This window comes from Brachybacterium sp. SW0106-09, from assembly GCF_001293905.1.
Lineage (GTDB): Bacteria > Actinomycetota > Actinomycetes > Actinomycetales > Dermabacteraceae > Brachybacterium > Brachybacterium conglomeratum.
In genome coordinates this window covers 1-53,362 of the sequence record NZ_BCAK01000022.1, presented here as the reverse complement: position 1 = coordinate 53,362, position 53,362 = coordinate 1, and the positions used below count along the sequence as shown (strand labels likewise).

General features: G+C 71.6%; 58 protein-coding genes and 2 pseudogenes (1 of these 60 cut by a window edge). 41 read left to right on the top strand and 19 right to left on the bottom strand.

The features are described 5' to 3' along the window. Positions 1-492: the 5' portion of a TetR/AcrR family transcriptional regulator gene (locus Y09_RS10840; RefSeq protein WP_053917724.1), read on the bottom strand. The gene continues 114 nt to the left of window position 1, outside the view; the window shows 492 of its 606 coding nt (coding positions 1-492); the start codon lies at positions 490-492; its stop codon lies off the left edge, out of view. A gap of 189 nt (positions 493-681) precedes the next feature. Here Y09_RS10840 and Y09_RS10835 point away from each other — a divergent pair, with 189 nt between their 5' ends. Both Y09_RS10835 and Y09_RS10830 read left to right on the top strand, forming a co-directional pair. Continuing rightward, a complete protein-coding gene (locus Y09_RS10835) occupies positions 682-885 on the top strand; it encodes a CopG family transcriptional regulator (protein ID WP_053917723.1) in 204 nt (67 codons plus the stop codon). Then, the gene (locus Y09_RS10830) at positions 882-1,250 is read left to right on the top strand and encodes a type II toxin-antitoxin system death-on-curing family toxin (protein WP_053917722.1); all 369 of its coding nucleotides are present in this window, start codon (positions 882-884) and stop codon (positions 1,248-1,250) included. Before Y09_RS10835 ends, Y09_RS10830 begins: the two co-directional genes overlap by 4 nt. Positions 1,251-1,277: 27 nt before the next feature. On the opposite strand, the gene larB is transcribed toward Y09_RS10830, so the two are convergent. The 3 genes from larB to Y09_RS10815 are packed head-to-tail and all read right to left on the bottom strand — an operon-like array spanning position 1,278 to position 4,310. Continuing rightward, complete coding sequence (gene larB, locus Y09_RS10825; protein ID WP_053917721.1) at positions 1,278-2,012, bottom strand: nickel pincer cofactor biosynthesis protein LarB; 735 nt, start codon at positions 2,010-2,012, stop codon at positions 1,278-1,280. Beyond that, the gene (gene larE, locus Y09_RS10820) at positions 2,005-2,961 is read right to left on the bottom strand and encodes an ATP-dependent sacrificial sulfur transferase LarE (protein WP_082358774.1); all 957 of its coding nucleotides are present in this window, start codon (positions 2,959-2,961) and stop codon (positions 2,005-2,007) included. Before larE ends, larB begins: the two co-directional genes overlap by 8 nt. Next, entirely contained in the window at positions 2,958-4,310 is a 1,353-nt protein-coding gene (locus Y09_RS10815) for a lactate racemase domain-containing protein (protein WP_053917720.1), read from the bottom strand. Before Y09_RS10815 ends, larE begins: the two co-directional genes overlap by 4 nt. Before the next feature lie 175 nt (positions 4,311-4,485). On the opposite strand from Y09_RS10815, the gene Y09_RS16890 reads away from it, so the two are divergent. Continuing rightward, the gene (locus tag Y09_RS16890) at positions 4,486-5,172 is read left to right on the top strand and encodes a metal-dependent transcriptional regulator (RefSeq protein WP_082358773.1); all 687 of its coding nucleotides are present in this window, start codon (positions 4,486-4,488) and stop codon (positions 5,170-5,172) included. A gap of 107 nt (positions 5,173-5,279) precedes the next feature. Here Y09_RS16890 and Y09_RS10810 read toward each other — a convergent pair. The 3 genes and pseudogenes from Y09_RS10810 to Y09_RS10800 form a co-directional block, all read right to left on the bottom strand. Beyond that, a pseudogene (locus Y09_RS10810) lies at positions 5,280-6,122 on the bottom strand (metal ABC transporter permease); the annotation flags it as partial. Then, positions 6,119-6,856, bottom strand: coding sequence for a metal ABC transporter ATP-binding protein (locus Y09_RS10805; RefSeq protein WP_053917719.1), 738 nt, complete (start codon positions 6,854-6,856; stop codon positions 6,119-6,121). The pseudogene Y09_RS10810 and the gene Y09_RS10805, both read right to left, overlap by 4 nt. Further along, the gene (locus Y09_RS10800) at positions 6,853-7,758 is read right to left on the bottom strand and encodes a metal ABC transporter substrate-binding protein (RefSeq protein ID WP_234695701.1); all 906 of its coding nucleotides are present in this window, start codon (positions 7,756-7,758) and stop codon (positions 6,853-6,855) included. Before Y09_RS10800 ends, Y09_RS10805 begins: the two co-directional genes overlap by 4 nt. Before the next feature lie 209 nt (positions 7,759-7,967). Here Y09_RS10800 and Y09_RS10795 point away from each other — a divergent pair, with 209 nt between their 5' ends. Further along, positions 7,968-8,363 (top strand): GNAT family N-acetyltransferase, encoded by a 396-nt coding sequence (locus Y09_RS10795; protein WP_053917717.1) that lies wholly within the window; start codon positions 7,968-7,970, stop codon positions 8,361-8,363. 59 nt (positions 8,364-8,422) lie between these two features. Here the strand turns inward: Y09_RS10795 and Y09_RS10790 are convergent, their stop codons facing one another. Then, positions 8,423-8,752, bottom strand: coding sequence for a hypothetical protein (locus Y09_RS10790; protein ID WP_053917716.1), 330 nt, complete (start codon positions 8,750-8,752; stop codon positions 8,423-8,425). A 150-nt stretch (positions 8,753-8,902) separates the two neighbouring features. On the opposite strand from Y09_RS10790, the gene Y09_RS10785 reads away from it, so the two are divergent. The 3 genes from Y09_RS10785 to Y09_RS18230 all read left to right on the top strand — a co-directional run bounded on the left by Y09_RS10785 (position 8,903) and on the right by Y09_RS18230 (position 11,643). Then, the gene (locus tag Y09_RS10785; protein ID WP_053917715.1) at positions 8,903-9,577 is read left to right on the top strand and encodes a GntR family transcriptional regulator; all 675 of its coding nucleotides are present in this window, start codon (positions 8,903-8,905) and stop codon (positions 9,575-9,577) included. Continuing rightward, positions 9,574-10,839, top strand: a complete 1,266-nt coding sequence (locus tag Y09_RS10780; protein ID WP_053917714.1) for an MFS transporter — start codon at positions 9,574-9,576, stop codon at positions 10,837-10,839. The genes Y09_RS10785 and Y09_RS10780 overlap by 4 nt, the downstream gene beginning before the upstream one ends. 564 nt (positions 10,840-11,403) lie before the next feature. Further along, the gene (locus Y09_RS18230; RefSeq protein WP_371440361.1) at positions 11,404-11,643 is read left to right on the top strand and encodes a hypothetical protein; all 240 of its coding nucleotides are present in this window, start codon (positions 11,404-11,406) and stop codon (positions 11,641-11,643) included. 106 nt (positions 11,644-11,749) lie between these two features. Here Y09_RS18230 and Y09_RS10775 read toward each other — a convergent pair whose 3' ends face one another. After that, on the bottom strand, positions 11,750-12,283 hold the full coding sequence (locus tag Y09_RS10775; RefSeq protein WP_053917713.1) for a GNAT family N-acetyltransferase: 534 nt from the start codon (positions 12,281-12,283) through the stop codon (positions 11,750-11,752). Positions 12,284-12,431: 148 nt separating this feature from the next. On the opposite strand from Y09_RS10775, the gene Y09_RS10770 reads away from it, so the two are divergent. Beyond that, positions 12,432-13,421, top strand: coding sequence for a phosphotransferase enzyme family protein (locus tag Y09_RS10770; protein ID WP_053917712.1), 990 nt, complete (start codon positions 12,432-12,434; stop codon positions 13,419-13,421). Between the two features lie 15 nt (positions 13,422-13,436). On the opposite strand, the gene Y09_RS10765 is transcribed toward Y09_RS10770, so the two are convergent. Both Y09_RS10765 and Y09_RS10760 read right to left on the bottom strand, forming a co-directional pair. After that, the gene (locus Y09_RS10765) at positions 13,437-14,372 is read right to left on the bottom strand and encodes a zinc-binding dehydrogenase (protein WP_053917711.1); all 936 of its coding nucleotides are present in this window, start codon (positions 14,370-14,372) and stop codon (positions 13,437-13,439) included. Positions 14,373-14,483: 111 nt separating this feature from the next. After that, entirely contained in the window at positions 14,484-16,454 is a 1,971-nt protein-coding gene (locus Y09_RS10760) for a penicillin acylase family protein (RefSeq protein ID WP_053917710.1), read from the bottom strand. 217 nt (positions 16,455-16,671) lie between these two features. On the opposite strand from Y09_RS10760, the gene Y09_RS10755 reads away from it, so the two are divergent. Next, positions 16,672-18,060, top strand: coding sequence for an amino acid permease (locus Y09_RS10755; protein ID WP_053917709.1), 1,389 nt, complete (start codon positions 16,672-16,674; stop codon positions 18,058-18,060). 9 nt (positions 18,061-18,069) lie between these two features. Here Y09_RS10755 and Y09_RS10750 read toward each other — a convergent pair whose 3' ends face one another. After that, a complete protein-coding gene (locus Y09_RS10750) occupies positions 18,070-19,335 on the bottom strand; it encodes an LCP family protein (RefSeq protein WP_082358771.1) in 1,266 nt (421 codons plus the stop codon). 130 nt (positions 19,336-19,465) lie between these two features. Continuing rightward, positions 19,466-20,368 carry a LysR family transcriptional regulator gene (locus Y09_RS10745; RefSeq protein WP_053917708.1) on the bottom strand — a complete coding sequence of 301 codons (903 nt, stop codon included), beginning with the start codon at positions 20,366-20,368 and terminating at the stop codon, positions 19,466-19,468. A gap of 225 nt (positions 20,369-20,593) precedes the next feature. Between Y09_RS10745 and Y09_RS10740 the strand changes: the two genes are divergently transcribed. From Y09_RS10740 to Y09_RS10680, 15 genes and pseudogenes are all read left to right on the top strand, one after another. Further along, the gene (locus Y09_RS10740; RefSeq protein ID WP_053917707.1) at positions 20,594-21,124 is read left to right on the top strand and encodes an Asp23/Gls24 family envelope stress response protein; all 531 of its coding nucleotides are present in this window, start codon (positions 20,594-20,596) and stop codon (positions 21,122-21,124) included. 64 nt (positions 21,125-21,188) lie between these two features. Beyond that, positions 21,189-21,365 (top strand): hypothetical protein, encoded by a 177-nt coding sequence (locus Y09_RS17680; protein ID WP_200716793.1) that lies wholly within the window; start codon positions 21,189-21,191, stop codon positions 21,363-21,365. A gap of 92 nt (positions 21,366-21,457) precedes the next feature. Continuing rightward, on the top strand, positions 21,458-21,796 hold the full coding sequence (locus Y09_RS10735; RefSeq protein WP_234695700.1) for an Asp23/Gls24 family envelope stress response protein: 339 nt from the start codon (positions 21,458-21,460) through the stop codon (positions 21,794-21,796). After that, the gene (locus Y09_RS10730) at positions 21,793-22,350 is read left to right on the top strand and encodes a DUF6286 domain-containing protein (RefSeq protein WP_053917705.1); all 558 of its coding nucleotides are present in this window, start codon (positions 21,793-21,795) and stop codon (positions 22,348-22,350) included. Before Y09_RS10735 ends, Y09_RS10730 begins: the two co-directional genes overlap by 4 nt. A 4-nt stretch (positions 22,351-22,354) precedes the next feature. Next, complete coding sequence (locus Y09_RS10725) at positions 22,355-23,032, top strand: hypothetical protein (protein WP_053917704.1); 678 nt, start codon at positions 22,355-22,357, stop codon at positions 23,030-23,032. Further along, positions 23,029-23,622, top strand: coding sequence for an RNA polymerase sigma factor (locus tag Y09_RS10720; protein WP_053917703.1), 594 nt, complete (start codon positions 23,029-23,031; stop codon positions 23,620-23,622). Before Y09_RS10725 ends, Y09_RS10720 begins: the two co-directional genes overlap by 4 nt. Before the next feature lie 5 nt (positions 23,623-23,627). Further along, positions 23,628-24,191 carry a hypothetical protein gene (locus Y09_RS10715; protein WP_200716792.1) on the top strand — a complete coding sequence of 188 codons (564 nt, stop codon included), beginning with the start codon at positions 23,628-23,630 and terminating at the stop codon, positions 24,189-24,191. Further along, on the top strand, positions 24,181-24,645 hold the full coding sequence (locus tag Y09_RS10710; protein ID WP_148639621.1) for a hypothetical protein: 465 nt from the start codon (positions 24,181-24,183) through the stop codon (positions 24,643-24,645). Before Y09_RS10715 ends, Y09_RS10710 begins: the two co-directional genes overlap by 11 nt. Before the next feature lie 121 nt (positions 24,646-24,766). Continuing rightward, on the top strand, positions 24,767-25,939 hold the full coding sequence (locus Y09_RS10705) for an acetyl-CoA C-acetyltransferase (RefSeq protein ID WP_053917701.1): 1,173 nt from the start codon (positions 24,767-24,769) through the stop codon (positions 25,937-25,939). Then, positions 25,939-26,841, top strand: a complete 903-nt coding sequence (locus Y09_RS10700; RefSeq protein WP_053917700.1) for a phosphotransferase — start codon at positions 25,939-25,941, stop codon at positions 26,839-26,841. The genes Y09_RS10705 and Y09_RS10700 overlap by 1 nt, the downstream gene beginning before the upstream one ends. Before the next feature lie 39 nt (positions 26,842-26,880). Further along, positions 26,881-27,801, top strand: a complete 921-nt coding sequence (locus tag Y09_RS10695; protein WP_053917699.1) for a class I SAM-dependent methyltransferase — start codon at positions 26,881-26,883, stop codon at positions 27,799-27,801. Positions 27,802-27,963: 162 nt separating this feature from the next. After that, positions 27,964-28,665, top strand: a pseudogene (locus tag Y09_RS17885) (histidine kinase); the annotation flags it as partial. A 438-nt stretch (positions 28,666-29,103) separates the two neighbouring features. Next, positions 29,104-29,775, top strand: a complete 672-nt coding sequence (locus Y09_RS17880) for a response regulator transcription factor (RefSeq protein ID WP_053917735.1) — start codon at positions 29,104-29,106, stop codon at positions 29,773-29,775. Between the two features lie 119 nt (positions 29,776-29,894). Next, positions 29,895-31,208 (top strand): acyltransferase, encoded by a 1,314-nt coding sequence (locus Y09_RS10685; RefSeq protein ID WP_053917698.1) that lies wholly within the window; start codon positions 29,895-29,897, stop codon positions 31,206-31,208. Further along, entirely contained in the window at positions 31,205-32,203 is a 999-nt protein-coding gene (locus tag Y09_RS10680) for a hypothetical protein (protein WP_053917697.1), read from the top strand. Before Y09_RS10685 ends, Y09_RS10680 begins: the two co-directional genes overlap by 4 nt. On the opposite strand, the gene Y09_RS10675 is transcribed toward Y09_RS10680, so the two are convergent. Next, positions 32,161-32,694: a GNAT family N-acetyltransferase gene (locus tag Y09_RS10675; RefSeq protein ID WP_053917734.1), complete on the bottom strand. Its 534-nt coding sequence runs from the start codon at positions 32,692-32,694 to the stop codon at positions 32,161-32,163. The genes Y09_RS10680 and Y09_RS10675 overlap by 43 nt on opposite strands. On the opposite strand from Y09_RS10675, the gene Y09_RS10670 reads away from it, so the two are divergent. Continuing rightward, positions 32,654-33,589: a phosphotransferase gene (locus Y09_RS10670; RefSeq protein ID WP_345742993.1), complete on the top strand. Its 936-nt coding sequence runs from the start codon at positions 32,654-32,656 to the stop codon at positions 33,587-33,589. The two genes, Y09_RS10675 and Y09_RS10670, sit on opposite strands and share 41 nt — an antisense overlap. 85 nt (positions 33,590-33,674) lie before the next feature. Beyond that, entirely contained in the window at positions 33,675-34,247 is a 573-nt protein-coding gene (locus Y09_RS10665) for a CueP family metal-binding protein (protein WP_053917696.1), read from the top strand. A 13-nt stretch (positions 34,248-34,260) separates the two neighbouring features. Here Y09_RS10665 and Y09_RS10660 read toward each other — a convergent pair whose 3' ends face one another. Continuing rightward, complete coding sequence (locus tag Y09_RS10660; protein ID WP_053917695.1) at positions 34,261-36,210, bottom strand: heavy metal translocating P-type ATPase; 1,950 nt, start codon at positions 36,208-36,210, stop codon at positions 34,261-34,263. A 360-nt stretch (positions 36,211-36,570) separates the two neighbouring features. On the opposite strand from Y09_RS10660, the gene Y09_RS10655 reads away from it, so the two are divergent. The 6 genes from Y09_RS10655 (at position 36,571) to Y09_RS10635 (ending at position 41,358) form a co-directional block, all read left to right on the top strand. Further along, positions 36,571-37,017, top strand: coding sequence for a helix-turn-helix transcriptional regulator (locus Y09_RS10655; protein ID WP_053917694.1), 447 nt, complete (start codon positions 36,571-36,573; stop codon positions 37,015-37,017). Next, positions 37,014-37,952, top strand: a complete 939-nt coding sequence (locus Y09_RS10650; protein ID WP_053917693.1) for a cation diffusion facilitator family transporter — start codon at positions 37,014-37,016, stop codon at positions 37,950-37,952. The genes Y09_RS10655 and Y09_RS10650 overlap by 4 nt, the downstream gene beginning before the upstream one ends. 77 nt (positions 37,953-38,029) lie before the next feature. Further along, the gene (locus tag Y09_RS10645) at positions 38,030-38,794 is read left to right on the top strand and encodes an isocitrate lyase/phosphoenolpyruvate mutase family protein (protein WP_053917692.1); all 765 of its coding nucleotides are present in this window, start codon (positions 38,030-38,032) and stop codon (positions 38,792-38,794) included. Positions 38,795-38,819: 25 nt separating this feature from the next. After that, positions 38,820-39,203 carry an aldo/keto reductase gene (locus tag Y09_RS16880; protein WP_082358768.1) on the top strand — a complete coding sequence of 128 codons (384 nt, stop codon included), beginning with the start codon at positions 38,820-38,822 and terminating at the stop codon, positions 39,201-39,203. A 283-nt stretch (positions 39,204-39,486) separates the two neighbouring features. Beyond that, a complete protein-coding gene (locus Y09_RS10640) occupies positions 39,487-39,732 on the top strand; it encodes a hypothetical protein (RefSeq protein WP_053917691.1) in 246 nt (81 codons plus the stop codon). A 90-nt stretch (positions 39,733-39,822) separates the two neighbouring features. Beyond that, a complete protein-coding gene (locus Y09_RS10635) occupies positions 39,823-41,358 on the top strand; it encodes an IS1634 family transposase (protein WP_053917690.1) in 1,536 nt (511 codons plus the stop codon). 151 nt (positions 41,359-41,509) lie between these two features. Here the strand turns inward: Y09_RS10635 and Y09_RS10630 are convergent, their stop codons facing one another. Further along, entirely contained in the window at positions 41,510-42,748 is a 1,239-nt protein-coding gene (locus Y09_RS10630) for an MFS transporter (RefSeq protein ID WP_053917733.1), read from the bottom strand. On the opposite strand from Y09_RS10630, the gene Y09_RS10625 reads away from it, so the two are divergent. Both Y09_RS10625 and Y09_RS10620 read left to right on the top strand, forming a co-directional pair. Further along, a complete protein-coding gene (locus tag Y09_RS10625) occupies positions 42,714-43,091 on the top strand; it encodes a hypothetical protein (protein ID WP_082358767.1) in 378 nt (125 codons plus the stop codon). The two genes, Y09_RS10630 and Y09_RS10625, sit on opposite strands and share 35 nt — an antisense overlap. Positions 43,092-43,519: 428 nt before the next feature. Beyond that, complete coding sequence (locus Y09_RS10620; protein ID WP_053917688.1) at positions 43,520-44,068, top strand: hypothetical protein; 549 nt, start codon at positions 43,520-43,522, stop codon at positions 44,066-44,068. 130 nt (positions 44,069-44,198) lie between these two features. Here the strand turns inward: Y09_RS10620 and Y09_RS16870 are convergent, their stop codons facing one another. Next, positions 44,199-44,597, bottom strand: coding sequence for an NUDIX domain-containing protein (locus tag Y09_RS16870; RefSeq protein ID WP_082358765.1), 399 nt, complete (start codon positions 44,595-44,597; stop codon positions 44,199-44,201). Positions 44,598-44,659: 62 nt separating this feature from the next. On the opposite strand from Y09_RS16870, the gene Y09_RS10610 reads away from it, so the two are divergent. Next, positions 44,660-45,037, top strand: coding sequence for a hypothetical protein (locus Y09_RS10610; RefSeq protein ID WP_053917686.1), 378 nt, complete (start codon positions 44,660-44,662; stop codon positions 45,035-45,037). 15 nt (positions 45,038-45,052) lie between these two features. On the opposite strand, the gene Y09_RS10605 is transcribed toward Y09_RS10610, so the two are convergent. Continuing rightward, positions 45,053-45,703 carry a thermonuclease family protein gene (locus Y09_RS10605; protein ID WP_053917685.1) on the bottom strand — a complete coding sequence of 217 codons (651 nt, stop codon included), beginning with the start codon at positions 45,701-45,703 and terminating at the stop codon, positions 45,053-45,055. Positions 45,704-46,044: 341 nt separating this feature from the next. On the opposite strand from Y09_RS10605, the gene Y09_RS10600 reads away from it, so the two are divergent. The 3 genes from Y09_RS10600 (at position 46,045) to Y09_RS10590 (ending at position 49,436) form a co-directional block, all read left to right on the top strand. Continuing rightward, on the top strand, positions 46,045-47,106 hold the full coding sequence (locus Y09_RS10600) for a MerR family transcriptional regulator (protein ID WP_053917684.1): 1,062 nt from the start codon (positions 46,045-46,047) through the stop codon (positions 47,104-47,106). Between the two features lie 34 nt (positions 47,107-47,140). Beyond that, positions 47,141-48,388, top strand: a complete 1,248-nt coding sequence (locus Y09_RS10595; RefSeq protein ID WP_082358764.1) for an MFS transporter — start codon at positions 47,141-47,143, stop codon at positions 48,386-48,388. A 118-nt stretch (positions 48,389-48,506) separates the two neighbouring features. Further along, positions 48,507-49,436, top strand: coding sequence for a phosphotransferase (locus Y09_RS10590; RefSeq protein WP_053917682.1), 930 nt, complete (start codon positions 48,507-48,509; stop codon positions 49,434-49,436). A gap of 255 nt (positions 49,437-49,691) precedes the next feature. Here the strand turns inward: Y09_RS10590 and Y09_RS10585 are convergent, their stop codons facing one another. After that, positions 49,692-50,699: a YafY family protein gene (locus Y09_RS10585; RefSeq protein WP_082358779.1), complete on the bottom strand. Its 1,008-nt coding sequence runs from the start codon at positions 50,697-50,699 to the stop codon at positions 49,692-49,694. An 83-nt stretch (positions 50,700-50,782) separates the two neighbouring features. On the opposite strand from Y09_RS10585, the gene Y09_RS10580 reads away from it, so the two are divergent. The 3 genes from Y09_RS10580 (at position 50,783) to Y09_RS10570 (ending at position 53,334) form a co-directional block, all read left to right on the top strand. Continuing rightward, on the top strand, positions 50,783-51,793 hold the full coding sequence (locus Y09_RS10580) for an ATP-binding cassette domain-containing protein (RefSeq protein WP_053917681.1): 1,011 nt from the start codon (positions 50,783-50,785) through the stop codon (positions 51,791-51,793). Next, complete coding sequence (locus tag Y09_RS10575; protein WP_053917680.1) at positions 51,790-52,575, top strand: ABC transporter permease; 786 nt, start codon at positions 51,790-51,792, stop codon at positions 52,573-52,575. Before Y09_RS10580 ends, Y09_RS10575 begins: the two co-directional genes overlap by 4 nt. 78 nt (positions 52,576-52,653) lie before the next feature. After that, positions 52,654-53,334, top strand: coding sequence for an SDR family oxidoreductase (locus Y09_RS10570; RefSeq protein ID WP_053917679.1), 681 nt, complete (start codon positions 52,654-52,656; stop codon positions 53,332-53,334). Positions 53,335-53,362 lie beyond the last annotated feature (28 nt).

Below are 53,362 nucleotides of genomic sequence, written 5' to 3'. Positions count from 1 at the left end.
CCGCACGGCCAGGAGGCGTGCGCCGCGGCCGGCGTCGACCCCGGCGGGGAGGCCGAGCCAGCGGGAGAGCTGGTCCTCCCAGCGCTCGGTGAGGGTGACCCGAAGGTGGGGGTCGGCGAAGATCACCAGGTCGGCGGCATCGATCGCGCCGGTGCAGGCCCAGTCGAGATAGGCGAGCACGCGATGCTCGGCGGGCGCCTCGGCGAAGTCCTCGATCTCGGCGCCGTGGCGCGCGGCGACCAGGGCGAGCATCTCGCGCTCGTAGCGCGCGGTCATCCGGTCGAGGATCGCGCCGAGCAGCTGCTCCTTGGTGGAGAAGTGGTACATCAGCCCCGGCTTGGTGACGCCGGCGGCGCGGGCGGCGGAGTCGAGGGTGAGCGTGCCGCCCTCGCCGAGATGGGCCTCGGCGGCGTCGAGCATCGCCTCGCGGGCCGAGGGGCGGTGCGCGGGGCGTTCCGAGGCGGCGGGGACGGTGGGGCGTGCGGGAGCCATGGCACCTCCTGGATCAGGACGACCCGGTTACTTTACCAACCGGATGGGAAAGTAACGCAAGGGCGGCGACCGGAGATCCCGCTCACCGGGACTCGGCTCCCGCTCACTCCCCCGGCGCGGGGGCCCAGCGGGCGATCTTCACGACGGGCGGGGGTGTCCAGCGTGATACCAGAGCGGTATCATCTCGTCATGGCCATGACTCTGCGACTCACGGATGACGACGAGAAGATCCTCGCCGAGCTCGCGCGCGAGGAGGGCATCAGCCGGCAGGAGGCCACGGTCCGCGCGATCCGCGAGGCAGCCGCCCGACGGGGGCACGAGAAGGCGGTGCAGGATCTGTCCCTGCGTGCGCGCACTCGCTACGCCGACCTCCTCGACCGACTCGCTCAGTGACTCCGGTTCGCTATCTGACCCTCGAGGACCTGCTGACACTTGTCGACGACCTCCGAGTCGGCCCGGTGCGCGACGTCGGTCTCCTCGAGTCCGCAACACATCGCCCCACGACTACGCTCTGGGGCGCAGACGCCTATGACGGACTCGACCTGAAAGCCGCGGCGCTCCTCGAGTCCATCGTCCGCAACCACACCCTCCTCGATGGCAACAAGCGCCTGGGATGGCTGGCCGTCGTCGTCTACCTCGGACTGAACGGCGTCGACCTCGATGCGCCCGACGACGAGGCCTACGACCTGGTCATCGCCGTGGCCACAGGACAGATGCCCCTGGAGAACGCGGCAGAAGCACTCAGTTCCTGGCACTGAGCCGAGGTGCGCTCCCGCGACGCGGACTCATTCCGGCGCAGGCGCCCAGCGGGCGATCTGCGCGGCGAGGTGCCCGGCGCCGTAGCCGTTGTCGATGTTGACCACGCCGATGCCCGGCGCGCACGCGGACAGCATCGTCAGCGCCGCGGTGACGCCGCCGGCGGCGACGCCGTAGCCGACGGAGGTGGGCAGCGCGACCACGGGTGCGGGGATCTGCCCGGCGACCACGGTGGGCAGCGCCCCGTCCATCCCGGCGGCGACGACCACACAGGCCGCCTCCCGCAGCTCGGGCAGTCGGGACTGCAGGCGGTGCAGCCCCGCGATGCCGATGTCGGCGATGAGCTTCGTGGGCCGGCCGAGGTGACGGGCGGTGAGCTCCGCCTCGCGCGCCACGGGCAGATCGCTCGTGCCGGCGCAGGCCACGATCACGAGGCCGCCGCTCGGCGCGGGCGGCGCGGCGGGCCAGGCGAGGAAGCAGGCCGACGGATCGTGCGAGGCGTCCGGCAGGGCGGCGAGCACGGCCTCGGCGCGGGCCTCGTCGGCGCGCGTGAACAGCACCGGTCCGAGGTCCTCGCGGCCCTCGGCGGCGAGGCGGGCGTAGGTCGCGGCGATCTCGCGCACCTGTTCGACGGACTTCGCGTCGCAGAGCACGGCCTCGGGCGCGCCGCGGCGGGAGGCTCGGTCGAGGTCCAGGTCGAGGAAGCCCTCGACCCTCCCGGCCCCGTCGGCCGGTCCTGTCCCGCCGGCCGGCGCCTCAGCCACGCGCGGACTTCCCGACGATCTGCAGGGAGAACAGCCCCGAGCGGATGCCGTCGAGGTCGATGGTGACGTGCTGGAAGCCGGTCTCCTTGCCGGCGGCGACGAGCGCCTCGCGGATCGCGGGCTCCATCGCGCGGGGCAGCTCCTCGGTGGGCAGCTCGATGCGGCCGACGGCGCCGTGGTGGCGGACCCGGCAGTCGCTGAAGCCCTGCTCGTAGACGGCGTCCTCGAGGTCGTCGATCTGGCGCAGCTTCTCGGGGGTGACCTCCTGCCCGAAGGGGATGCGGGAGGCGAGGCAGGGGGCGGCGGGCTTGTCCGCGACGGGCAGGGACAGCTGCCGCGCCACCTCGCGGACCTGCGACTTCGCCATCCCGACGACGGACAGCGGCCGCAGCACCCGGTGCCGGGTCGCGGCGCCGGCGCCGGGGCGGTCGTGGCGGGTGGCGTCGTCGGCGTTCTCGCCGTAGGCGACCGCGTCGAGCTGCTGCTCGCCGACGACGTCCTCGCCGATGCGGGTGAACAGCTCGTCCTTGCAATGAAAACACCTAGCAGCGTCGTTCTTCTGGTAGTCGGGGTTCTCGCCCTCGTGGGTGGGGACCTCGACGACCTCCGCGCCGATCACGCGCGCGACCTGGTGGGCGAGGCGCCGCTCGCGCCGGGCGAGGGACGGGGAGACGCCCAGCAGCGCGACGACGTTCTCGGCGCCGAGGGCGCGCACGGCGAGCGCGAGCAGGGTCGCGGAGTCGACGCCGCCGGAGTAGGCGACGCCGAGCTTCCTCACGCCCGCGAGCTCGGCGGAGACCGCATCGGCGAGCTCGCGCGCCTCGCCGGCCAGCGCGTCCGGGCTCATCGCCTCGACCTCGAAGCCGGGATGGCCGGGCGCGAACAGCGAGGTGGGGGCCTGCGGGGCGGTGCCGAGGGTGAGCGGGACGGGCTGGCGGACGGAGGTCACCTGCTCTGCTCCGCGGCGCCGTCGCGCTCGGAGGCGAGGCGGAAGAGGACCTCGCCCGCATGGTCGATCACGAGGGTGTCGGGGTTATCGCGCAGCGCCTCGATGTCGAGGGAGGCAGGGTCCATGTACAGCACGTTGTGCGCCTCGGTCTCCTCCTTGGAGATGGAGGTGGCGAAGTAGCGGTTCACGCGCTGCTTCTCCTCCCCGGTCTCGGGGTCGTAGGTGCCCAGGCCCGTGACGTGGGTGGAGTGGGCGAGCTCGCCCCAGGGGTGGTCCTTGAACCGATCCCACTGCTTCGTGAAGTACTCGATGTTGTGGTACCCGATCTCGCGGATGCCGGGATGCATCTCGGCGACCGCGGTGATGTGCGGGGCGTAGATGATCACGTCGCCGCCGTCGGCGCAGACGGGCTCGGACTTGTAGAAGCCCTTCGCGCCGGTCCACATGTCCTCGTACATCTCCGGGACGAGGGCGACGATCCGCTTATAGGGCTTCTCGACGTAGGTGATGTGGGTCTGTGCGGAGATGTTCGCCATCGCCGCCCAGGCGGCCTGCGGGTCGCCGAACGCGATCGCGCCGAGGTCCGCTCCGCCCTCGGCGACGTCCATGGTGAAGGCGAGCTTCTCGGTGGGGATGAGCTCGCTCGCGGCGTCGATGAGCTGGCGCACGGGGGTGATGCCGAGGGTGCCGATGATGCGGCTGGCGGTGATCAGCGCACCCACCCAGTGGGAGATGTCGATGACGTCGTGCACCGAGCAGCCGGGGAAGAAGTACTTGTTGCCGCCGGAGAAGCCGACGACCTCATGGGGGAAGACGGGGCCGACGATCAGGTTCACGTCGGACTCGACGCAGAGCTTGTTGATCTGCACGTTCATGGGGATGTCGGTGAGCAGCCCGCCGGTGAGCTCGGCGATCTGCTCGGCGGGGATGACGCCGAGGTCCGCGATCTGGGAGGGGTCGTCCCAGGCATGGTTCAGGACCGTCCAGTCCGGGTAGGTCGCCTTCGCGCCGCGCTCGGTGGAGCCGAGCAGCTGGTCGATGGCCTGCTCGCTCATCGCGGCGTGGGTGCCGAGCGCGATCAGCACGGTGACGGAGGAGGCGCGGCCGGCGAGCGCGTCGTGGATCGCGGGCAGCACCTTGGGGAGGGGGACCGAGCGGGTGCCGTCGGGGATGATCAGGCAGACGCTCTTGCCGTCGAGGTCCTGCCCGGCGAGCTGCTCGGTGACGAAGCCGGCGATCTGCTCGTCGGTGAGGATCCCCTCGGCGCCGCCGAGGAGGGCGGCCCGTTCGGCCAGGCCCTGGGGGATCGGGTGGATCGTGGGCTGCTGGGTCGCCGTCGTCAAGCTCATGGCTCCCACTATGCGCTGTGGCCAGGCCGGGGACAAGGATGGCCCGGCTGTTGCCACGGAGTGGCCGACGCTTCGAGTTCACCGACCCCAGCGGCAACCGCCCCGGGGTGTTCGCGGACTCCCGAGGGACGCCGGGGAAGGCGCCACGCGGTGCACCGTTGGCTACCGTGTCCTCATGTCCGTCTCCGAGCTGTCGACCAGCGCCCAGAACTACCTCAAGGCCGTCTGGAGCCTCGGCGAGTGGTCCGACGAGCCGGTGACGGTCTCGGCGATCGCGGAGCGGGTGGGGGTGCGGCTCTCCAGCGTCTCCGATGCGATGCGCAAGCTCGGCGAGCAGGGGCTGGTCGAGCACTCCCGCTACGGCGCGATCGCCCTGACCTCGCAGGGGCGCGAGCATGCGCTGGCGATGGTGCGTCGGCACCGGCTGATCGAGACGTTCCTCGTGCGCGATCTCGGCTACGGCTGGGAGGAGGTCCACAACGAGGCGGAGCAGCTCGAGCACGCCGTCTCCGACCTGCTCGTCGAGCGCCTCGACGCCCATCTGGGCCGGCCCTCGCGCGACCCGCACGGCGATCCGATCCCCGCGGCCGACGGGTCCGTCGACCAGCCCGAGGCGCAGCTGCTCTCCTCCCTCCCGGCCGGGACGCGGGTGCGTGTGGAACGGATCTCCGACGCCGATCCGCGCCTGCTCACCTTCTGCGCGGCTCAGGGCATCGTGGTGGGGGCGGAGCTCGAGATCCGCGAGGGGCCGGAATTCTCCGACGCGCTCGAGGTGTCGCTGGTCGGCTCGAGCACCGCCGTGCCGCTGGGCCGCTCGGCGACCGAGGCGATCTGGGCGTCGGAGACCGCCACCGGCGCCTGACGCTCCGTCGACTCCGCGGCTCCCGTCGGCGCCGCGGCTCCCGTGGGAGCCGGCCCGTCGGCCGACGGCACCGCGCCCGGCGAGCCCCGCCGTTCCGCCCGGCCCCCGCGCCGCGCCCGGCCCCGGGCCAGCAGCCCGTACCGCGGTGCGAACACGTGGACGAGCGCATACAGGGTGCCCTGGACAAGAACGATCAGTCCGCCGGAGGCGGCGTCCAACCAGTAGCTCAGCAGGATCCCGAGCGCCGAGGCGGCCACCGACAGCGTCGGCGCGATCAGCAGCATGCGGGAGAAGCGGTCGGTGAGCAGGCGTGCCGTGGCACCGGGGATGATCAGCATCGCGACCACCAGGATCACCCCCACCACTTGCAGCGCGACCACTGCCGTGACGGCCAGCAGTCCCAGCAGCAGGGCGCCGAGGCGGCGCGGGGAGAGGCCGATCGCCCGGGCGTGGGTGGGGTCGAAGGCGAAGAGGGTGAGATCCCGGCGCAGCAGCAGCAGGAGGGCGAGCACCAGGGAGGCGAGCACCGCGATCTGCACCAGGTCGCCGCGGGAGACGCCGAGGACGCTGCCGAAGAGGATGTGGCCGAGGTCCGTGTGGCTCGGGGTGACGGAGATCAGCACCAGCCCGAGGGCGAACAGGGTCGTGAACACGATCCCGATCGCGGCGTCCTCCGCGACCCGTCGCGATCCGCGGACCGCGCCGATCAGCACCACGGCAAGGAGGCCGAACACGAGCGCGCCGAGCGCGAAGGGCAGGCCGAGGGCGTAGGAGAGCACCACGCCGGGCAGCACGGCGTGGGAGACCGCATCGCCCATCAGCGACCAGCCGATGAGCACGAGCCAGCAGGACAGCAGCGCGCAGACCACGGCGGCGAGGGACGTGGCCGCGAGCGCGCGCAGCATGAAGTCGTACTGCAGCGGCTCGACGATCAGGTCGAGCGGGCTCATCGGGCGACCTCCTCACGGGCCAGCGGATCCAGGCCGAAGGCGCGGGCGAGCATCGCGGGCTCGAGCGCCTCGGCGACCGGGCCGTGGAACAGGAGCCGGCGCCGCAGCAGCACGGCGGAATCGGCGAGGGCGGGCAGCGCGTGGAGGTCGTGGGTGGAGACGAGCACGGTGCAGCCGTCGGCCGTGAGCTCGCGCAGGACGGAGACGAGCAGGGCCTCGCTGCGCTTGTCGACGCCGGCGAAGGGCTCGTCGAGCAGGAGGGTGCGGGCGCCCTGGGCGAGGCCGCGGGCGACGAACGCCCGGCGCCGCTGCCCGCCGGAGAGCTGTCCGATGGGCCGACGGGCGAGCTCGGTGAGCTCGACCCGTGCGAGCGCCTCGGCGACGGCGCGGTGGTCGGCGGGTCGGGGCCGACGAGTCAGGCCCTGGTGGCCGTAGCGGCCCATCATCACGACGTCCGCGACGCTGACCGGGAAGGAGGAGTCGATCGCCTCGCCCTGGGGGACGTAGCCGATCGCGCCGCGGCGGCGCGCCCGGGCGGGCTCCTCGTCGTCCAGGAGGACCTGCCCCGAAGCGATCGGGACGGTGCCCATGATCGCGCCGAACAGGGTGGACTTCCCGGCGCCGTTCATGCCGACCAGGCCCGTCACCTCCCCGGCCGCGATGCGCACGCTGAGGCCGTCCAGGGCGGTGACCTCGCCGTACCGGACCGTGAGGTCCTCGACGCGGAGGCTCATGCCGCCGCCTCCGTCCCGGCCAGGCCCTCGACGATCACATCGGCGTCGTGGCGGAGCAGGTCGAGGTAGGTGGGCACGGGGCCACCCTCCTGCGAGAGCGAGTCGACGTAGAGGGTGCCGCCGAAGCGGGCGCCGGTCGCCTCGACGACCTGCTGCATGGGGGCGTCGGAGACGGTCGACTCGCAGAACACGGCCGGGATGTCCTGCTCGTCGACGGTCTCGATGACCGCGGCGATCTGCTGCGGAGTGGCCTGCTGCTCGGCGTTGACGGGCCAGATGTAGTGCTCCTCGAGGCCCACATCGCGCGCGAGATAGGAGAAGGCACCCTCGCAGGTCACCAGCGCCCGCTCGTTCTCCGGCAGAGCGCCGACGGTCTCGACGAGCTCGTCGTGGATCTGCTGCAGCTGCCGGGAGTAGGCCTCGCCGTTCTCCGCATAGTCCGCAGCGTGCTCGGGATCGAGCTCGCTGAAAGCCTCGACCATGTTGCTGACGTAGACCTGCGCGGCCTCCGGGCTCATCCAGGCGTGGGGGTTCGGGGTGCCCGGGTCACCGGCGATGTCGAGCGCCTCGACCCCGTCGGAGACCACCGCATGCGGCACGTCCGCGGTCTCGACGAACTGGCCGAACCAGGCCTCGAGGTGCAGGCCGTTGTCGAGGATCAGATCCGCCTCGGAGGCCTTGGCGACGTCGCCGGGGGTGGGCTCGTAGCCGTGGATCTCGGCGCCGGGCTTGGTGATCGACTCGACGCGCAGATGCTCCCCGGCCACGTTCTGCGCGATGTCCTGCAGGACCGTGAAGGTGGTCAGCACGACGGGCCTGTCCCCCTCGTCACGGCCGCCCACGCTCCCGCATCCCGCCAGCAGCAGCACCAGCGCCGCCGCCGTCGCCGCAGCCCTCGTCACCAGTCGTCCTCTATGCACCACGCGCACACCTCTTCGCCTCGCCTGTCAATGAACTTCGCCATGCCAAACTTTGTGAATGGGACTGTCTCATACCTTCCTCCGGGAGTCACGCAGCGCCTCGGGGCGCGCTGGCTGCTCGAGCACGGCTTCGACCCCGACGCCCCGGGCTGCGAGTTCGACGTCCTGCGGGCGCGGATGCGGGAGTCGTCGTGAACGCAGCGACCGTCCGTGCCCCGGACGAGCTGGGCTACCGTGCCGGAGTGCCGAACTCTCTCCGCGATGCCCGCCCCGCCGACCTGCTGGGCGACCATCTCGACGCCTTCCTCGCCGCCGAGCTGCCGCCACGGCCGACCGAGGCGTGGGAGCTCGCGACCCTCGGAGTTCACCCCTCGGCACGAGGGCGGGGCCTCGGCTCCGCACTGCTCGCCGAGGGCCTGCGCCGCGTCGATGCGGCCGGTGGGAGCTGCACGCTCGAGACCTCGGACCCCCGCAACGTGGAGCTGTACTCTCGCCGCGGCTTCTCCGTCATCGCAACCACGCGGATCCCCGACGGCCCGGTCGTCCATTCGATGCTGCGGGCCCCCGTCGAGACGGGACGGCCGTGATCCCTCGCGACTGCGCGGGTGCGCTGCCCGGGCCGGGCGGGGTGCTCCACGCCCTCAGCTCACCACATCGGCGTTACTGCGCGGAGTGCTGAGACTTCCCCGGAGGCCACGCCGAGCCGGGAGGCGGCGCGTCCGCAGCGCCGCGGCAGGAGCAGCTCGAGGAGATCGGGGGGGTCGAGGTGAGCGGGGTGTCGCGACTGCATGTCGAGGAGTCTGCGGCGGACGGTCCGTCCCGCATGCGCGACTCGCTCGGCCAGGTGCCCGGTGCCGCATCCGACGTCGAGCAGCTCGCCAGCGGGCAGATCGGCGAGCACTCGTGCGGCGGTGCCGTCGCAGAGGGTCACGAAGGACCGGTCATAGGCCTCGGCGGCGGTGGTCCAGCCCCTCATGCCTCCGGTGAACCGCACTGCGGCCGCGGGGACGGCGGACACTCGGGAACGGTGCCGCACTGCCCATCAGGGCCCCGCACGGCCCCGCGGCGGAGCACCGCATCCCGGCACCGTCTTGCATCCATTGATGCATGCATTAGGGTCGCCCCCATGCGTTCCCCCACCCTCCCCTGGCTCGACGACCGCGAGAACCGGCCGATCGCGACGCAGATCGCCGCGAGGACGGCCCGACAGATCGCCACCGGCGATATCGAGCCGGGCACCCTGCTGCGTGAGGTCGACGTCGCCGAGGAGCACGGCGCGAGCCGCACCCCGGCGCGCGAGGCGATGCTGCAGCTGGAGACCTGGGGGCTGGTGCGCCTCCTGCCGAAGAAGGGCGCCCAGGTCACGACCCCGACCGTCCGGGAGCGGGAGGAGCTGCTCTCGGTCCGCGCGATGCTCGAGGGGCACGCCGTCTCCCGCATCGCCCCCGACGAGACCCGTCGGTCCTCCCTCGTCGAGGCGCTCGCGCCGGTGCTCGCGGCGCAGGAAGCCGCGACCGATCGTCCCGCGGACTTCGCCGTCCACGACTACGCCTTCCACCTCACCCTCGCCTCCCACGACGGCAACCGCGTGGTCGAGGAGGTGCTGCGCGCGCTCGGACCGCGACTGTTCCGCCTCACGCATCTGGCCGTCCTCTCCCCCGCCGCGGACCTGCCCGCCCTGCACCGCGAGCACATCGAGCTCACCGATGCGGTGGCGCGCGGGGACGTCGCCGGCTTCCGCGAGATGATCGAGGGCCACCTGCACACCGGCCACGATGCCTACTCGGTGGTGTCCGAGTGAGGCGCGCACGGATCCCGGCCTGGCTGGCCGTCGCCCCGACGGGCTTCCTCCTCGCCTGGGGCGGCAACCACTTCACGCCGCTGCTGCACGTGTACGAGACCGTCGGCGGCTATGCGCCCTGGCAGGCGAACCTGCTGCTGGGGATGTACGTCGCCGGTCTCGTCCCCGGGATGCTGCTGGCCGCGGGGCTCTCGGACCATCACGGCCGTCGGCCGATCGCGATCGCGGGCCTGCTCGCCGGGGCGCTCGGCAGCGTGGTGCTCGCGGCGAGCATGTCGAGCTTCGTGCTGCTGTGCGCCGGCCGCGTCCTCGCCGGGATCGGAGTGGGTGTGGGCATGTCGGTCTGCTCGACCTGGATCAAGGAGCTCTCCTGCGCCCCGCACGACCCGGGCGCGACGCCGACCGCCGGGGCCCGACGCTCCTCGATGATCCTCACCCTCGGCTTCGCGCTCGGCGCGGGCGTGACGGGCTCGCTCGCCCAGTGGGCGCCGCTGCCGGGGCAGCTGCCCTTCCTCGTCCATCTCGGGCTGTGCCTTCTGGCCGGGATCGCGCTGCTCGCGGCGCCGGAGAGCCTGCCACGCGAGCTGCGGGCCCGCGGCGCGCTGCGCGATGACCTGAGGGTCTCCTCGGTGAGACATCCCGTCTTCGCCCGGATCGTGCTGCCGGCCGCGCCGTGGGTGTTCGCCGCCGCCGGGGTCGCCTACGCCATCCTGCCTGCGACGGTCGAGGCGCAGATCGGGGACTCCGCGACGATCTACGCGACGGGCCTGACGGTGCTCACCCTGGGCGTCGGCGCGATCGCCCAGGGCACCGTGGGCCTGATCGACCGCCTCACCCGCGGCCGCGCGCTGGTCGTGGGCCTGAGCGGCATGAGCGCGGGGATGATCCTCGCCGCCGTCGCCGCGGAGCTGCGCCGCCCGGTGCTGGTGGTGGGCGTCGCGGCGCTGCTCGGCGCGTCCTACGGGGTGTGCGTGGTGGCGGGGCTGGTCATCGCCCAGTCCCTCGCCTCTCCGCGCGAGCTCGCCGGGATCACCGGCGTCTACTACTCCCTCGCCTATCTCGGTTTCCTGCTGCCGACGATCCTCGCGGCGCTCACCCCGGTGCTGCCGTACACGGGCGGGCTCGCGATCGTCGCCGCCGTGTGCGTGCTGTGCCTGACGGCGGTCACCTGGGGGCTGCGCCGTCCGCTGCCGGCGCCGGCACCGGAGCCCACGGCCGACGAGGCCGTCGAGCCGGAGGTCGCCGCGGTCGCAGCCTCCTGAGTCGTCGACCCCATCGTGGGCAGCGTCCGATCGCCTGACCATCGACGCCCACCGAGCGCCGTCCACAGTGCGCTGACGCCAGGTGCAGCGAAGCCTCCGGACACCTAGCCTTGGCCGATGGGCACCAGGCCACGACCTACGCGGGTGATTTACGTCGATGATTCAGGGGCGGAGAGCACCGGTATGGAGACGTTCAGCGGGGTGAGCCTCCTCCTGGACTAATGGCGCGATGCACTCGACGAGGTCCTCGCGTGGCGAAGGCATCTGACGACCGCCTACGGCATCCCCAAGCAGTATGAGCTCCATGCGACGAAGTTCGCGAACGGGCGCGGCAACCCCTCCCTCGATGCTGAGTGGAACCGCAGGAAGGCCCATCGTTCAACCGTCCTGGACGAGACCTTCGATCGATTCGCCCGGTGGAACTGGATGCGGGTCGGAACGCTGTGCGCCGCGCAGAGCACTCGTCGCGCGAACTATCGCTCGACCAGGCAGCGGGCCTACGCGTCCCTGGTGTAGGAGCTCGATTCCTCGCTTGCACGTGACGGCGAGTGGGGGATTCTGATCATGGACGGCGATGAGACCGACACCAGTTACATCAGTGCACATCGAGAGCCTCCTCTCGCCCGGAGATCGCTTCTGGAGGATCCCGCTTTCCAGAATTCCGCTCGCAGTCAGTGGGCCCAAGTCGCCGACCTCGTCGCCTACGCGGGATATCAATCGATCCTTCGAATCCCGGAGAAAGAACTCGCATGGTCCTGGTGCGAAACTCTGTCCCCACGCGGCGCAGGCGTGCACCATGCCTGATCAGCTGGAAAAGAAGCTGGACCCGTTGACCGACGTAGGTCGGGCGGGTCCGCGCTCTTGGCGTAGCCCTGCCCTGGGCACGACTCCAGGCTTCCGAACCTCGACCTCACCGCATGGTCGCGGCGAGTTCCGCCTCGCTCAGCGCCCGGTCCGCGAACACCAGGCGCACGGCCGACGGGTCGGGGTTGCCTGCGTCGGGACCGCGGCGGCGCAGGGCGAGCCCGACCTTCTCGGCGACCGCGGCGGAGGCCGGATTGTTCTCGAGCAGATAGGCGACCGCGGGCAGATCGGGTCGGCTCTCGCGGGCGGCGTCGACCGCAGCACGGGCCAGCTCGGTCGCGAGCCCACGACCCTGCGCCTCGGGCGCGAAGCGGTAGCCGAGGTTCCAGAAGGCGCCCTGCCGCACCGCGCAGCCGCCGTGGCCGATGACGACGCCGCCCTCCCGCGCCACCCAGGCACCGAGGCCGTGCTCGCGCCAGTCGGCGAGCCATCCGGCGAGCGCGCCGCGCGTTGTGGCGTGGTCGGCGAAGCGGCCGCTGGGCAGGTGGGTCCAGGTACGGGCGTCGGCGTAGATCCGGTGGAGGTCCTCGAGATCGGCCTCGCAGGGCGGGTCGAGCTGCAGGCGGGCGGTGGTGGTCATCAGGCTCCTTCCGAGGCGCGCGGGATCCCCGCACAGCGTCCCGGCGGACGGTAGCCTCTCGGCACGACGGAGGAGGCGCCGCCTCGCCGCCATCCTTGCGCCGTCCCACTCCCGGGCGGTGCCTCGAGCTCGACGTAGAGGCCTCACCATGTCCCCGTCCTTCCCCACCGCGCTCCCACCAGGACTCTCCCTGCTGTGGGAGAGCGCCGACGAGCAGGCGGCGCTGAAAGAGCGGTTCGGGTTCGCGGACCTCGCGGAGGCCGAGCGCTGGCTGTCCGCGATGCTCGACGAGCACTGGGGCCTCACGCTCCGCTCCTGCCGCCGTCTCACGATCAGCGACCACAACGCGATCGCCTGGGTCAGCACCGATGGGGCTGACCTGGTCGTGAAGTGGTCCCGCGAGGAGCGCCTGTTCCCTCGCCTCGAGGCGACGACCGGACTGATCACGCATCTCGCTGGCCAGGGGATCCCGGTCGCGGCGCCGAGCCCCGCGCGGGACGGCGCCGTGCGCGTGGTCACGGACGGCCCGATCGGACCGCTCTCGATCGCGGTGCTCCCCGAGATCGCGGGGACCTGGCTGGACGTGACGGACCTCGACGCGGTGCGCACCGTCGGCGCCTGCCTCGCCCGGATGCACGAGGTCCTCGGCGGGCTCGCGCTCCCCGTGCTCGAGGGACCGCCGCCGCGCGCGCCGCGCGAGCGGGTGCGCATATGGCTCGAGGAGCACGACCACGGCCGCGCCCCGTCGGCCTCCGCCCGGCTCGCCGCGCTCGTCCAGGACGTGCCCGATCTCGTGGACACCCGGCAGCTCGTCCACGGCGATGTGCGCGCCGCGAACCTCCTGATGCAGGGAGATCGGGTCGCGGCGGTGCTGGACCTCGACGAGGTCCGCGTCGACCACAGGATCGCGGAGCTCGCGCAGACCAGCGTGCTGCTCGGCACCCTGTTCCGTGACTGGCGGCCGACGCCCGCCCCCGCCCGGCAGGCGCTGCGCGAGGGCTATGAGCAGGTCCGTCCCCTCGGCGAGGCCGAGCGGGCCTGGCTCGAGGCGCTCACCCTGTGGATCGGCCTGGCCTCCATCCCCGCCGAGGACGCGGCACCCTGGATCGCCGCGGTCGCGTCCTCGTCGGCTGGCTGAGAGCCCCGGGCGCGACTACTCCCCGCGCAGGGCGAGCACGAGCCTGCCTGCCCATCGCCCCGCGCGCAGCAGCGGGAGCGCGCCGCCCAGCTCCTCGACGTGATCGACCCCGGCCTCCAGGCGCCCCTCGTCCACCAGGCGCAGGAGGAACGCGAGATCGGCGCGGAGGTCCCCGGGCTCGTCGGGCATGAAGAATGTGCGGAGGGTCCGTCCGGCTCGTCCGCCGGCCCCTTCGAGGGCATCGGCCGGCAGGACGACGTCCTCTCCGCTCGCCCGTCCCACGGAGACGAGGGTCCCGTCGGCGGCCGTCATCTCGAAGGCGCGTGAGAGCACAGCGCCGCCGACGGTGTCGATCACGATGTCGGCGGGCGCCACGGCATCCCGAGGGTCCGTCACCGTCTCCGTGGCGCCGAGGTCGCGCAGGTGCGCCGAGCGCGCCTCGGAGCGCGTGACCGTCGTGACGCCCGATGCCCCGCCGAGGGAGGCGAGGCGCGCGGCCAGGGCGCCCACAGCGCCGGTGGCGCCCGTGACCATCACCCGCCTGCCCAGCACCGCTCCGCCGACGCGCAGCGCCCGCAGCGCCGAGATCGCCGCGATCGGCATCGTCGCAGCCGCACGCAGGTCGACGCCCTGCGGCACCACGACGAGACCGGCGGTCGGGACCGCCACCTGCTGCGCCCATGCCCCGCCCATGACCAGACCCGCGACGCCGGTCCCGACGGGCGGCCCGGAGCCGTCGGCCGCCTCGCGGGACACGACGCCGGCCAGCTCGTGGCCGAGCACCGTCCCGGGCGGTGCCGCATCGCGCAGGGCGAGGTCGGTCGGGTTCACGCCGGCCGCCTGCACCTCGACCAGCGCCTCGTGCGTCGCCGGCCTCGGCGCGGGGACGCGATCGAGGTGGAGACGCTGGGGAGCGGACTCCTCGACGACGAGTGCATCCATGGTGTCCATGGCAGTTCTCCGTTCGTGGTGGGGCAGATGGGGTCCATGGTGCGACGGGTGGCTCGCGGGATCGGGCGGACGGGATCCCGACGGCCCAGCGCCTGCGGTGACACCGACCCGTCACCAGGGCGAGTGCACGACGAGCTCCTCGGCGGCGAACAGCTGCGGGGCCGAGCGGTGGGTCGGGGCGAGTGTGCCGGCGCGACCGGGCTCGCTCGCCGGACCGGGCAGCAGCAGACCCGAAGCCGTCTGCGCTTCGGCCCCGAAGCGGACCAGACAGATCCAGCTGTCGCCTCCGATCGCGGGCCATCTCCCCTCGCCGGGCACGATCTCCAGGCACTTGAAGAGTCCGAAGTAGGTGGGGCCGCCGCTGGCCGGGGCATCCCCGGGTGCCTCGCCGATCCGGGCCACCTCCCCGTAGGCCGCGTCCAGCGGCAGCCCCCACCCGGACAGCGCCGCGACGGCCCGACGGAGTGACTCCACGGCCTCCTCCGGGGCGCGCAGCCCGGTGGGCAGACCTCCGGGCTCCGGCGCGGGCGTGAGGCGGCTGTCGTCCATGACCACCTCCCCCACCGGGAAGTGGTCGTGCGCCCAGAGGTGGAACAGCAGGCAGCCACGGGAGTCTGCCTCGGCGTGCCGGTCCCAGTCGCGCAGCACCCGGACGGCCTCGGCGAGTGCCTCGTCCGTCCCCGCGGCGGCGGGGAGCTGGTCGAGGACGATGTCGGCCAGGTGCGCGCGGGTGTCCCACTTCAGCTCCAGCAGATCCTCCGGGCCGAGGCGCTCCGCCGCTGCCATCCGGGCGCGGGAGAGCGGCGAGCGGATGTCGCGGATCCGGTCGGGGGCCGGGGCGATCCCGTCGGGGTGGTCGGCCGGGTTCAGCGGCGGGTCGCTGAACCACCACGGGGTCTCGTTGACGTTCTGCACCCATCCGCAGTCGGGGTCGATCACCCGGGGCAGGCTGTGCGGCGGATTCAGGTCCTCCCAGATCAGGCTCCGGTCGCGTCCCGGCAGCCGGCGCCGGGAATCCTCGAACGATCCACCGGGACGATGCGGGGTCGCGCCGCAGAAGGCGGCGCCGATGGAGCCGGAGGAGTCGGCGGCGATGATGTTGAACATCGGCAGCGGCCACCGCTCCTGCGCGGCGAACAGCTCCCGCACGTCGCCGGCGAGGGACATCTGCCACCAGCTCTCCAGCGCCGTGGTCACGGGCCGGTGCAGGACGCCGGCGATGCGGAGCGCCACGGTCGCCCCGTCCGGGGCCGTGGTCACCGGTCCGTGGACGCTGCGGCGCTCGGTGACGGTCACGTCCTCGCCGTCGCGGACCTCCACCTGGTGCTCGCGCGTCTCGAAGTGGACGAGCTCCTCGCCGAGCCGGTAACGGTCCCCGGACGTCTCCAGCTCGTACACCCACAGCTGCGGGAGCGGGTTGACGGTGTGCGCCCAGCCGACCTCCGGGGTGAAGGCGAAGGACTGCCAGGGGAAGCCGATCGGGGTCGCGCCGTGGCAGCGCCTGCCGGGTGAGACCGTGCGCGCCTCGAACATCCGGTACGGGCCGATCCATGGGATGTGCGGGTTGATCATCAGCAGCGCCTCGTCGGTCGCGGACCGCTCGGCGGTCACGGCCCAGGCGCTGGATCCGCCGCCGAGCAGTCCGTCGCCACCCGCCGTGGGGAAGGCGAGTCCCTGGTCCCAGAAGCGTGCGAACCCGAAGAAGAGGGCGAAGGTGTGGGCGACGACGTCGCGCGCGGTCACCGGCAGCGCCTCGCGCCGTGCGCCGCCGAGGTCCGGATCCTCGGAGCAGGCTCGGTTGAACCCCTCGCAGAACGCCTCCAGCCGCTGCCGGGTCCCCTCCTCCTGTGCGGTCCACCAGGTCTCGACCGCGGCCTCGAGGCCGAGCCGGGCGTGCTGGAGGTCGCCGTAGAGGAACTCCTCGCCCCACAGCGCCGCCGCGCGTCCACGGGCGATCCCGTAGAGCTCGAGCACCGCCGTGGCGTGCGCGAGGGCCTGCGCATTCCCGAAGCCGCGGCAGGCGTCGAGATCGTCCTCCGCCGTGATCGTCGGTGTGCCGTGCTCGTCCCAGTCGATGCGCATGCTCGGTCCTCTCTCGTCGGCGTCCGGCGTATCGCTCCCACTCGACACCGTGCCCCTGCGGCACAGTCAAGGCCGTCCCGTCGGCCGGCGCCCTCCGGCCACCGGACGTGGCCGGACACACGTCGCCGCGCGCGGCCCCGCCCCGTACCGTGTCAGGTGCACAAGAAGTGCCTGCGGCGTCCGCGCCGCAGCCCCTCTCCCTCGGAGCCACCCCTCGATGAGCACGTCCACGCAGCCGACCGACACCCCCGCGACCACGCGTCGCCGTCCCGGCCTCTCGGCGCGACACCTGCACTTCATCGCCCTCGGCTCCGCGATCGGGACGGGCCTGTTCTACGGCTCGGCCGGCGCGATCCAGGCCGCGGGCCCCTCCGTGCTGCTGGTGTACCTGCTCGGCGGCGCGGTCGTGTACTTCATGCTCCGCGCGCTCGGTGAGATGGCGGTGCGGATGCCGATCTCCGGCTCCTTCGCCGAGTACACGCGCCGCTTCCTCGGCCCCTGGGCCGGGTACATCACCGGCTGGATGTTCGCCTTCGAGATGCTGATCGTGTGCCTCGCGGACCTCACCGCGATCGCGATCTACATGCGCTTCTGGTTCCCTGACACCGCCCAGTGGATCTGGGTTGCGCTCACGCTGCTGATCGTCGGCGCCGCGAACCTCGCCAGCGTCCGCTGGTTCGGGGAGCTGGAGTTCGCCTTCACCATCGTGAAGGTCGCGGCGGTGGTCGCGATGATCGTCGGCGGCGCGGCGATCCTCGCCTTCGGGCTCGGGGATCCCTCGACGCCGACGGGCCTCGCGAACCTCACCGCCGACGGGGGCTTCTTCCCGAACGGGCCCGGCGGCATGATCAGCGCGTTCATCCTGGTGCTCTTCGCCTTCGGCGGCACCGAGATCATCGGCGTGGCCGGCACCGAGGCGGAGGACCCCGCCAAGGCGATCCCGAAGGCCGTGAACACGGTGCCGGTGCGGATCCTGCTGTTCTACGTCCTCGCGATCGGGGTGATCCTGCTGCTGACCCCGTGGCGGGAGATCACCGGCGAGGAGTCCCCGTTCGTGCAGATCTTCGACACGCTCGGCGTGAGCTGGGCCGCCGCGGCGCTGAACCTCGTGGTGATCACCGCGGCGCTCTCGGCGATCAACGCGGACCTGTTCGGCGCGGGCCGCGTCGTCGCCGGCATGGCCCGCCAGCGCCTGGCCCCCGCAGCCCTGTCCCGCACGATGCGCGGCGTGCCCGTGGTGACCACGCTCGCGATGCTGGGCGTGCTCGTCGTGGGCGTGCTGCTGAACTGGGCGCTGCCGGACGAGGTGTTCACGATCGTCGCGTCGCTGGCGACCTTCGCGACCGTGTTCGTGTGGCTGATGATCCTGCTGGCCCAGGTCGCCTCCCGCCGCGGGATGAGCGTCGAGGAACGGGACGCGCTGCGGTTCCCGGTCCCCCTCTGGCCCTACGGGCAGGTGTTCGCGATCGCGTTCATCCTGTTCACGATCGGGATCATGGTGTGGATCAGCGAGTACCACACGGCGCTGCTGACGGGCGTGGGCTTCATGGCGCTCATGAGCGTGCTCTACCTGGTCACCGTCCGACGCCGCCTGCCCCGGGGCTGACCTGCAGGCTCAGCCGTCGCAGAGCGAGGTGTCGGCCGTGCGGGTGGTCGCGCCGTCCACCGCAGGGGCGGGCGGCGAGGACGGGGCGCTCGTCGTCGGCCGCTCGGTGTGCGGCGTGATGTCGCCCGAGGCACCGGCCCCGGCGCGCTCGTCCTGCTCCTCATCGCCGACGTCCCCCTCGTCGGAGGGGTCGACCGGCTCGTCGGAGGGGACGACCGGCTCGTCGGAGGGGACGACCGGCTCGTCGACCGCGAGGGCCTCGAAGACCGCGTCGGCCGACGCGGAGGGCACCACCCGGTTGCGGTCCGTGGGCGCCGGCACCCACGGCATCGTGAGGAAGGTGATGTGCTCGGGATCCACCCGGTTGACCCGCGTGCCGAGCCCCGCGAGATCCGAGGCGCGGCTCAGCCCGGGGTCCACCGTCAGGGAGGACGTGGTCGCCTCGAGGAAGGGATAGAGCCGGTCGGGCCGTGCGATGACGCGGGAGCTGGTCGCCTCCTGCACCACGGCGGACATCACCATCTGCTGGTGTCCCAGCCGCGCGATGTCGCTGCCGTCCCCCACGGCGTGGCGGGTGCGGGCCAGGGCCAGGGCGTCCCTCCCGTCGACCACCTGCTCACCGGCAGGCAGGTCGAGTTCCGCGTAGACGTCCTCGAGCGGCTCGGGCAGGCACACGTGCAGCCCGTCCATCGCGTCGACGATCGCGATGAAGCCCTCGAAGTCCAGCTCCACGAAGTGGTCGATCTGCACCCCGGTGAGCTCCTCGACCGCCGCGACCGAGCAGGCCGGCCCGTAGTTCAGGGCGGAGTTGAGCATCCCCCGGCCACCGGCGAAGCTGCCGCTGCCGGTGTCGGCGCAGGCGGGCAGGTCCATGAGGGTGTCGCGCGGGAGCTGGACCGCATCGATCCGGGAGTCGTCCTCCGAGAGGTGCGCGAGCACCATCGCGTCGCTGCGCCGGGAGCCGTCGCCCGGACCGAAGTCCTCCCCGTCCAGGTCACGGCTGTCCGACCCGAGCAGCAGGATGTTCAGCGCGCCGCCGCTCTCGCGCGGGGCCGGGTCCTCCCCCGACCGCAGCGGAGCGGTGGCGATGTTGCCCTCGAGAGGGGTGACGGTCCCCGCGAGCCCGAGGGAGACCACGACCACGACGGCCAGGGCGAGCGCCCCGAGAGCGGCGAGGATCCGGCCGCGCCGGTACACCAGCGTCGGCCTCTCGCGGCGGTGGGCGCCCGGGGCGACTCGGCGCAGCGGTCGGCGTCCGCTCGGGGAGCTCTCCATGGTCGCGGACCCTCCTTCTGCTCGTCATGCCTGGTCCGCCGACCAGGTCACCACGGGCAGGACCTGGAACTCCAATAGTCCGGGCGGAAGGATCCATGCAGCGGCGCTATACCGCCCCTCCCTCACCAGGTCAGGCGGCCGACGACTCCTCGACGAGCGCCAGGAACCCGCGCAGCGCGGGGTTCGGCAGCTCGTCGAGCCGGTGGATGATGCCGAGGGAGCGCCGTAACGGGGGATCCAGCGCCACCGCGATCCCTCCGTAGGCGGGCGCGGTGCGGGCGAGCGCGGCGGGGACGACGGTGAGGCCGTCGGCGGCGAGCGCGAGCGGGACCAGGCTGTCGCGCTGGGTGGTGGTGATCCGATGCGCGGGCAGGGCGCCGAGCCCGCGAAGGGCGACGTCGGCGAGCTCGCGGATGGAGGTGCCTCGCGGAAGGGTGACCAGCGTTCTCGAGGCGATCTCCTGCGCGGTCAGCGGCCCCTCGTCCCCGTCCGGGCGGGCGGCGGCGGGGAGCACGGCCGCGAATTCCTGAGCGGGCAGCGGGATGGCGGCGAGGTCGCCCGGCACGCGGTCGATCACGCCGAGCGCGGCATCGGCCCGCCCCACCCGGACCGCCTCGACGAGCTCCTCCGCGTGGTCGACCGTGAAGACCTCCACCCGGATCCCCGGATGCGCACGATGGAAGCGACCCAGGTGCCCGGGCAGCTCGGTCGCGACCAGCGAGGGCAGGCCGGTCAGGCGCAGGGACCCGGCGGTCAGGGAGCGGGCCGCGCCCACCATCGCGTCGATCGAGCCCATCTCCGCGAGCGCCCTGCGACCGGCGGCCACGACCCCGCGGCCGGTCTCGGTGAGCTCCATCCTGCGGCCGACGGGGAGGAACAGGCGCGCACCGAGCGCGTCCTCGAGGGTGTGGATGCTGCGCGAGAGGGAGGGCTGCGAGATCTGCAGGACCTCGGCCGCGGCGGTGAAGGAGCCGTGGTCGATGACCGCGATGAGCGCCTCCACCTGGGCGAGGCTGGGACCGGTGCTCGCCATCTCGTCCGCCTCCCGCCCGCCCGGCCGGGCGCCGGGATCGCTGCGCCGAGAATACCGAGGCGACGCGGGTGCCCGCGGGGGCGGGGCGGTCGCCGCCCGGGCCGATAGTCTCGGCGATGTGAGCGCGCTCACACGAGAGGGCCGTGAGGATCTTCCGGGTCATGACGTCTTCCCGTTGTCAGCATTCGCAGGCCCGATGTCCCGGGCCGTCAGGAAGGAGCACTCATGTCCGAGTCGAAGATCCCCCAGACCGGCCAGCAGCAGGAGCGGAAGGCGGCCGAGCAGGCCGCCGCCGAGAAGGAGTCGCGCGGCCAGGAGCTCCGCGAGCAGCGGGAGTCCACACCGCGCGGTCCGCTGCAGACCAGCCGCGGCGTGACCACCCTCGACGAGACCGTGGTCGCCAAGATCGCGGGCATGGCCGCCCGCGAGGTCCCCGGCGTGTACGACATGGGCAATGCCGTGCGCCGCGCCTTCTCGGCCGTCACCGACCGGATCCCCAACGGCCAGACCAACGTCACCGGCGGCATCGGCGTCGAGAAGGGCGAGACCCAGGCGGCGGTCGACGTGACCGTCGTCGTCGAGTACGGCGCCTCGATCGTCGAGGTCGGCAACGCCATCCGTCGCAACGTCATCGACCAGGTCGAGGGCACCACCGGCCTCGAGGTCATCGAGGTCAACGTCAACGTCGTCGACGTCCACCTGCCCGGCCAGGACGACGAGCCGGCCGCCGAGCAGCGCAGCACCGACCTGAAGTGATCCGCCGGGTGCCGGGGCGGGCCGCGCGCCCGCCCCGCACCCGCCCCACGCTCGAGGAGCACGCATGAAGACATCACAGTTCGCCCTGCTCATCGGTCTGCTGCTCGGTGCCGTCCTGGCCTTCGGCAGCTTCGGCCAGTTCTTCCTCGTCCTGCTGTTCGCGGCGATCGGCCTCGCCGTCGGGATGACGCTCGAGGGCCGCATCGAGGTGCGGGGACTGACCGATCGCTGGAGGCAGTGACCATGGACACCGCCCTCGGGACCGCGCCCCCGCAGGGGCCGGGGACCGCCCCGGCTCCCGCCCCGACACCCGCACCCCCTCAGGACCGAGGCGTGACCAGCGTCCCCGCGCAGGTCGTCGCCCGGATCGCCGAGCAGGTCGCCTCCGAGGCGGCGCTCGTCGGCTCCGGCGCGGGCGGGGTCCTCGGCGTCGGCGCGCGCCGTGACTTCGACTCCCGGCCCTCGGCCCGCTGCGAGCTCTACGGCCGCACCGCCGTGCTGAGCCTCGATGTGGGCGTGGAGTTCCCGACGCCGCTCGCCCCCGCCCTGGCCGCCCTGCGCGATCGGGTGCGAGAGCGGGTGCAGCACCTGACCGGCCTCGAGGTGGGACGCCTGGACGTCTCGATCTCGTGGCTCCGACCCACCAGCACTGCGAGGAGGGCCCTGCGATGAGCACCACCCCGCCCCGCCTGGTCCGCCGTCCCGCGCGCAGCGTCCCCACGACGCTGCTGGGCGTGCTGGTGCTGGCCGGCGGCCTCCTCGGCGTCTGGCTGCTGGGCAGCCTGCTGCTGTACGGCGCCTGGCCCGCCTCCGCACAGGGCGTGCTCGCCGACATCGGCGGGCGACGCCTGGATTCCACGCCCGTGCTCGTGACGGCGGGCGTCCTCGCCGCGCTCGGCCTCGTCCTGCTGCTCGCGGCCCTGATCCCGGGCCGCCCCTCGCGCCGCGTCGTGCTGCGCGGCGAGGTGCCCGGGACCACCGCCGTCCCCCACCGGGACCTCGGCCGACGCGCCGTACGACGCGTGGAGGCCGTGGACGGGGTGCACAGCGCCCGGGCCACCCTCACCGGTCGACGCCTGGACGTGCTCGCCCGCACCGTCGTCGACGACTCGGAGACCGTGCTGCGAGGGGCCCGTGCGGCCGCCGAGCAGGCCGTCGACGAGCTCCGCCCCGAGAGACCGCTCCGCACCCGTGTGCGGGTCCAGCGGATGACACGAGAGGACTGATCCCATGCGCTCCGTCTCCGGTTCCCGCAACCGGCTCGTCCTCGTGGCGGCCGCCGTTCTCGCCCTGCTGGCCGCCGCCTGGACGGCATCGGCCGCCGTCGGCCTCGCCGACCGCTGGCCCGACGCCGAGGCGATCCTGCCCCACGGCGACTCGACCCCCGCCTCGCTCGCCGCCGCCCATCAGCAGTGGCTGCTCCCCGTCGCCGCGGTGCTGAGCGTCGTGGCCGTGCTGCTCGGGATCTGGCTGCTCCTGGCACAGATCCCCTCCCGGGTCCGGACGCCGACCCTGCGACTGCGCGACGAGGACGGCGGCCTCCTGGGCACTCTCGATCCGTCCGTCCTCGAACGCGCCCTCACCGAGCACGTCGAGCAGGTCGCCGGAGTGGTGGAGGCGAGCGTTCGGCTCAGCGGCGCCGCCTCCGACCCGGCGGTGCAGGCCTCGGTGACGGTCGCCGAGGACGCGGAGACGGCATGGACCGTCGAGGCCGTCCGCGAGCTGCTCGCCGACGACGTCCGCACGGTCCTCGGCACCGGGCCGCGGACGGTGGACCTGCTGGTCCATCTCCGCTCCACGGCCGCCCCGTCCCGCGCGGTGCTCGGCGGGCCCGAGCCGTCGTCGGCCGCGCCGTCCTCGGCCACGCCGTCCCCCGCACCCGAGGTGCGAGCGGCGCATCCGGCATGAGCCCCGATCCCGGCCAGGAGGAGCGCTCGCTGGTCCTGCGCGCGCAGGACGGCGACGCGACCGCCTTCGAGCAGCTCGTCGACCGTCACCAGGGACGCCTGTTCCGCATCGCGTTCATGGTGGTCGGGGACCGGCAGGAGGCCGAGGACCTGGTGCAGGAGACCCTGGTGCTGGCATGGCGCCGACTGCACCTGCTCGAGGAGCCGGCCGCGTTCCGCGGCTGGGTCGCCCGGATCTGCTCCCGCTCCGCGACCGACGTGGTGCGGCGACGCGCCCGCCGCGCCACCGCCCCCGCGGCCGCCGAGGATCTCGAGCCCGCGCTCGAGAGCTCCCCGGACGCCGCGCGGACCGATCGCGGCGCTGCGGCCGACCCCGCCCGCAGCGCCCTGGTCAACGCCCAGATGAGCGCCCTGGCCCGAGTGCTCGAGACGCTCGACCCGGCGATGCGCCTGTGCTGGGTGCTGAGGGAGGTCGACGGGATGTCCTATCGCGAGATCTGCAGCGCCGTCGACGCCTCGGAGCCCACGGTGAGAGGCCGGATCGCCCGTGCCCGCGCCCGCATCGTCGAAGAGATGGAGGAATGGAGGTGACCCCGATGCCGCACCCCGCAGACCACGACCCGGAGCAGTCCGCTCCTCCGGGGCCCGATCGCCCGCGCCGCGACGCCGACGGGGAGAACCCCGCCGCGACCCGGAGCTACCTGGACCTGATCCGCACGACGCACGAGGAGTGGGACCGCCTGGAGAGGGCCGGGGACAGCTCGGTGCAGCTCTCCGGCTCCGCCCTCGCCGCGGTCAAGGAGTCGGTGCGCGCCGACGCCCGCCACGGCGCGCACGTGCACATGCCGCCCACACCGGCCGGCCCGTTCACCGTGTCCGAGCTGACCCTGCGCACGCTCGTGCGTCGCGAGATCGACGCGATCCCCGGCGCGAGGGCGCTGCGCACCACCTTCGAGCACGAGGAGGACGGCGCCGCGGAGCGCCGCACCCGCGGACTGCCCACCCGGGCGCGCTGCCGAGTGTCGGCGCTCCTGGGGACCCCGGACCTGCCCGGCCTCGCCGAGCGGATCCGCGAGGCGGTGCATCGCGCCGCCGAGACCGAGCTGGGCCTGACCGGCCTCACCGTCGACGTCCACATCGAGGACCTCCATGAGCACTGACCCCGCCCCCACCGACCCTGCAACCCTCCGCACCGTCCCTGCCGCGGCCGACCCGGTGGGAGCGCTCGCCCCGCCCGCCCCCCGCGTCGACGTCGCCGACCTCGTCGGCGCGGTCACGGCCGTGCCGGGGGTGAGCGGCCTGGAACCGGGGATCGCGACGGCCCTGCGCACCCTCGATGCGCGGCTGCGCCGCAGCGACGCCTCCTCCGCCCGCTACGGGCTGGTCGTCGACCGCGACAGCGGGGAGGTGACCGTCGAGATCGGCGTGGAGGGGCCACTGCCCGTGCGCCGCATCGTCGAGGACGTCCAGCGCACCGTCCAGCGGGCGGTGTCCGGGGCGGCGGCCGAGGACACGGACCCGCGGGGCGGCACCGCCGTCGGCGCCGATCCGGATCGTCCCGCCCCGGACGTGCCGCGGGTGCTCGTGCGGGTGCAGTCCCTCTCGACCCCCTGACCCCCCGGTCCCTCGACCCGAGCAGTCCCCCGGGCCCACCGCTCCGCTGCCGGGCCTCCCGGTCCGAGGCGGGTGCGGCACAATGACGGCAGACACCGCCGTCACCGTCGGGAGGGCTCCCATGACCGAGATCGTGATCGTCGCCGCCGCACGCACCCCCCAGGGCCGCCTCCAGGGGGCGCTGTCCTCCGTCCCCGCCCCGCAGCTCGGCGCCTTCGCGATCGAGGGCGCGCTCGGGCGCGGCGGGGTCGACGCCGCGGCGGTCGACGCCGTGATCATGGGGCAGGTGCTGCCCGCCGGCTCCGGCCAGAACCCCGCCCGCCAGGCCGCGCTCGGCGCCGGCATCCCCTGGTCGGCCCCCGCGCACAGCGTCAACAAGGTGTGCCTCTCGGGCCTGACCGCGGTGATCGACGCGGCGCGGATGATCGCCTCGGGCGATGCGGAGGTCGTGGTCGCCGGCGGCATGGAGTCCATGTCCCAGGCGCCTCATCTGCTGATGGGCTCCCGCGCGGGCTGGAAGTACGGGGCGCTCGAGGCGCTGGACCACATGGCACACGACGGCCTCACCGACGCCCATGACCGGGTGAGCATGGGCGAGTCCACCGAGCGGCACAACCCCCGCTTCGGGGTCAGCCGCGAGGATCAGGACCGGGTCGCGGCGCTCTCGCATCAGCGCGCGACCGCCGCGAGCGAGCTGCTCGCCGAGGAGATCGTCCCGGTCCCGGTGCCGCAGCGACGCGGGGAGCCCGTCCAGGTCACGGCCGACGAGGGCATCCGTCCCGACACCACCGAGGAGTCCCTGGGCGCCCTGCGTCCCGCCTTCGCCGAGGGCGGCACGATCACGGCCGGGAACTCCTCGCAGATCTCCGACGGCGCCGCCGCTCTCGTGCTCACCACCTCCGCCCGCGCCGATGCCGAGGGATGGCAGGTGATGGCCCGGATCGGCGCGTCCGGGCAGACCGCGGGACCCGACGGCTCCCTGCAGGCCCAGCCGGCCGACGCGATCGCCCGTGCGCTGGAGAAGCAGGGCCTCGCCGCCGCCGAGCTCGACCTCGTCGAGATCAACGAGGCCTTCGGTGCGGTGGTCGCGCATTCCCAGCGCGCCCTGGGCCTCGACGAGGAGGTCGTGAACGTCCATGGCGGCGGGATCGCGCTCGGCCATCCGATCGGCGCCTCCGGGTCCCGGCTCGTGGTGCACATGGCCCATGAGCTGGCGAGGCGCGGCACCGGCACCGCCGCGGTGGGCCTGTGCGGAGGGGGCGGCCAGGGCGAGGCACTGCTCCTCTCGCGCTGATGCCGATGCACCCGGGCCAGCTCGACCTCTCGCCGGAGAGGGCGGCGCGGCTGATCGCCCGGGTCCTGCCCGGCACCGACCCGGCGACGCTCCGACCCGTCCCGAGCGCGGCGACGACCAGCACCGTCGTCCGCATCGGCGAGGACCTCGCGGCGCGCTTCCCCCTGGTGCCCTCCGACCCCGGGACCGCCCGTGAGGCCCTCGCGGCCGAGCACGCGGCGATGGCGGAGCTCGCGGCGGCCTGCCCGCTGCCCGCCCCCGAGCCCGTCGTGCTCGCGGAGCCGTCGGCCGAGTTCCCGATGCCCTGGTCGGTGCAGACCTGGATCCCCGGCGAGGTCGCGGACCCGCAGGTGGTCGCCGGCTCCGACGCCTTCGCCGACGATCTCGCCGACCTGCTCCTCGCCCTCCGCGACGTCCCGACACAGGGGCGGACGTTCCGCGGACCGGGCCGCGGCGGTGATCTGCGCACGCACGACGAGTGGGTGCGCGAATGCCTGGAGCGGTCGCGCGAGCTGCTGCCGGTCGACGCGCTCGCAGCGCGCTGGGAGCGGTGGCGCCTGCTCGAGCGGCACGCCCCGGACGTCATGAGCCACCGCGACCTCATCCCCGCGAACCTGCTCACCGCGCAGGGGCGACTGACCGGGGTGCTCGACAGCGGCGGCTTCTCCCCCGCGGACCCGGCGCTCGACCTCGTCGGCGCCTGGCACCTCCTGGACACCGGACGGCGCCGACGGCTCCGGGAGCGGCTGGGCTGCTCGGATCTTGAGTGGGAGCGGGGCGCGGCCTGGGCCTTCGCGCAGGCGATCGGCCTGGTCTGGTACTACGAGCCTTCGAATCCGACGATGGCGGCGCTGGGCCGTTCCACGCTGCGGCGCCTCCTCGAGGACGCGCCTGTCGGATAATCACTGGCCGCGCCGGGGCCCCGCCGCGAGGATGCCCGCATGAGCGAGACACCGGCCGACGGCACCATCCACCAGCACCCCCTCGCCTATCTGCTGGGGCTCGAGGGCGTCGCCCTGATGCGCGCCTTCGCCGGCGAGCACGACCGCGCCTTCACCGAGGCCCGGCTCGCCGAGGTGCGCGAGCTCCTGGACCGCGCCGAGGAGCTGGGACCGGGCGTCGACGTCGCCCCGCTGCCGGTGGTCGACGGGTACGACGACTGGGCGACGACCTACGACGGCGAGGACAACGGCTGCTTCCCGATGCGGGACGACCTGCTCGCCCCGCTGCTCGACGCCCTCGCCCCGGGGCCCGTGCTCGACGCCGCCTGCGGGACCGGTGCGGTCTCCGCGCAGCTGGTCGCGCGGGGCCACGAGGTGATCGGCATCGACCTCTCCGAGGGCATGCTCTCCCGTGCCCGCGCCGCCGTGCCGCAGGCCCGTTTCGAGCACGGGGCCCTCACCGCGATGCCGCTCGCGGACGGGGCGGTCCGGCACGTGGTGTGCAGCCTCGCGCTCACGCATCTGCCGGACCTGGCTCCCTTCTTCGCCGATGCGGCGCGGGTGATGCGCCCGGGCGGGCGTCTGATCGCCCTCGACACCCGCACCCATTTCCTCGGCTCTGCCCGCTATCCGCTGGTGAAGACGGCCCCCGACGGACGGGTCGGCTACGTCGAGGGGCACCATCACGGCCTCGGCGACTACCTCCGCGCCGCGGTGCCGCAGGGCTTCGTCGTGCGGGAGTGCCTCGAGGGCCGACACGGCGAGCGCACCGTCGACCCCGCCCACGAGGCCGGGCGGCTCACCCCGGGCCCGCCGGACATCTGGGAACTGCATCCCTGGGCGCGGGAGGCGACCGACGCGGCGAAGGCCGGGCAGGCGGGCGTCGTCTGCTGGGTCTTCGAGCTGCGCCCGGAGGTCTGACCCGACCCGGTACCTCCGAGCGATGCGCGCCGGCGCCGGCCTCCCTAGCATCGACCCGTGACCACTCCCTCCCCGAGCCCTCTCGACGACCCGCACCCTCCGGAGGCGACTGGGCACGGCATCGGTGCCCCGCCGTCGCGTCCGGCGGCGCTGATCGTCCTGATGATCGCGGCTCTCGCCCTGTTCATCGTGCTGGTGGCGATCCACGTCGCCCTCTACGCCACCCCGATCGTGCTGGCCGTGCCGCTCAGTGCGGCGCTGGCCGGATCCGCGCTCCTGGCGCTGCCGCGCCCGCGCGCGGCGGGCCTCCTCGCCGGTCTCGCGGTCTGGACCCTGCCGCTGGTCTCGCTGCAGACGGGCGGCGCGACCTGGCCCTGGCCCTGGTCGGTGCCGGCGATGATCGGCTTCGCGCTCCTCGTGCTGGTGACCACCATCGTGCACGGCTGGCGAGCAGGCGGCGTGGCCCTCGCGATCGGGAACCTCGGCCCGCTGCTGGCCGCACCGCTGCTGGGCCGGGCGAGCACCTCAGCCGGGGATCTCATCGTGGCCTCCTCGGCGACGGCGGCGGTGTATCTCGTGGCGGTGCTGCTGGCGAGTCGGCTCCGCGTGGGCGCGGAGCTGGATCGCGAGCGTCGGCTCTCGGCGTCCGAGCTGGAACGACGTCTGCTGGTCGAGGAGCGCACCCGGATCGCCCGGGAGCTCCACGACGTGGTGGCTCACAGCACCGCCCTGACCCAGGTGCAGGCCTCCACGGCCCGCTACCGGATCCCGGACCTCTCCCACGAGGCCGCAGCGGAGTTCGAGGAGATCGCCCGCAGCGCCCGCAGCTCCCTCGCGGAGATGCGCCGTCTGCTCGGGGTGCTGCGCACCGAGGACCACGCCCCGGAGCTGTCCCCTCAGCCGGGCGTCGCGGAGATCCCCGAGCTGGTGGAGGGCTTCCGCCGCGCCGGGGCCGAGGTCGAGCTGTGGATGGACGGCCCGTCGGCCGAGCTCCCGGCCGGTGTGGACCTGACCGCCTATCGGGTGGCGCAGGAGGCGCTGAGCAACGCCGTGCGCCACGCGCCCCGGCGCCGGGATCGAGCTGCATGTGGCGTACGGGCCCGATGCCGTCACGCTCCGTGTGCACAATGGGGTCCCGCCGGCACCGCTGTCCCCGGCGCCCCCGGTCACCGGCAACGGGCTGCGCGGCATGCAGGAGCGCGTGGGTCGGCTGACCGGGACGCTCGAGCACGGCGCCACGCCCGACGGAGGGTGGACCGTGCTCGCCCACCTGCCGTTCACCACCGATCCCCGGGAGCGCGCATGACCATCACCGTGCTGATCGCGGACGATGCCGCCATGGTGCGCGCCGGCTTCGCGGCCCTGCTCGACGCGCAGCCGGACGTGCGCGTGGTGGGTCAGGTGACCAACGGCCGGGAGGCCGTCGCGCAGGCGGCGAGACTCCGACCGGACGTCGTGCTCATGGACGTGCGCATGCCGGAGATGAACGGGATCGAGGCGACGGAGCGCATCGGGGCGCCGGGCTTCCCGGCCTCTCCCCCGCCCCGGATCCTCATGCTCACCACCTTCGACATCGACGACTACGTCCACGACGCCCTCCAGGCGGGGGCCAGCGGCTTCCTGCTGAAGGACGCGACGCCGGAGGAGCTTGTGCACGCTGTCAGGGTGGTCGCCGCAGGGGATGCGCTGCTCTCCCCGGGGATCACGCGCCGGATGATCGCGCAGTTCGCCGCGCGGCGTCCCCGCCCGCCGCGGGACGCCGCTCTGCTCGCCCGGATCACGGACCGAGAGCGCGAGGTGCTGCAGCTGGTCGCGCAGGGTCGCTCGAATCGAGAGGTGGGAGAGGAGCTGTTCATCTCCGACCACACCGTGAAGACCCACGTGGGCAGCCTGCTGACGAAGCTGGGCCTCCGCGACCGGGCGCAGCTCGTGATCTTCGCCTATGACAACGGCCTGGTCTCCCCGGCGCACTGATTCCCCGGAGGGACCACCCGCCTCGCTCCTGAGAGCGAGGGAGGAACCGCTCCCGAGCGCGACGCGGCGCGAGGCCCCCCGTTCCTAACCTCCTCGGCAACACCCGAGGAGGAGCCCGCATGGCCGTCACCGATCTCTCGCCCCACCGACCGTCCCCGCTGCCCGCACCACCCGTCGCCGCCCACCGCGATCCCGGCATCGACCTGGTCCGAGCGCTGTGCGTCGGCGCCGTGATGCTGGTGCACGGCCTCCAGGTCGCCGTCACGCTCGGCGATGCCGGGCCGGTGCTCGAGTACGCCACGCGCGGCGCCGACTGGTATCCGCCGCTGACCTGGTTGCTGCAGGTGATGCCGCTGTTCTTCGTGGTCAGCGGCTTCGCGGGTGCGATCGGGCTGCGCCGCCTGCGGGCACGAGGGGGCTCGTCGGCGGACTTCCTCACCGAGCGCGTGCACCGGCTCCTGGTGCCCGCCCTGGCACCCCTGGCCGTGCTCGCCCTGGCCCTGACCGCCCTGGACTCCCTCGGTGTGCCGGAGGGACTGCTCGCGGAGGCCGGCCTGCGCTGGCGCGAGCCGCTGTGGTTCCTGGCCGTGTTCCTCGGGGTCCAGGCCCTGCTGCCGGCGCTGCTGCGCCTGCACGGGCGCGCCCCGTGGGCCGGCCTGCTCGTCCTCGCCGGCGGGGCGGTGCTGGTCGACGTGCTGCGTGCCCGGACCGAGATCGATGCGGTCGGCTACGCGAACCTCGGATTCGTCTGGCTGGCGCTCCAGCAGGCAGGCTTCCTGCTCGCCGACGGCCACCTCGAGAGGCTGTCCCGTCGGGGCAGGATGCTGGGTGCGATCGGGGCCGTGGCGCTCCTCGCCGCGATGATGCTGGGCGGCGTCTGGTCGCCGGATCTCATCGCGCATCTGAACCCGCCCACCACGGCGCTGCTGGTGCTCGGCGCCGCGCAGACGATGGTGCTCTCCCTGCTGCGCCCCCGGCTCGCCCGGCTCGCCCTCGTCCCCCGGGTCTCAGCCGTGACCGGCTTCGTCACCTCCCGCACCATGACCTTCTACCTGTGGAATCTCTCGGTTCTGCTGCCGCTCGCCGGCGGGGCCCTGCTGATGGCGGGGCAGGGACTGCTCGGACTGCCGGAGGTCTCCACCGCCCAGTGGTGGGCGACCCGGCCGCTGTGGCTGGCGGCCTCGATCGCGCTGACCGCGGCGGCCGCCTGGGTCGCCGGGCCTCTCGAGCGGCTCCGGATGCCGCGGCCGACGCGGTCCTCCGTGCGCGCCGTGCAGGCGATCGGGCTCGGCATCCTCGCTCTCGGGCTCGTCCTCGCCGCCGGGGCCACGGCGCTGTCCGCCATGGGCGCCGTGGTCCTGCTGCTGCTCGCCCTGCACCGGGTACGCGTCCCCCGGGCCCTGCTCGTGCCGGTCGCCGGCGGCGTGCGATGACGGGCGCCCTCTTCGCCGGTCTCGGCATCGGGCTCGTCGGTGCGCTGCTGCTGGCCGCGGGCGTCGACCTGCAGTCCCGAGCGGTCCAGGCAGCTCACGGGCGCTCTCGGGTCTGGCTGCACGACCGTCGGTGGTGGGGCGGGGCCGTCCTGCTGGCCACCGCAGTGGGGACGAACCTGGGGGCGCTCGCGCTCGCACCGGTCAGCGCGGTGCAGTCGGTGAACATCGTCGCCCTCGCCGCGTCGACGCTGTTCGCCGCCCGCTCCGGACAGGTGGTGCTCACGCGCCGCACGCTCCTGGCCGTGGCGGCCTGCATCGTCGGGGTGGTCGGGTTCGTCGCGGTGCTCGCCGCCCATCCGGCGGAGCCGAGCGGTCATGACCTCGATCCAGAGCGCACGGCGGTGCTGACGATCCTCGCGGGCCTCGTCCTGGTCGCCGTCGTCGTGACCCTGGCCGGTCGGCGCACCCCACGGGTGGGCGCGACCGGAGCCCTGCTGGGTCTCGGCACGGCGGCGATGACCTTCGCGAGCATCACCACGGTGGTGAAGGCGCACGTCGACCTGGTGCTGGACGAGGGTCTCCCCACCGTCCTCGCGGACCCGGCCACGCTCCTGGCCGTCGGCCTGCTCATGCTCGCCGGGACTCTCGCCTCGGTGCTCCTGCAGCGAGCCCACCGTGACCTCGCCCCGCCCACCGTGGTGGCCGGCACCACCCTCACCGACACCGTCACCGCCGCCATGATCGGCATCCTGGTGCTCGAGGAGAGCGCTCCGACCCTCCTGGCCGCGATGCTGCTCCTGGCCTGCGCCGTGCTCGCCGTCATCGGTGTGCAGGGCCTGCGCCGAGCGCTTCCCGCGGCGGGCTCCGACCCCACGCGCCACCCGCCGGGCGGCACGGTCCCGCAGCCGGCCCCGATCGGCCGACACCGGTCGGGCGAGGGGCCGGGGGGCGTTCAGGACGCGGCGCTCGTCGACCTCCGGTCGGGCGCGTCCTGATCCAGGACGAGCTGGAGGAAGGCGAGGTCGAGCCAGCGCCCGAACTTGATCCCCACTTCCGGCAGGACGCCCACGCGGGTGAAGCCGAAGCGCTCGTGCAGGCGCACCGAGCCGAGGTTCTCCGCGTCGATCCCGGCGACCATGACGTGCAGGCCCTGCGCGCGGGCGCGCTCGATCAGCGCGCTGAGCAGCGTCGAGCCCGTGCCGCGCCCGCGCAGCCCCTCGCGCACGTAGACGGAGTGCTCGACGGTGCGGCGGTAGCCGTCGTGGGGGCGCCAGGGACCGTAGGTGGCGTAGCCGAGCACGGTCCCGTCCTCCTCGAGGGCGACCAGCACGGGGAAGCCGTCCGACTGTCGCGCGGCGAGCCAGGCCGCGCGGTCCTCGGCGTCGACGAGGCGCTCGTTCCAGATCGCGGTGGTGTGCTCGACCGCGTGGTTGTAGATCGCGGCGATGCCGTCGGCGTGCTGCGCGGTCGCGTCGAGGATCTGCATGGGGCCCTCCCTGGCGATCGGGAACCCGCAGAGCATAGTCCTCCGCACGCTGGCCCGGAGGCCGTACCGTCTCCTCCATGGACGACCCCCGCGTGCCGACCGCCCTTGCGCTGCTCACGGCGCTCGACCTGCCCGCCGACGAGGCGACGGTGCTGCACGCCTCGAACACGCTCACGCTGCGGGTTCTGCCCTGCGACGTCGTGGCGCGCATCGCCCGCACGACCGCGCCGAGGAGCTCGCGATCGAGCTCGAGCGGGCCGAGGCGCTGCAGGCCGTCGGCGCGCCCGTCGGCCCTCCCGACCCGCGCCTCGCACCGTCGGTGCACATGCGCGGCGAGCACGCGATCACGCTCTGGGAACACCTCCCCGTCCGCGACCGCACGGAGCTTCCGCCGACGGAGCTCGCGGCCGCGCTCGCGGCGCTGCACGCGGGGATGCGGGCACTGGACCTGCCCGTCGCACCGCTCGCGGACCGGGTGGGGCACGCCCTGGACCTGCTGCAGGATCCTGCGCGCACCCCGGCTCTCGCCCGCGAGGACCGGACCCTGCTGCAGGGGACGCTCGCCCGTCTCGCCGATCGCGCGGCGACCAGCGGCCCGCAGCAGATCCTGCACGGCGAGCAGCATCCCGGGAACCTGCTGGACACCCCCGCCGGGCCACGGTTCATCGACCTGGAGACCTTCTGCCGCGGGCCCGTCGAGTTCGACCTCGCCCACGCTCCCGCCGCGGCTGCCGCACACTCTCCGGGCCGCGAACCGGCGCTGCTCGAGGAGTGCCGCACCCTCTCGCTCGCGCTCGCGACGACCTGGCGCTGGGATCGGGAGGACACCTTCCCGGACGGCCGAGCGATCGGCGTGGCGTGGCTGGCCGAGGTGCGGGCGCGCGTCGAGGGGTGAGGCCGCGGGACCGCGGTCCCAGCTCGCGTATACCCTGCCCAGGTATGGTCGGGGGGTTCTCGCCGTCGTCCCGAAGGATCCTCCGATGACTGTCGCCCTGCCGCGTCGCACCCTGCTCGCCGCCCTCGCCGCGACCCCGCTGGTGCTCGCCGGCTGCTCCGCCGGCCCGTCGGCCGCGGAGGAGCTGCTGTCCGCCCACGACCTTCCCGCCGGCACGGCCCGCGAGGTGATCGACGCGCTCGAGGCGTTGCCGCTCGACGAGCGGCCCTCGGAGCTGCTCGCCTCCGTCGGCACCGACGTGCTCACCCTCTCCGACGCCGCCGGGCGGGAGGCGACCCTCGAGCTGCCCGCGGAGGAGCTGTACGTCTCGGTCGCGCCGTTCGTGTCCGGCACCCATGAGTGCTTCCTCCACAGCCTCACCACGTGCCTCGGCGAGCTGGCGGAGGAGGAGCTCGCGGTGCGGGGCGAGGACGCCTCCGGGGCGGTCCTGATCGACGAGGAGCGCACCACCGCGCCGAACGGCTTCCTGGGCCTGTGGCTGCCCCGGGACGCGGAGCTCACGCTCACCCTCGCCGGAGAGGCCGGCGAGGCCACGACGACGCTGCGCACCGACGCCGAGGCCCCCACCTGCATCACCACGATGCAGCTGGGGGCCTGAGCAAGGCAGGGCCTCAGCGCCGGACGGCGACCGCCTCGGGCCGCAGGTCCAGGCGGCGCAGCAGCTGTGCGTTCAGTGCGACCACGACGGTCGAGGCGCTCATCAGCAGCGCGCCGACGCTCATCGGCATGACGAACCCGATCGGGGCGAGCACCCCGGCGGCGAGCGGGACGGAGATCAGGTTGTACCCGGCCGCCCACCACAGGTTCTGCCGCATCTTCCGGTAGGCGGCGGTCGACAGCTCGATCACCGAGAGCACCGAGCGCGGGTCGGAGGAGGCGAGCACCACCCCGGCTGAGCCGATCGCGACGTCGGTGCCGGCGCCGATCGCGAGGCCGACGTCGGCCCGGGCGAGGGCCGGGGCGTCGTTGACGCCGTCGCCGACCATCGCGACCTTGCGGCCCTCGTCCTGCAGCGCGGCGACGCGGCTCGCCTTGTCCTCGGGGCGCACCCCGGCGAAGATCCGGTCGATGCCGAGCTCAGCGCCGACGTGCTCGGCGACGTCCCGCGCATCGCCGGTGATCATGACGACCTGGATGTTGCGGGCGTGGAGGGCGTCGATCGCCTCGCGGGACTCCTCCCGCACCGCGTCGGCGAGCTTCAGGGCGCCGACGGCCTCGCCGTCGCGCAGCACGTGCAGCACGATCGCGCCCTCCTCGCGCCAGGCCGGGGCCTCCTCGAGCTCGGCGGCGCCGGTCTCCTCGAGCAGGCGCGGACCACCGACGCGGATCTCGTGCCCGTCGACCTGCGCGCTCACGCCGAGCGCCGGGGCGGAGGCGACCTCGGAGGCGGCGGGGACGGCGACCCCGTCGGCCGCGGCCCGCTCGCGGATCGCGCCGGCGAGCGGGTGCTCGCTCTCGGACTCGGCTGCGGCGGCCAGCCCCAGGAGCGTCGGCGCGTCGAGCCCGCTGCCGGGGGTGACGGCGATCTCGGAGAGCTCGGGCTCGCCGCGGGTGAGGGTGCCGGTCTTGTCGAACAGCACGGTGTCGACGGTGCGCATGCCCTCGAGGGCGAGGCGGTCGGTGACGAGCACGCCGGCGCGAGCCGCTCGCTCGGTCGCGAGCGAGACCACCAGCGGGATCGCCAGGCCCAGGGCGTGGGGACAGGCGATGACCAGCACGGTGACGGTGCGGATGACCGCGTCGTCGGGCATGCCCAGCAGCGCCCAGACGAGCGCGGTGATGACGGCGGCGCCGAGCGCGAACCAGAACAGCCAGGCGGCGGCGCGGTCCGCGATCCGCTGGGCGCGGGAGGAGGAGGACTGCGCCTCGGAGACAAGGCGCTGGATGCCGGCGAGCGCGGTGCTCTCGCCGGTCTCGGTGACCTCGATGCGCAGGTTCGAGTCGGTCGCGACGGTGCCGGCGACCACGCGGTCCCCCGTCGTGCGCTCCACGGTCCGGGACTCGCCGGTGATCATCGACTCGTCGACGTCGGCGCGGCCCTCGACGACGGTGCCGTCGGCCGGGATGGAGGCGCCGGGGCGGACCAGCACGAGGTCGCCGGTGCGCAGGTCGGAAGGGGCGACGGTGACGATCTGGTCGCCCTCGATCCGCTCGGCCTCATCGGGCAGGAGCGCGGCGAGGGAGTCGAGCGCGGAGGAGGTCTGCGCGAGGGAGCGCATCTCGATCCAGTGCCCGAGCAGCATGATCACGATCAGCAGCGCGAGCTCCCACCAGAACTCGAGCTCGTGATGGCGCAGGCCCAGGGTCGCACCCCAGGAGGACAGGAACGCGACGGTGATGCCGAGACTGATCAGCAGCATCATCCCCGGCGCGCGGGAGCGGAGCTCGGAGAGCCCGCCGCTGAGGAACGGCTTTCCGCCCCACACGTACATGACGGTGCCGAGGATCGGTGCGATCCAGCCGAGGCCCGGCACGTGCGGGATCGTGTAGCCGATCAGGTCCGCGAACATCGGCGAGAGGCCGACGACCGGCACCGCGAGCACCAGCATGATCCAGAACATCCGACGGAACTGCGCGACATGATCACCGTGCCCGCCATGGCCGTGATGCCCGCCGTGCTCGTGCGTGCGTCGATCGCCGCCCTCGACGCCGAGAGCGACGTGGGAGTCCTGCCGTCCGTGCCCCTCGTGCTGTGTGCTCCTACCGCGACCCTATACCCCGAGGGGGTATTGGCCAAGTGTGGGGGCCCGACGTCACCCACCACTCCCCGCCGAACGCCGACCGTCAGCCTCCGAGCCGGGGAGTCGTCGAAGATATCCACGTACATCACGTACATGAAGCACATGACGTACACGGAAGTCGCCACGAGCCCCCATGCCGCCCCCCTCCCATTCATCGTCAATCATCGATATGATCGCCGCATGGCGATGCCGATGGAATCCTCTCCCCCGCTCTTCGACGTGGACGAGTCCCAGGCCGCGCTCTTCCACGCCCTGGCCGAGCCGACCCGACTCGCGCTGCTCCAGCACCTCTCCACCGGGGAGCACCGGGTGCGGGACCTGGTCGACCACCTGCACCTGGCCCAGTCGACGGTCAGCAAGCACCTGGCCTGCCTGCGGGACTGCGGGCTGATCAGCAGCCGCAGCGAGGGCCGCGCCTCCTGGTTCTCGCTCACCGATCCGGAGCGGCTGCGCTCCCTGCTCGCCCTCGCCGCCGCGATGCTGTCCGGCGCAGGCGCGGCACCGACGGTCCACGAGCACCTGCACGACCCGCGCGTCGGCGGCGGCCCGGCCGACGAAGGCGACCCGCTCGACGCGAGCGGCCCGCCCGACGACGGCATCCCGCTCGGCGAGGCCGGCCCCCGATGACCGCCTCGCACACTCACGGCCATGGTCACAGCCACGCCTCCCCGACCACCGGCCGTATCCGCCTCGCGATCGCCTTCGGGCTGACGGCCCTGATCGTCCTCGCCCAGGCGGTCGGCAGCGTGGTCACGGGCTCTCTCGCCCTGCTGACCGATACGGCGCACGCGCTCGTGGACGCCTCCGGGCTGCTGGTCGCGCTGATCGCCGCGACGATGCTGCTGCGTCCCGCGAGCCCCGCCCGCACCTGGGGCTTCGCCCGGATCGAGGTGCTCGCCGCGCTCGCCCAGGCGACGCTGCTGATCGTCGTCGGCACCTACTCCGCGATCGAGGGGCTGCGCCGCCTCGCCTCCCCGCCCGAGATCGCCTCGACGGAGCTGCTCGTCTTCGGCGCGGTCGGGCTCGCGGTGAACCTGGTGGCGATCCTCGTGCTCGCCGGCGGCAAGGACACCAGCCTGAACATGAAGGCCGCCTTCCTCGAGGTCGCCAACGATGCGCTCGGCTCCCTCGGCGTGATCGTCGCGGCGCTGGTCATCCGCTGCACCGGCTTCCAGCAGGCCGACGCGCTCGCGGGCCTGTTCATCGCGGCGCTGATCGTGCCGCGCGCGGTGCGGATCCTGCGCGACACCCTGCGGATCCTCATGGAGTACACCCCCGAGGGCGTGGACCTCGACGAGGTGCGCGAGCACCTGCTGGCCCTCGAGCACGTCCAGGACGTCCACGACCTGCACGCCTCCAACGTCGGCAGCAGCCTGCCGATCCTCTCCGCGCACGTGGTGGTGGCCGAGGAGTGCTTCGGCTCGTCGCATGCGATGGAGATCCTCGAGGAGGTCCACGAGTGCGTGCGCACCCACTTCCCCGTCGCCTTCGAGCACGCGACCATCCAGATGGAGAGCCCCGACGTGCACGCCCGCGAGGCGGCCCGCACCCTGCACGCCTGAGCCAGGCACGGTCGAGCCCGCAATTCGACGCGCAGACGACCCTTGACCGCTCGTCCCGGGTGGAGTGTCCTGGCCGCATGACGAAGCTGAGCGCACGCGCCGAGACCCTGCTCGCCCTCCATCACCAGCCTGCCCCCGTCGTGCTCCCCACCGTGTGGGACGCCTGGTCCGCCCGTGCCGCCGTCGAGGCCGGCTTCGAGGCGCTGACCATCGGCAGCCACCCTCTTGCCGACTCGCTGGGCTCCGGCGACGGCGAGCAGATGAGCCTCGACGAGGCCCTCGCCGGCATCGCCCGCATCGCCGGGGCTGTGGACGTCCCCGTCTCGGCGGACATGGAGTCCGGCTACGACACCGCCCCGGCCGAGCTCGTCGAGCGAGTGCTGGAGGCGGGCGCCGTCGGCGTCAACATCGAGGACACCGTCCACTCCGAGGACCGGCTGCGCGGAGCACAGGAGCACGCCGACTACATCGCGGGGATCCGCCGGGCGGCCGACGAGACCGGGGTGCACCTGGTGATCAACGCCCGCACCGACGTGTTCACGACCGAGGAGCAGATCCCGGACCGGCTCGCCGAGGCGATCACGCGGCTGAACCTGCTCGAGAAGGCGGGGGCGGACTCGCTGTACCCGGTGGGCGTGCCGGACACCGCGACGCTCGAGGCGCTGCTCGCCGCCGTGAGCACGCCGCTGAACGTCACCGCCCACCCGGCGAAGGGCGCGATCCCGGACGGCCTGACCCTCGCCCGACTGTCGGAGCTCGGCGTGCGCCGCGTCAGCTTCGGCCCGCTGCTGCAGGCGGCCCTGGGCGCCCACCTCGACGAGGTCACCGCGGCCTGGCGCTGAGCGGCCCTCCACGGACCGGGCGGCACTGGTCCTCCACCGCACTCCGGGAATAGGGTTTCCCACGGCGGATCCTGCTCGCGATCCTGGACCGCGCCCTCGAGCAGGGCGTGACCCTCATCAACACCGCCGACGTGTACGGCGGGAAGGACCACAAGGGGCGCTCACCGCACAGCGGGACCGCTGGGAGGCCTTCTGCGAGGACCGGGGGCTCGCCCCCTGCCAGGTCGCGCTCGCCTGGCTGCTGCACCGCCCGGGCGTGCTCGGTCCGATCATCGGCCCGCGCACCATCGAGCAGCTGGACTCCGCGATCGAGGCGGTCGACATCGCGCTGTCCGAGGACGACCTCGCGGCTCTCGACGAGATCCTCCCCGGCCCGGGTGGTCCGGCCCCGGAGGCCTACGCCTGGTGACGGCGGCTCACCCCACCAGCAGGCAGAACGGGTGGCCCTCCGGGTCGGCGAGGACGTAGAGCGGCTCGTCCGGCACCTGGGTGCGATCCATGAGCAGCGGCCTACTGGTCGGTCCCGTCTCGGCAGTCCGACGACCCTGCGGCGACCAGGGCCCTCGCGCAGATCAGACCGCAGGGGGACCCTCCGCCATCCCGCGGTCCGATCCGTCGGCCTCCGCCCCGTTCCTACGCTGGCGACCACGCTCAGGGATCTGGGCGCGCATCGACCACCAGGAGGGCATCCCATGACCGCCACCTACGCACCCGCCGTCCACCACGGCACCGGCAAGGGCACCGCGAGCCTGCTGCTCGGGATCTGCTCGCTGCTGGCGGGATGGACGCTGATCGCTCCGGTCCTCGGGCTGGTCCTCGGGTTCATGTCCCGCGGGGACGAGCCCTTCGCCCGCGGCCGCGCCGGCTGGGGGATCCTCCTGAACCTGCTGGCCATGCTGGGCTGGATCCTCGCAGGCCTGCTGCTCCTCGCCACCTGAGTTGGACCTCTCTCGAGGCTGGAAGCCGATTCTGAAGGTATTGCCCCTGGTGAAGGCGTTGACGGTCCGAGTGGATGACACACTAACGGCGTGGTGCTTCTGCGGAAGGTGAAGACGGCGTCGGGGGCGACGGCCGTGCAGATCGCCGAGCGGAAGAACCGTCGGGACGTGGTCCTCGAGCACCTCGGCTCCGCACATACCGAGGCGGAGCTCGCTGCGTTGATGAGCGCCGGCCGGGACAAGATCAATGCGGGCCAAGAGGTTTTTGACCTGGGACTTTCGCAGGATCCGCAGTCAGCGGTGGTCCACTCGAAACGCTCCCGCCAGCTGCTGGAGACGCTCCGGTCAGCGTGGACGGACCTGGGTTTCGGCGTGATCGCGGATGAGGCGTTCTTCCAGCTCGTCGCTGCTCGACTGATCGAGCCGACCTCGATGAGCGACTGCGCTCGCGTGCTCGACGACATCGGCATGGATCCCGTGCACCGCTCGACAATGAAGCGCTGTCTGGCACGGATCTTGGAGCGCGAGTATTGCGACCAGGTCGCCACGAAGTGCTTCGAGCACGCCGCTACCAGCGGTGATATCTCTTTGGTGCTCTATGACGTCACCACGCTCTACTTCGAGGCGGAGCACGAGGACGAACTGCGGAAGGTCGGCTATTCGAAAGAACGCCGAGTGGATCCGCAGATCGTGGTCGGGCTGCTGGTCGACCGCAGCGGCTTCCCGCTGGAGATCGGCTGCTTCGAGGGGAACCATGCCGAGACCCGCACGATCGTGCCGATCATCAAGCAGTTCCAGGCCCGCCACAACCTCGCCGACATGGTCGTCGTCGCCGATGCCGGGATGCTCTCCACGACCAACCTGACCGCGCTGGACGAGGCTGGACTGAAGTTCATCGTCGGCTCACGACAGGTCAAAGCCCCTGGCGACCTGGCGAATCACTTCCACTGGCACGGGGACGCATTCCAGGACGGGCAGTTGATCGACACGATCACGCCCCGCCACGGCAACACGAAGACCGAGACGAAGCAGCGACGGAAAGAGCCGGTCTGGGGCCCGCAGGAGCATCCCGGGCATTGGCGCGCCGTCTGGGCGTTCTCGAAGAAGCGCGCCACCCGGGACGGGCACACGCTGACCGCGCAGGAGAACCGCGCCCGCGCGGTCATCGACGGGGAGGCGGCAGTGAAGTCGACCAGGTTCGTGAAGACCACCGCCGCGGGCCGCACCCTCGACGAAGCGTCCCTCGCACGAGCCCGTGGATTGGTCGGCTTGAAAGGCTACGTCACCAACATCCCCGCCAGCGTGATGCCGGCGGCGGAGGTCATCTCGAGCTATCACGACCTCTGGCACGTCGAGCAATCATTCCGGATGAGCAAGACAGATCTGCAGGCCAGGCCCATGTTCCACCGGCAACGCGACGCGATCGAAGCCCACCTCACAATCGTGTTCACCGCACTGGCTATCGCGCGATTCATGCAGAACAAGACCGGGTTCAGCATCCGCAAGATCATCCGCACGCTACGACCCTTGCAAGACGTCACCATCAGCGTCGCGGGCCAGCAGATCACCGCGACGCCCGAGCTCACCGACGATGCCCGACACGTACTTGATGCACTGACACACTAAAGAGGTCCAACTCAGGTCGCAGGCCTGCTGCTCCTCGCCACCAGCGCCGGATGGATCGTCTCGGAGGTCGACCTCGGCGGGCTGTTCGGGGGCTGAGGCGAGGAGGGTCGTGCGTCGGCAGCGGTGAGAGCGCCGGCGACACCGCCGACCCTCAGCGCATGTCGGCGACGCTCCCCAGCTGCTCCTCCGCCGTCGGCCGACGGGACGCGGTGGCGGGGCTGAGCACCGCCGCGAGGAGCGCGACCGCGAGGGGGACGACGAGCGCGCCGCGCAGCCCGATCTCCTCGCCGAGGAACCCGAGCGTCGGCGGGCCGACGAGAAAGGCGAGATAGCCGATCACCGAGGCGAGGGCGACGCGCGCGGCGGAGTCCGGGCCGGAGCCCCCGGCGGCGGAGAGCGCGAGCGGGAAGCCGAGGGAGGCGCCGAGGCCCCACAGGACGACCGCCGCGACGGCCACGGCCTGGCTGTCCACATAGGCGATGAGCGCGAGGCCGGTCGCGGCGAACAGAGCGCTGACCAGCAGCACGCGGGAGCGGCCGACGCGCTCCACGATCGGCCCGCCGGAGAAGCGGCCGATCGTCATCGAGGCCGCGAAGAGCGCGAAAACGAGCGAGCCCATGGTCGCGCCGAAGCCGTGCCCGTCGACCATGATCAGCGGGAGCCAGTCATTGGCGGTGCCCTCGGCGAGCGCCATCGCGAGCACGACCCCGCCGATGCACACGAGCCTCGTGTCCTTCCATATCGCCGGTCGCGGCGTCGCCGCCTGCGCGGCGTGCTCGGCGGCGGTGACCCTCCCGGTCCCGGTGGGGATCGCACGCATCGCCCACAGCAGCAGCCCCGCGGCGACGGCGGCCGTCGCCACCAGATGGGGCACCACCGGGAAGCCCGCGCCGTTGGCGACGATGCCGAGCACCGCGCCGATCACCGTGCCGAGGCTGAAGCAGCCGTGCAGGGACGGGAGGAAGGAGCGCCCGCCGAGCCTCTCGACGTCGGCGCCCTCGACGTTCATGGCGACCTCGCCGCCGCCCATCCCTCCGCCGAACAGCGCGAGGCCGAAAGCGGTGAGGAGCGTCTGTCCCGTCGAGGCGCCGAGCGCGATGGCCGGCAGCGCGACGACCACCAGCGACGAGCCCGCGAGCACCACGGGCCGCGTGCCGAGCCGCATCACGAGCGGACCGGAGGAGAGGATCCCCAGCATCGACCCGATCGAGAGGCCGAAGAGCACCAGCCCCATCTGCGCGGTGGAGGCGTCCAGCAGGTCACGCACCGCGGGGGTGCGGGTGACCCACGCGGCCATGCTCAGTCCCGGCAGCAGGAACAGGGCGTAGAGCGCGAAGCGGCGCCGGCGCAGGGAGATGCCGGGCGCGGGAGCCGCGGGCGAGGAAGTCACCCGGACGAGCGTACGCAGGAGTCGGCCGGTCGGCACGCACCGTCCGGCAGCGGTCCTGGCCATCGACGGGGCGGGCGCCCTGCGCCGCGCGGTCATGGGCGACATGATCGCCGCCCTCGCCGTGGAGAACGGCTGGTCCGGCGTGGTGATCAACGGTGCCGTGCACGATGTCGCCGTGCCGCGCACGCTGCCGCTCGGGGTCAAGGCCCCGGGCGAGAATCCCCGGACGCCCACGAAGAGCTCCCAGGAGTCGGTCGACGCGCCCGTGGAGTTCGGGGGCGTGAACCTCCGGCCAGCGGCCCGCCTCGTCGCCGACGCGGACGGGGTGCTCGTGGAGCGCTGAGCTCCCCAGGCGTTCGTTCGGCGGTCCGATGGCCGACGTCGAGAGGGCTTCGGACTGCACGGCATGCGCCAGCGGCTCGAGTCGCAAGGAACCGCCTCGTGACCGACGCGGCGCCCGGGCGCGGCACCGCGCTGGGCACGACGCTCCGCGGGCAAAATGCTGCGTGCATGGGGCCTTCCCACCATCCCAGTCTGGCGACGAGCCGTCCGAAAGCGCCCGAGCCGGCCCCCTTTCCGCGATAGTGCACCATTGAGGTGGTCGGGCGGCTGCGGTGAACAGATGCGCCCAAGAACATCTGCCGCGGACCCTATCGGCAACCGCAGGGGCCGCCTCTTCGGAGTGTCGTGTTGGGGTATACCCCAACGGAATAAATTTGGCCGGATGGCCCACACGGCCCGCCGCGTTGAGGTCTCACCGATACTGGGAGCATGGAGCCATGCCGACTCAACGTGATGGGCGCGAGCGGAGCAGGTGCCACTACCTTGGGGCGCGCGATCGCGACGGTGTGGTCCGTACCCCACGCCGACAGCGACGACTACTTCTGGATGCCGACCGAGCCTGCGTTCACCACGCCGCGGGCTGTCCCCGAGCGGGTCAACCTCATGAGCCAGATCTTTGCGCCCCGTACGGCGTGGGTTCTCTCAGGTGCGATGACGAGCTGGGGAGAGTCGATCGTCTCCCTCTGTGACGCGACGATCTTCCTGACCATCGATCCACAGGAGCGCATGCGGAGGCTAGAGGCACGCGAGCGACTGCGCCGCCGCGTGGAGGGTTTGGAGGAGGACGCTTCGCGGGAGTTCCTGAAGTGGGCTGCGGGCTATGACGACCCCTCGTCTCCGAGCCGAAGCCTTCGATCCCAGGAGGCTTGGCTTGAACGCCGTCCGACGCCGGTTCTCCGGCTCGACTCCTCGCAGCCGGTCGAGGAGCTGTGCCGTCGAGTCCTCGACTGGGACCCAGGCCGCTCAACCAGCCGGTGAACCTCATGGCTTCGACCTCGTCGGAAGTATCGGGATAAGGAGCGGGCAGCTTCGCTACACCTACCCGCCGCCCTGAGGTCGCAGCAGGCCAGCGCTAGAGCCGACCGTTCATGGTGCGGACCCTCGTAGGTCAGCTCGGCCGGTCTAGGTGCCTCCGCACGGCATCACGCGCGTGGTCGGGTACGAGGTTGATGTGGTCGAGCTCTGCTATCGGCACCCATCGGGGCATATACGAGTTGCATTCGCTGGATCGAGCGGCTTCTGGTCCGCCAAGCGAAGGTGCCTGGTGGGGCGCCGTGACCCGGAAGTAGACAGCGGATTCAGCAAGTACCTGAGGGGTCAGTTCGGTGGCGACCTGCCCGTGCAGGCCGGTCTCCTCCTGAAGCTCTCTCACGCACGCCTCGCCAGCAGTCTCCCCGGCCTCGATGCCGCCTCCCGGAAGGACGTAGTACTCACGGCCATTCTTCCGACGGGCGATCACCAGTAACTCTCCACGTTCAATCACCACGGCGACACTGCGGATTCGCATGGGGCTCCTGCCGGTTGGGGGATTGGACCAGTCGACGGCAGATCAGCCCAGATGGAACGCTGATGGAACAGTCTCGTTGGTACGCTCGCGCGATGCGAAGAGCGGCCGTCCAGCTCCCCACCGCCTTGGTGGCTCGATACAGAGCCGTGGACCGGGAGGTCGTCGGTTCGGCGCTGGTCGATACTCCTGCGCACCTCGACCGCCTCGCATCTGACATCGGTCAGCGGGGAATCCTCGTGCCGCTCGATCTCGGGTTTAATCAGGTCTTTGCCACCCTCGACGGGAACCACCGAATCGCGGTGGCTCTGCGGCTTGGCCTGGATCACGTACCCGTGGCGCTCCATCAGCTGCCTGAGCATCCACGACCTGGCCACGCAAAGCCGATGGCCGACGCGGATCATCGAGTGCTCATCGGCGGATGGGAGGCCGCGCAGCGCTGACCCATCAGCGAACGTTTATGGTCCACTCTTCTGCGGGGGAAAGTCCTCCGCGCTGCAGCTGGCCCAGGATCCTCTGTTGTGGTCAAGGGCGATGACCGCGGCGTGGTTGTAGTCCTCGAAGCGGTCGAATGCAGGGTCTGTGCTGAGGTTCCAGTTGACCCCGTACCCCTCGGAGAGAACCAGGTGGCCAACGTCGGTGCCGTCCACGGTCTCGACGTAGCGCAGGAGCCGGCCATGCTGGTCCTTGTCCTCCGCGTGGCTGTCATGCACCAGGTAGACGGGTGTGCCGGCGGGCAGCAGGTCGGCGACGAACGCGGTCACTTCATCCGCGCCGCACTCGGGCTCCTCGCCCTGCTGTCCAACCAATGGGGCGTAGATGCCGATCAACCGCACCCGCGACACGCTGCCGCGCCCGTCGCTCACTTCGATGGTCTCGGCGTCGATCACGCCGTCCACTGTGCGCAGCTCACGGTTCGGAGGAATGATCAGCTCGCGGAGCCAGCGGAAGTCGCGCGGGCGGTCCAGGTCGCCGCCGCGACCCAAGTACCTCGCGTGATGGCCCAAGTAGTCGAGGACGCTGGGGTCTCGCGCGATGGTGACGGCGCCCGCGGTGACCGCGCCAGCGGTCAGAGCGAGGATGATGTCGCGGCGGGTGAAGGTGCTCATGATCGGGCCCCTCAGAGAATCGGGAGAGAGCCGCGAGGTGCTCGCGGTCCCAGCGTCTACGACCAGAGTGCCACTTCTCGAGCTAGCCGCGCGAGCCGGGAGACTGAGCGAAGATCCCTGTCAGCCTCGGTGTCGACGGGTGTGCACCAAACTGGGGCGCCCCACCAGGACAGTTACTCAGCAGTCGCTTACGGTTGCCAGTAGGGCCCGTTTCCGCATTTTTGCGACACATCTGTTGCACGGGGTATACCCCAGAAGTACAGTCCGAGCCCCGTCTCTGACCATGCGCCTACAAGCGGAGGAGGGCGAACGTCGGGCGGCTGGTATGCCACGATTCTGCAGTGAACGATGAACGCCTTCTGACGATCAGCACGTTCTCTCGAGCGGTCGGGATCCCCGGAAGCGCGTTGCGTTTCTACGCTTCCGAGGGCGTTCTCGTTCCTGCCGAAGTCGACTCCTTCACCGGGTACCGCTACTACGCACCGTCCCAGATCGAGGCTGGGGTCCTCGTTCGAAGGATGCGAGCCACAGGCGTTCCGGTTCCGATGATGAGGGACATCCTGGAGGCATCAGCGCCCGAGGCGACCCAACTGATCGACAGAGTCATCGCGACCCACAGCGCTCAGACTCGTCAGCGAGAGCTGGACCTGGTCGCCCTTCGCGAGAGCATCCATGGCGCAGCGCAGGCTCCCCAGGCTGCGCGAGCTGTACTACCGGGCACCGTGCTCGCCTCCGCTATCGGCCAGGTCATCGCGGCGACCTCCGATGCCACAGAAGACGTCTCCGGTCTCGTGTGGGCTTTCCAGGACGGCCAACTCGAGCTCATTGCCACCGATCGGTACTGGCTGGCCTACCGGGAACTTCGTCTGAGCGAGAGCGACGGCGAGGCACGAGTGATGACGACACCGGATGCAGCAGCAGCTGCAGCGTCGGCATGCGCGCAGCGAGCAGAGGTCGCCATCGAGATCGTCGGAAGCCAACTACGCCTCCTCGACCACTACGGGAAGGTGTTGATGGAAGCGGACTCGATCGAGCGCGCTGTTCCCGATCTCAGCCTGCTCATCTCGACACAGCCTCCCATCCGCGCGATCGCCGGGTTCGCCTCACCGATGCTCGAAGACTTCCTTCGCGGACCTGCAGCCGACGGCCACGTACAGATCGATGCCCACCACGCAGAGATCGTCAGCGAAGACGGCCAGCGCCTTGAAGGCTGGATCACCGTGGCTTCCGACGGCGCCTCGGCCCCCACGATCCAAATGCAGTCAGCGCTCCTCGCGTCGGCCGTCTCGATCTGCCAGGGCCCCGAAACCCTTCTCGGTCTCGTCGACGACACCACGCCCGTCCGCGTCCAGTCGCCACTTCAGGACGCCATGACCTGCCTCGTGATGCCGATGCGGCCTTGACCTTCAAGTAGCTCGAAACCCCACGGTGGCGGGCATGTCGACTCCCTCCCCCACATCCCGCCGACTCCCAGCACAGTTCCACCTCTGGTGGGTCGTCTCGACCATCTCCGCGGCTGGCGATTCCATGCTCGCCTTCGCGCTGATCTGGACCGCGACCAGCCACGGCCCAGCAGCTGTCGCGATCGTCAGCACCCTCGCGGTCGTGCCTCGCATCCTGCTCATGCTCTTCGGCGGAGCGCTCGGTGACAGGCACGGCCCACGCCGCCTCCTCATCGCCACGACTGCCATCCAGTTCGCGGCCCTGGCAGTGCTCGCAGGGCTGTCAATCACCTCCTCCGGCGTGGCGTTCCTGGCAGTCGCCGCCGGAGCGACTGCCGTCATCTCGGCCTTCCAGCAACCCGCCGCGGTTGTCCTGCCGCGTCTCCTGATCACCCATGAGGACCAGTTCGCGCGGGCTCTGGCCCGCATCTCCGGCAGCCTCCACGCTGCTCGAATCCTCGGGGTTGGCGTCGGCGGACTCGCGATCACGGCACTTCCCCTGATGGCGATCTTCGGTGCGAACGCGGCCGTCGTCGGGCTGTCTCTCGTGGTGCTCTGCTCGATCCACCCCCGGTCGGACCGCAGCAAGGCATCCGCAACCTCCAGCGGTACAGGGATCTGGCGTGCGCTGGCCACAGGAATCGCGTCTGCTCACGAGCTGCGCATCTGGCCCCTCCTGGTGGCTGTGGCACTGGTGTGCGCAGCGGTGCTTCCCACGGTCGCGGTCATCATGCCGAGCATGGCGCGCTCCCACGGCTGGAGCGCTACCCAAGCAAGCCTCCTCGAAGCTGGATGGGCCACGGGCACCCTCGTCGTGACATTGCTGATCTCTTACACCGGGACCATCTCTAAGCAGGCACTCCCCATGATCGGAGGGCCTCTGATGATCTGTGCTGCTCTGGCAGCGCTGGCCCTCCCGGTCTCAGCGCCGGTCGCCATCGCACTGTCAGTCCTCACGGGAGTGGGGACAGCTGCTTTCACTACCCACATCGCGCCCACCCTTCTCCGGCTCGCACCCCCAGGTCAGCTGACCAGGTTCCAGTCACTTATGGCCATCGTCCAGCTAGCTCCACCAGCACTGCTGAACATCCCCCTCGCGGGACTGTCAGGCACAGGACGCAGCTCTACCGCCCTGATCGTCACCGCCGCCATGGCAGGGGCTGCAGCCCTTGCCGCAGCCCACGGGCTACGCCAACGAAACACCCTCGCAACCACCGAAACACGAACCACAGCCTCGGTCTGAGAACCTGAACGCCGATACCCGGGGGCGGACGCCTCGCTTGCGCATTGCCGAGACATGCTCCCTGCCCCCCGCTTAATTCCTGTTGCGGGCGCCCCGCACGTGAGCCAAGGTCGACCGTATGGAAACGATCGCGATGAGGGGCGCCGAAGGCTTTGGCCTCGGTCGCGTCGAGGCCACCTCCCGTGTTGTGGGCGGGTTGTCCAACGACATGTGGCACGTGACGACCGCCGAAGGTGAGTACGCCGTGAAAGTCATGCGCGCCCATGCAGAGACCGCTGGCTTCCGAGCGAACGTCGAGGCCGCCTTCCAGATCGAGATCAACGCGTTCCGAACAGGCGTACCTTGCCCTGAACCCAAGGCAACCCCCGAAGGCCGCGCGCTCCTTCGCGTGGACGGCCATTGGCTGCGAGCCCACCGATGGCACGAAGGCACGGTCCCGGACCCCGCAGAGAACCTCTCGGCCGCCGGCCTTCTTCTCGCGCAAATTCATCGGGCAGGGCACGTGGTCCAGCGGCCCCTCGAGGACGAGCTCATGGGGATCAGGAGGTGGACTGCTCTGGCCAGGCTCACAGGGCTTCCAGGTCACGTGTCCGATCAGCTGCGTCGGGCCGCGCCCGATCTTGCCCGTCTCGAATCGAAGACGCTCACCAGCAAAGATCTGCTCACCGGGTTCGTCGCCTCTCATGGCGACCTCGACCCCAAGAACACTCTTCTCGCTGGCGAGAGGCTACTGGCCGTGGACTGGGACGCAGCCGGCCCGCGCTCTTTCGCGCGCGAGGCCGTCTCCCTCAGCCTGGACTGGAGCGATGACGTCACCGGCTTCCGCCGCACGCTCGCCGCCTACGCCGAATCCTCCGGCGAAACGATCCCCGCCGAGCCCTGGGTCTTCGGCGGCTGGGTTGAAGCGCTGAGCGGCTGGCTCGTCTACAACGCGGAGCAGCGAGCCCACACGCACCTCGGGCTCCAGGAAGTCTCCACTACCTGCACCCGACTCCTAGCCTTGCACCAAGCGCTCGACGAGTACGTGTCTGCCGTTGAGACGAACTGACCACAAGGAGCGACTGCTCAGCCAACTGGAACACCCCAAAATGGCACCCCCTTCGTGATCGCCGCCGGACTCGGCACCAAAGCGCTAGTCACCTCCCGCGAGGCCGGGACTGCTGCACGAGTTGGTGACACCTCAACTGGACACATCTGCCACGCTGAACACCACCCTGTGTGACAGCTACGGCACCGTACGCTCCCCCGTCCCACAGGGTCCGAATCGGCAGTTTCGTGACACATCTGCGCCGTCGGGTATACCTCATCGGGACGGATCGCTTGCGCCGACATCCGGGGGCTGTTCCAGCGCAGTGTGCTGCAGGAACAGCCGTCCCCAACCTGCGAGATGCTCTGTCAGTTCTTGCGGTTCGTGGACGACGAAGGGGGCTCCAATGGCGCCTAGTGCGAACGCTATCCACTGCATTGAGTCGACTCCCCGGACGAGTTGCCCCGATACGGAGCAGCTTGCTGCGTCGATCTCTATCACCTCAAGGTAGCCCGACAGCTCGGCTTGAACCCTCTCGGTCGGGGCATGGATCGTGATCCGGACCTGGGGGCCGGTTGCGCTACTCCTCTGCTGCTGGCGCACGTACAGGGCGGGGTCATCGAAGGGCAGTGTCCGGCGACCATAGGGACGTCCGGTGCGTTGGAGATTTCGCATGCGGTCGATACGGAACGTGCGCCAGTCGGCCCGGTTCAGGTCGTACGCGATCAGGTACATCCGTTGCGTGTCATTGACGATGCGGTACGGCTCGACGCGGCGCTCGCTGTGCTCACCGCTGGCGGCGCGGTATTCGAACTGGACGCTCTCGTTATCGCGGCATGCGAGGGAGAGAGTGGTCAGGTCCGCGATGTCGGTGATCACGCTGCTCTGCGTGATGGTGGTCGTCGCCGTCATCGACTCCAAGCTATTGATGCGGTTGCGAATCTTGGCGGGTAGTACCTGCACAATCTTGGCCATGGCGCTGAGCGCTGCGTCTCCATGAGTCGCCGCTCCACCAGCGGCGACATGCATGAGGCCCACGACGACAGCCGCAGCCTCTTCCTGTGAGAGCACCAGCGGAGGAAGGGATGCACCCGCCGTGAGCTGGTACCCCCCGCCGGTCCCCCGTGTAGACACGATGGGGTACCCCAGCTCCTGAAGCCCTTCGATATCCCGGCGGAGTGTGCGCGCACTGACCCCGAGCCTGTGTGCGAGATCCGTAGCCGGCCACTGTCGACGGCTCTGCAGAAGACCCAGCAGTTCGAGGATCCGGGTGCTCGTGGCCATGATTAATACGGTACGCGGATTTGCGGCCATATAGCGGCCACAAGTACATAGAGCATGGGGGTCATCCATCGAGAGGGGATGACGTGATCACCACCCACCAGCTCACCCGAAGCTTCCCAGGACCAAAAGGGGACGCGGTCCATGCCGTGCGCGGCATCGACCTGCACGTGAACGCCGGAGAGACCATAGCGGTGCTGGGGCCGAACGGGGCGGGCAAGAGCACCCTCATGCGAATGCTTTCCACCCTGCTCCCCCCGACCAGCGGTTACGCGGAGGTCGCCGGCTTCGACGTGACAAAGCAGCCGGATGCCGTTCGACGATTGATCGGCTTTGTCGGGCAGGGAAATGGGGCGAGCCACAGCCAGCGAGTTTTCGACGAGGTCGTCACCCAAGCTCGCATCTTCGGTCTTCACCGCGCGGCAGCGCATCACCGCGCTATGGAAGTCCTGAGCATGCTCGGACTTGAGGGGCTGACATCGAGGAAGACGGTGGCGATGTCCGGTGGGCAGCGCCGGAGGTTGGATCTCGCGATGGGTCTCGTCCATGATCCGCAGCTACTGTTCCTCGACGAACCGACCACTGGGCTTGACCCCCAGAACCGGGTGCGGCTGTGGGACCACCTGACCCAGGTGCGTCAGCGCACCAATATGACTGTCCTTATCACCACCCACTATCTCGATGAAGCCGACCGGATGGCCGACCGCGTGGTGGTGGTCGACCATGGCGAGATCATCGCTGATGGCACCCCGGAGCGTCTCAAACAGGAGCACGTCGGCGACAGCGTGACACTGACCCTCGCGGAAGCCGGTGACGCCGTCAGGTTCGCGAATACATCGAAAGCTCTTCGCGGCGTGAAAAGCGTGTCCCTGGACGGGGCCTCGATCACGCTCACTGTGTCCGATGGACGAGCTGCGCTGCCTGCGCTCATCACCGAAGCCGTGCGGCAGCAGGCGACAGTGACAGCGGCCGAGGCGCATATCCCGACTCTCGATGACGTGTTCCTGGCTCTCACGGGCCGCAGTCTGCGCGACCAGGGCGATTCGAACGACCAATCCACTTCCCCTCAGCTCGCGCCTCAGGAGGCCCTGCGATGACGACTGCAACCCCTTTACGGCCCCGCAGCATCGCCCGCGACACGCTGCTGGTAATGGCGAGAGAGCTCAGGCCCGTCCTCGGAGATCCGTTCTCCGTGGTCTTCGGCCTCATCCAGCCTCTGTTCTTCATCGCCCTGTTCGGGCCGCTCGTGACCGGTGATGCCCCAACGATGGATGGAGGCTCTGCGTGGGCATGGTTTGTGCCTGGGATTCTTGTCATGACCAGCCTGTTCGGCACTGCCACCACGGGGTCGAACCTTCTGATGGACCTCACCACAGGTGCGCACGAGCGGATGCTCGTCACGCCTCTGTCTCGCTCGTCGTTGTTCGTGGGACGAACCCTGAAGGAGTTTGTACCGCTGGTCGCTCAGGCGCTGGTCATCATCGTGGTGATGTTGCCCTTCGGGTTCCGCCCGGACCCGCTCGGGGCTCTGATCGGGCTGGCGCTGCTAGGGGTCCTCGGTATCGGCATTGGTTCCATGAGCTACGCGCTAGCGATCGCTGTTCGCCACAAGGAGTGGATGTTCTGGCTGGTCCACCAGACCATCCTGTTCCCTCTGATGATCCTCTCGGGCATGCTTCTGCCGCTCGACGACGGTCCCGCCTGGATGCGCATTGCATCGCAGATCAACCCTCTCAGCCACGTCGTCGCAGCCGAGCGTTCTCTCTTCGCCGGGGATATCGCCACGCCATTTGTCGGCTGGGGATTCCTCGCCGCACTCATCACCGCCGTCCTAGGCCTCGTCATCGGACTTCGCGCATTGCGCACCTCCACTCGATAGACGCGGCTCGCGCCACCGCCTGCACTACCCCGCCCGCAAGGCGGGCATTCGCCTGCCACCTCAAGAAAGCGACAGATAATGATCATCCTTGTCACCGGAGCGACCGGCCAGATCGGCCGCCTCATCGTCGATCAGCTCCTCGAGGCCGGCCACACGGTCCGCGCTCTCACACGCAATCCCGACCGTGCCGCCCTTCCCGGCAGCGTCGACGTGCGACAGGGCGACCTGACCGACGTCGCGAGCCTCAAGGACGCCTTCGAAGGGGTGGAAGCACTCCACCTCATCACCTTCGCCGGAGATGACAGTGCCGACCTCACCAACGGTGCAGAGATCATCTCGCTGGCCGAGAGAGCCGGCATCCAGCACATCAGCGTCCTCAGCGGCTGGAGCCCCACCAGTATCGAGGCCGCGTTGGAGAGCAGCAGCATCGCATCGGCCATCCTTCAACCCGTCGATTTCATGGGCAACGCGAAAGACTGGATCGAAGAAATCCGCGACAGCGGGACCGTGTCCACTCTGGCGAACTACCCCACCGTCGCCGTGCATGAGGCCGACATCGCGGCGGTCGCCGTATGCGTCCTCACCCAAAACGGGCACGGGGGTCAGGAGTACCGGCTCACCGGACCCGATCCCCTGACCCCCGCTGAGCGCACAGCGATCATCGGCTCGGCAATCAGCCGCGATCTGAAGCATGTCCAACTGACCGAGGAGGAAGAGCGCGAGCGACTGGCTGCGCACGGCATGGGTGACGGGGCCTGACCCTTGTTCGTGGACACGCTGATTCCAG

Excerpts from the sequence above, each read along its gene's own strand:
- Y09_RS10835 (WP_053917723.1), top strand. The coding sequence starts at position 682 with ATGGCCATGACTCTGCGACTCACGGATGACGACGAGAAGATCCTCGCC.
- Y09_RS10815 (WP_053917720.1), bottom strand. The coding sequence starts at position 4,310 with ATGAGCTTGACGACGGCGACCCAGCAGCCCACGATCCACCCGATCCCC.
- Y09_RS16890 (WP_082358773.1), top strand. The coding sequence starts at position 4,486 with ATGTCCGTCTCCGAGCTGTCGACCAGCGCCCAGAACTACCTCAAGGCC.
- Y09_RS10805 (WP_053917719.1), bottom strand. The coding sequence starts at position 6,856 with ATGAGCCTCCGCGTCGAGGACCTCACGGTCCGGTACGGCGAGGTCACC.
- Y09_RS10790 (WP_053917716.1), bottom strand. The coding sequence starts at position 8,752 with ATGAGGGGCTGGACCACCGCCGCCGAGGCCTATGACCGGTCCTTCGTG.
- Y09_RS10785 (WP_053917715.1), top strand. The coding sequence starts at position 8,903 with ATGCGTTCCCCCACCCTCCCCTGGCTCGACGACCGCGAGAACCGGCCG.
- Y09_RS18230 (WP_371440361.1), top strand. The coding sequence starts at position 11,404 with ATGGACGGCGATGAGACCGACACCAGTTACATCAGTGCACATCGAGAG.
- Y09_RS10775 (WP_053917713.1), bottom strand. The coding sequence starts at position 12,283 with ATGACCACCACCGCCCGCCTGCAGCTCGACCCGCCCTGCGAGGCCGAT.
- Y09_RS10770 (WP_053917712.1), top strand. The coding sequence starts at position 12,432 with ATGTCCCCGTCCTTCCCCACCGCGCTCCCACCAGGACTCTCCCTGCTG.
- Y09_RS10765 (WP_053917711.1), bottom strand. The coding sequence starts at position 14,372 with ATGGACACCATGGATGCACTCGTCGTCGAGGAGTCCGCTCCCCAGCGT.
- Y09_RS10760 (WP_053917710.1), bottom strand. The coding sequence starts at position 16,454 with ATGCGCATCGACTGGGACGAGCACGGCACACCGACGATCACGGCGGAG.
- Y09_RS10755 (WP_053917709.1), top strand. The coding sequence starts at position 16,672 with ATGAGCACGTCCACGCAGCCGACCGACACCCCCGCGACCACGCGTCGC.
- Y09_RS10750 (WP_082358771.1), bottom strand. The coding sequence starts at position 19,335 with ATGGAGAGCTCCCCGAGCGGACGCCGACCGCTGCGCCGAGTCGCCCCG.
- Y09_RS10745 (WP_053917708.1), bottom strand. The coding sequence starts at position 20,368 with ATGGCGAGCACCGGTCCCAGCCTCGCCCAGGTGGAGGCGCTCATCGCG.
- Y09_RS10740 (WP_053917707.1), top strand. The coding sequence starts at position 20,594 with ATGTCCGAGTCGAAGATCCCCCAGACCGGCCAGCAGCAGGAGCGGAAG.
- Y09_RS17680 (WP_200716793.1), top strand. The coding sequence starts at position 21,189 with ATGAAGACATCACAGTTCGCCCTGCTCATCGGTCTGCTGCTCGGTGCC.
- Y09_RS10730 (WP_053917705.1), top strand. The coding sequence starts at position 21,793 with ATGAGCACCACCCCGCCCCGCCTGGTCCGCCGTCCCGCGCGCAGCGTC.
- Y09_RS10725 (WP_053917704.1), top strand. The coding sequence starts at position 22,355 with ATGCGCTCCGTCTCCGGTTCCCGCAACCGGCTCGTCCTCGTGGCGGCC.
- Y09_RS10720 (WP_053917703.1), top strand. The coding sequence starts at position 23,029 with ATGAGCCCCGATCCCGGCCAGGAGGAGCGCTCGCTGGTCCTGCGCGCG.
- Y09_RS10715 (WP_200716792.1), top strand. The coding sequence starts at position 23,628 with ATGCCGCACCCCGCAGACCACGACCCGGAGCAGTCCGCTCCTCCGGGG.
- Y09_RS10710 (WP_148639621.1), top strand. The coding sequence starts at position 24,181 with ATGAGCACTGACCCCGCCCCCACCGACCCTGCAACCCTCCGCACCGTC.
- Y09_RS10705 (WP_053917701.1), top strand. The coding sequence starts at position 24,767 with ATGACCGAGATCGTGATCGTCGCCGCCGCACGCACCCCCCAGGGCCGC.
- Y09_RS10700 (WP_053917700.1), top strand. The coding sequence starts at position 25,939 with ATGCCGATGCACCCGGGCCAGCTCGACCTCTCGCCGGAGAGGGCGGCG.
- Y09_RS10695 (WP_053917699.1), top strand. The coding sequence starts at position 26,881 with ATGAGCGAGACACCGGCCGACGGCACCATCCACCAGCACCCCCTCGCC.
- Y09_RS17880 (WP_053917735.1), top strand. The coding sequence starts at position 29,104 with ATGACCATCACCGTGCTGATCGCGGACGATGCCGCCATGGTGCGCGCC.
- Y09_RS10685 (WP_053917698.1), top strand. The coding sequence starts at position 29,895 with ATGGCCGTCACCGATCTCTCGCCCCACCGACCGTCCCCGCTGCCCGCA.
- Y09_RS10680 (WP_053917697.1), top strand. The coding sequence starts at position 31,205 with ATGACGGGCGCCCTCTTCGCCGGTCTCGGCATCGGGCTCGTCGGTGCG.
- Y09_RS10670 (WP_345742993.1), top strand. The coding sequence starts at position 32,654 with ATGCCGTCGGCGTGCTGCGCGGTCGCGTCGAGGATCTGCATGGGGCCC.
- Y09_RS10675 (WP_053917734.1), bottom strand. The coding sequence starts at position 32,694 with ATGCAGATCCTCGACGCGACCGCGCAGCACGCCGACGGCATCGCCGCG.
- Y09_RS10665 (WP_053917696.1), top strand. The coding sequence starts at position 33,675 with ATGACTGTCGCCCTGCCGCGTCGCACCCTGCTCGCCGCCCTCGCCGCG.
- Y09_RS10660 (WP_053917695.1), bottom strand. The coding sequence starts at position 36,210 with ATGTTCTGGATCATGCTGGTGCTCGCGGTGCCGGTCGTCGGCCTCTCG.
- Y09_RS10655 (WP_053917694.1), top strand. The coding sequence starts at position 36,571 with ATGGCGATGCCGATGGAATCCTCTCCCCCGCTCTTCGACGTGGACGAG.
- Y09_RS10650 (WP_053917693.1), top strand. The coding sequence starts at position 37,014 with ATGACCGCCTCGCACACTCACGGCCATGGTCACAGCCACGCCTCCCCG.
- Y09_RS10645 (WP_053917692.1), top strand. The coding sequence starts at position 38,030 with ATGACGAAGCTGAGCGCACGCGCCGAGACCCTGCTCGCCCTCCATCAC.
- Y09_RS10640 (WP_053917691.1), top strand. The coding sequence starts at position 39,487 with ATGACCGCCACCTACGCACCCGCCGTCCACCACGGCACCGGCAAGGGC.
- Y09_RS10625 (WP_082358767.1), top strand. The coding sequence starts at position 42,714 with ATGCCGGGCGCGGGAGCCGCGGGCGAGGAAGTCACCCGGACGAGCGTA.
- Y09_RS10620 (WP_053917688.1), top strand. The coding sequence starts at position 43,520 with ATGGAGCCATGCCGACTCAACGTGATGGGCGCGAGCGGAGCAGGTGCC.
- Y09_RS16870 (WP_082358765.1), bottom strand. The coding sequence starts at position 44,597 with ATGCGAATCCGCAGTGTCGCCGTGGTGATTGAACGTGGAGAGTTACTG.
- Y09_RS10610 (WP_053917686.1), top strand. The coding sequence starts at position 44,660 with ATGGAACAGTCTCGTTGGTACGCTCGCGCGATGCGAAGAGCGGCCGTC.
- Y09_RS10605 (WP_053917685.1), bottom strand. The coding sequence starts at position 45,703 with ATGAGCACCTTCACCCGCCGCGACATCATCCTCGCTCTGACCGCTGGC.
- Y09_RS10595 (WP_082358764.1), top strand. The coding sequence starts at position 47,141 with ATGTCGACTCCCTCCCCCACATCCCGCCGACTCCCAGCACAGTTCCAC.
- Y09_RS10590 (WP_053917682.1), top strand. The coding sequence starts at position 48,507 with ATGGAAACGATCGCGATGAGGGGCGCCGAAGGCTTTGGCCTCGGTCGC.
- Y09_RS10585 (WP_082358779.1), bottom strand. The coding sequence starts at position 50,699 with ATGGCCACGAGCACCCGGATCCTCGAACTGCTGGGTCTTCTGCAGAGC.
- Y09_RS10575 (WP_053917680.1), top strand. The coding sequence starts at position 51,790 with ATGACGACTGCAACCCCTTTACGGCCCCGCAGCATCGCCCGCGACACG.
- Y09_RS10570 (WP_053917679.1), top strand. The coding sequence starts at position 52,654 with ATGATCATCCTTGTCACCGGAGCGACCGGCCAGATCGGCCGCCTCATC.